The organism is Paenactinomyces guangxiensis, from assembly GCF_016055185.1.
GTDB lineage: Bacteria > Bacillota > Bacilli > Thermoactinomycetales > Thermoactinomycetaceae > Paenactinomyces > Paenactinomyces guangxiensis.
In genome coordinates, this window is record NZ_JAECVR010000003.1 from 115,344 (window position 1) to 173,014 (window position 57,671).

Below are 57,671 nucleotides of genomic sequence, written 5' to 3' on the forward strand. Positions count from 1 at the left end.
CGGACCGATATAGGAGTATGCGATCGTAACCGTTCCTTCAGCCAGAACCCCGGCTTGCTCAAGTGCATCCATCCACATCTTCCAGTCCTCGCCACCCATCACGGCAACGGTATGCAGGATTTCCTTGTCAGTGGCAGGTTCCAGCGTCAGTTCAGATACTTTTCCGGTGTGAAAATCGACGGTTTTATTGGTATAAGGCTGACCGATCGGCTTGAGCACAGAGGAGAACACTTCTCCTGTCACCGGATGGACCCGCTTGGGTGCGGCAAGGCTGTAAACAACTAAATCCACCTGGCCCAATTCTTTTTTGATCAACTGGATTGTCTCTTCTTTAATCTCGTTGGAGAATGCATCTCCATTGATGCTTTTCGCTACATAGCCCGCTTCTGTGGCTGCTTTTTCAAATTCGGCTGTATTGTACCAGCCGGCTGTAGCCGTACGCTTGCCGGAACTCGGTTTTTCAAAGAAAACGCCGATGGTATCTGCACCGGCTCCAAAGGCAGCCGTAATTCTGGAGGCCAGGCCATAGCCGGTAGAAGCGCCGATCACCAGGACTTTTTTTGGTCCGGTAAGAGGCTTTTGTTTTTTTACAAACTCAATCTGTTGTTGAACTTGCTGGGCACAACCGGCCGGATGAGCCGTTGTACAGATAAATCCGCGAAATTTTGGTTGAATCTTCATGTTTTCATTCCTCTTTCGTTTGTGTAATTCAATCAGAAGGCTAATTTTTTCCCTGCAGCAGTACCAGAAACTGTTCACCCATCGCCCGGGGGTGAATCAATTGCCGGATGGCTCTGCTCCGTTTTGCTGCCGGTCCAAACGGATCACTGACCGGGTCCGGCGGCCAAAGATCAAGAATCCCCGCTTCCAGCAAAAAGCGGGACTGCGTCAGACAGGAATGGGTGGCAAGCCCCCATCTCTCCCCCCATTTTTGTAAAGCTTCAAAATTCACATGGCTGGTGATATCCATCTCACCGGGGTGAGAAAGCGGATCTGAAAACAACTGATGCCTGCGGTAGGACCGTAGTGTACCGTCCCGCCGCTGCAACAATTCATCCGTATTCCCGCCATAATCGATGGTACAAAGATACCCTTTTTTCATCCAGGTGGCAACCTCTTGCAGCCATTGGTGTGCGGCAAGATTGACCTCAATCGTTTGCCCGTCCGCCAGTTCAAGATGGAAGGCCGTGAGATATTCATAAATCCCGGCAGTTGATAAAGGTCCCCACTTTTTAACCAGTTTGCCGGAGCAGGAGTCCCATGCGACGTACCCTTCACAAAGTTGTCCCTTCTCTTTTTTTATCTGATGGACAGGAAAAGCGTCAACCAGTTCATTACTATAGATCACGCTAAAAGGATAAACGGGGATCTCCCGGATGTGTTCCACCCAGCGGATCAAAAAAGGGGATTTCGCGAGGCGTTCCTGTTGCAGCCTGCGATGATAAGGGCTGATTTCCACTACATACAAGTGCAGCTGCTCAGGACCCTGACCTTGCCCAAGCAGGCCCTGCACCATCTGTTCCGTCAAACGCCCGTCTCCAGCTCCCATTTCCACCAGCGCCCAGGGTTCAGCTTGGCTCATGTTGTCACGCAGGCTGAGAAAATAACGGCTCAACACTTGCCCAAAAATATCACCCACATGGGCGTTGGTAAAAAAATCACCGTCCCGCCCCAGCTTGGGGTGCTCCCGGTTATAATAACCCCACTCAGGATGGTACAAAGCGAGTTCCATATAGCGGGAGAAAGGGATCGCCCCGCCGGGTTCCCGGTTGATCTCGTTTATGATGTGATCCAGCAAGTCCCTTGCCATGCCCGGGCTCCTTTCACTTAAGAGAAAACAGATGTGCTTAAATACCGCTCCCCGGTATCCGGGGCGATACACAACACCTTTTTCCCCCGCCCCAATCGTCTGGCCACCTGCAGAGCCCCCCAGACCGAGGCACCGGAAGACGGGCCGACAAGAATCCCTTCCTGTCTTGCCAAGCGGCGGGTTGTTTCTATCGCATCTTCATCGCTGACATGAAAAATCTCGTCATAGATGTTTTGATTTAAGATCTGCGGGATAAATCCGGGGCTCGTTCCAGGAATTTGATGGAAACCCGGCTTTCCTCCTGCCAGGACAGGAGAATTTTCAGGCTCAACCACACCGATAAACAGTCCGGGGAGATGCTCACGTAAATATTCTCCCGTTCCCGTGATCGTTCCTCCGGTTCCCGCTGTTGCCACAAACGCATCCAGTTGCCCTTCCATCTGGCGGAGGATTTCCGGTCCGGTTGTCAGGCGGTGCACTTCGGGATTGGCCTCATTTTTAAATTGATACGGCATAAAAGAATTGGGGATCTCGTCCATCAACTTTTCGGCGACGCGAATCGCCCCGGGCATCCGCTCCCCACCCGGTGACAAAACCACTTCTGCTCCATATGCCTTTAAAATGTTAATTCTCTCTTCACTCATGGTATCCGGCATCACCAATATCGTGCGATAGGCTCGGGCTGCACCGACCAGAGCAAGCCCGATCCCTGTATTTCCACTGGTTGGCTCAATAATGGTGGCACCCGGCTTTAAGTATCCTTTTGCTTCGGCAAAGCGAATCATGTTGAAAGCGGTACGATCCTTCACACTGCCGCCCGGGTTCATTTTTTCCAATTTTACATACACATCGGACCAGGAAGGCTCTACCAGTCTCCGCAGACGAACCACAGGGGTTTGCCCGATCAGTTCCACGATCCTATCAGCTGTTCTGGCACAGGGCATTTTTTTCTTTTCTACTCGCTCGTCACCGGACCTGTCCATTCCAGCATTCCTCCTTTAAGGTTATATAAATGGGAAAAGCCTTCTTTGGACAGGACATGCGCAGCCATCACGCTGCGGCGGCCGCTGCGGCAAATCAGAAGGATGTTTTGCTCCTTATAAGGATTAAGCTCGGCAAAACGCTCCTCCATCTGGTCGTGCGGAATATGAATCGCATTGGGAATATGGCCTTCCCGAAACTCTTCATCTGTGCGTACATCGACGAGGATATAGCGGTTCAACTCTTTGTCGGCTGTCCGGCTCAATTCGCCGGCTTCGATATCCTGATATTTTCCCACATCAATCACTCCTTTTTATTTCTGTGGCAAGACGGAATTGATATATACCTCCAGCTGGTTTACATTGAGTTGGCCTTCAATCTTCTTTCTGATCACACCCTGAGGATCGATAAAAAATGAACTTGGAATCGGCTTAATGCCGTACAGGTTCACCACATCCCGGTTTCGGTCCATCCAAATCGGAAAAGTAAGACTGTACTGTCTGGCAAACGAAGCTGCGGCCACATCCGTTTCGGCAATGTTAACAGCAACGATTTCAAACCCGCTGCCTTTATATTTTTCGTACATCTGTTGCATGGCAGGCATTTCCGTCCGGCACGGCTTACACCAGGTACCCCAGAAATTAAGCATCACCGCTTTGCCCCTTAACTGGCTCAGTTTCATCTCTTTTCCGTCCAGAGTGGTCAATTGAAAGTCAGGCGCTTTGTCCCCTGCCTGCGGGACTTCTGATTTTCCCTGCTGAATCGCCTGATACAAAGCAACACCAATGATCACGACCATCACAAAAAAAAGAATACGCCGGACCCAGTATCTCGTTTGTTTGTTCATAGCACCACCTGTTCCTACTCTAAGATTGTAGCAAAAAAGAAAGAAATTGTCCGTTCTTCAGTAACCGATTGAGCAGTTAACAACACCGGGATGAAAGCCATCTGATTGGTGCCGATCGGGAACGAGGAAGAAATCCTGCCCTCCCTTTTAGTTACACACACTATCCAAGAAAAAAAGCTGAAATGGCGTCCACTTCAGCTAAAACCCTGTAAAACCCCCGGTCAGTTGGGTGAACCAGCTAATAATCGCCGTCATCTGATTGGTGTAAAGCAAAATCCCGAAAAACACCATCAGCCCGCCTCCCACTTTCATCACCCGGGACGAATATTTTAAAATCCAACGGGTCCGCCCCACAAAAAAGGCCATGATGAAAAAGGGGATCGCGAAGCCGAGTGTATAAGCCGTGATATAGGCAAAACCCAATTCAGGGTTCACTGTTACCAGCGATAAGACAGCCAGCAAGATAGGACCGATACAAGGTGTCCAACCCGCAGCAAACCCGATACCGATCAATGTAGATCCGAAATAGCTAAATCCCTTCTTCGTCACCTGCCATTTTTTCTCACGCATCAGAAACCGCGGCTGGAAGATCCCCATCAGAAAAAGTCCCATTACAGCAATCAAGATGCCACCGAGCATACGGATCATGTCCCGGTATTCGATAAACAACTGACCCAGCTTGCTAAATGTGAACCCTAAAGCATAGAAAACGAGGGAAAAACCGAGGATGAAAAAAAGCGTATGCAGCAACGTCAGCTTTTGCACCTCACGGGACCGCTCCGACTCTTTTAACTGAGCGACGGATACCCCTGTAATATAAGAAAGATATGACGGATAGAGCGGCAAACAACATGGGGAGATAAAAGAGAGGACCCCCGCTCCAAATGCCAGCCACCATGTGACATTCTCCATCCAACTCCCCTCACTTCCCGGATGATTTTATTCTGTAATCTCTTTTAACATCTTTTCTATCTGGCCTTTGGTCATCTCTCCGCGATGAATTTGCATAATCGTTCCATCCGGAGCGACAACATACGTCATAGGGACACCCAGGACTCCGTACTGATCCATCCCCACTGTTTTCCGCCCGGAATCTGCCCGATCCATCAAGACAGGAAACGTATAGTTATTTGTCCGCAGGTAATCATATACAGCTTCTTCATCTTGTTCCGTTTCTGTTTCATTGACCATCAGGAAGTTGACTTTGTCCTTATACCGTTCATATGCTTCCTGGAATTCAGGCATCTCCCGCTGGCAAGGCCCGCACCAGGAAGCCCAGAAGTTGACGACCGAAGGCTTTCCATTGTTTTTATATAGCTCTGCCTTCTTGCCATCCAGAGTATTCAGAGTAAAATTGGGAGCACAAAACCCTTCTTCTGCCCGAACCTCTCCTTTACCCTCCAAACAATGGGCGGCTTGCTGTTTTCCCTGGTTCTGAGAGCGGGCAATTCCCTTCTCCTCCGGCCAGTTCAACCAGATTGTAATGATCACTGCCCCAAAGATGAGAAGCAGAATGATCCCGTTCCGCAGTTTCATCGTTTTCAACATCCCCCTCCATCTTATCCGGAAAATAAAGTACATCTCCTCAACAATTATGAAACATTTGTTGCACTCATAAACCAAACTGAAAAAAGATGTCCAAAATCTACCGTTCATTGTAACACAGAATGGGAAGCTTGGATTCCCGCCGTAAAAACTTTCGCAAATAGATAAAAACACAGGGACCGCTCCCTGTGCTTTGTTGCTGCTCAGATCCTGCCAGTCACAAACGGGTTTCTGTCTTGCTCTCTGCCAATCGTTGTTTCCGGCCCGTGCCCGCACAAGACACGCGTTTCTTCAGGCATCTCCATCAAATGCCGATGAATGGAATCCATGAGTGTGTCATAGTTACCACCCGGCAGATCCGTCCTTCCAATCGAATCTTTAAAAAGAACATCGCCGCTAAAAATCACCGATCCCCATACATATGTAACACTTCCCGGTGAATGCCCCGGAGTGTGCAGAACTTGAAAGGTTTCCTCTAACAAAGTGAGAGATTCGCCACCCTGCAACACGTGTTCGGCGGGGCGGCAACGAATGGCGGGTAAACCAGGCCACAGGCCGGATCCGTTCTGATCAGGATCTGCCAGCCAATTTGCTTCTGCTTGATGAAGATAAACAGGCGAACCACTCAACTTGCGCACTTCCTCTAAACCGCCAATATGATCAAAATGGGCGTGAGTTAACAGGACCGCCTCAATCTGCAACTCCAGCTCTTTGATGCGATTCACTAACGAAGCAGGTTCCATCCCCGGATCAACCACTATTCCCTTTCCTTTTTCCCTGTCGTATACAAGATAAGCATTGGTCATCACGGGACCTAAAACAAAAGTTTCAACATTCATCAATGACCCTCCCCATCGGCTGATGCCTTCATTCTACACCGAACCGATTTTTTTGCTCTTCAAAATCAGTACATTCTTTTTTATCACAAGGACAAACTAAACACAAACCGCTAAGAAAGGACGACTTTGGATGAAACCTTTATTAAAGTGGTTTGGGGTGATAAATATTTTTCTGCTGGCATTGTGTGGTTGTCAGCCTGAAAACAAGCCGCCGGCAAACGAATCTGCCCCCCGGGCAGGGCAACAGATCTCCTACACACAAAGGGTCCGGCAAACGGCACCCAATCAGCCTGTTGACAGATCCCCGCAAGCGGTGGCCCAGCGAATGGTCAACCTTGCTGTAAGCGTACCCCAAGTCCGTAATGCCACAGCTATTTCGCTTGGAAGATACACGATTGTAGGGATTGATGTCGACCCTGCTCTCGACCGCGGACGTGTAGGTACCATCAAGTACACAGTGGCACAGGCCCTCCAGGAAGATCCGCAGGGCTCACGCGCTCTGGTCACCGCTGATGTCGATCTGGTGCAACGCATCCGTGAGTTGAACGATGATTTGAGAAATGGACGCCCGGTGGGTGGAATAATGGATGAGCTGGCGGAAATCGCCGCACGCATCTCCCCCCAACCATCTAAAGAAGTAAAACAGCGCGAGGAAGCTCCCAACAAAATCAATCAAGAACGAATGAACCAATCCCCGAACGCTCCCGCGCGCCAATAACTGCTGAAAACCAACAAAGCGAGGCAATCTCAACTCACTTTGTTGGTTTTTTGACTTGCGCTAGAGCAAACTTTTAGAAAGAAGGGAAGAAACGAATAGCTCCGTTACCTCAGTTTACTGCCCCATCCTCACTCTGATATAGTATACTAACCAATATGGAAGGAAAGGATAAGCAGATGGAAATAAATGGTCCAGTTCATCTTTTCTTTGATCCATGTACATAACAACGGCAAAGGAAGTTTCCAACATGAAAGTGATTTGCATTTTATGCGACCAACCGTTTATCCCGGATAAGTTCACTGAAAAAAAGTTGCGTAAGCATCCGCACCGCATCCAGCTGTGTCCTGACTGCTATGTTCGCATTAAAAATCAAGTTCTAAAGCGGCAGCGCCATCAACAGGAAGATCCGCCAACGGCTGAAGCACGTGCGGCCCAGACGCCCGAACTGCACGAAGAGACCAATCTTTATTCAAATGATTGATTGTACTTTGGTTCCGCTAAAATATCTTTTAGTAATTTTTCGGCCGCCTCCCGCGGGTATGTTTGCGATTTTGCCGACCCGTTCTGTTCATACTTGATCACATAGTGATCTCCATCGATCTTTTTTTCCAGCTTTTCCACCTGGTGATCTTCCCTCAGTATCTCTTCAAAGAACAGGACCGTATCGCGGGCTGAACGATCGCTGGATCTTGCTTCCCAAACAATTTGAATTTGCAACCAATTAAAAAGAGCATCCGTCAATTGCAAGCGAATCCCCCCTATGATCATTCATTAATGCCAGTACATAATATTCCGCCTGCCACCACCGGGTAATCTGCCGGCAGAGCGGATCTCTGTCCCACAATTCGAACTCCTCTGCTTCCTGCAGCATCTTCCGGGCTTCAGGTGGAGGAATCAGGCGGGAAAGCCATTGTTTTGCGCAGGGGGAAAGAGCGAACGGCTTCCCGTCCAGCACCACATTATGCGAGGGGAGAGAGAATGTTAAGCTGCATTCCGCTTTCCCCTCTGTTTGCAAAAGCAAAGAGGCTTTAAAAGGAATCAGTAAGCGGGGATGAATCCTTGCCAGAAAGCGGAGCAATTCCCGGCAATCCTCTTCCCTCGATTCCAGGTGCTTCCCGCCCAGGACAGGTGGATCAGTCGGCTGAAACGGAACAAACCAGTACGTTTTCCCCATGAGACACCCTCCTCACTGTTGCCCGGATGGTTTCCTCTTGCTGTAATAGAGTCTTACTCTGGTAATGATGATCAAAATGACTGTGGCAAACAAAGCGGGAATAATCGGCAGACCCATATAGTGAAACAGTGCCAACAGCAAACAGCCCAATGCCAGAACCACATAGACGACCAAACTTTTAAGGATCGGCAATTTGCGGGCAAACGCAGTTTTATAAATAATTCCTGTCAAAACTAAAATAATCACATAAATGGCAAGCGGAGAAAGCCCGTCCAGCCAGGCTTTAATGGCATCAAGCAAACAAATTCCTCCTCTTTTTACCGACCTGTGTGTGAACGCAGTTGATGCAGATACTGAATTTCTTCTGCATACTCTCTTTCATCATCAACAGGGGTTTCCAGAATCACGGGCAATCCCTCCAATTGGGGGGCACGTAAAAACAGCGATAAACTTTCCGCCCCAATTTCCCCTTTTCCAATCTTCTCATGGCGGTCTTTACGGCTGTTATAAGGAGCCTTACTATCATTAAAATGAATGGCGACCAGATCACTCAAGTATCCGCTGGATTCAGCTTCGTGCATAAAGTCGGCAAATGTATCCTGAGACCAGGCTCCCGCCGCAAATCCGTGGCAGGTATCGAAACAAAAACCGATCTTTTCAGGATAATCGGTCGCATTGCGGATTTCTACCAGCTCCTGGATGGTCAAGCCCAGCTCGCTGCCCTGTCCCGCCGTATTTTCCAATAACAGCCTTGTATCTCCTTCATGATCGGACAGGATCAGATTAAGCGTCTCAACCATCCGTTTTCTTCCGTATTCTTCACCTTCACCGACATGCTTGCCGCAGTGAACCACCGCCCCCACTGCCCCAAAAGCTTCGGCAATGCGTAAATCCTCTTTAATGGAGCGAATCGTCACTTCATGCAAATCTTCTTTCGGTGTTGACAGATTGGTGATGTAAGGGGTGTGGGTTACCAATGTAATACCATGTTCTTCACAAAAGGCTCTTCCCCTGTCCGCATCTGCAAAATCTATTTTTTTCGGCCTCAGACTGCGAGGGCTTTTCGTGAAAACTTGAAATGATTCCGCCCCAAGCTCACGGGCCCGGACCGCTGCCTTGTAAAAGCCTTTGCCTACACTGATATGGCATCCGAATTGCAAATTTTTTCCCTCCTGTTAACAGAAAAAAGCGCCTTTCCCGGGCGCCAAAAGTGACCTTGTTTCATCATACCACTTCTATTTCATCTGCTGCAACTTCACTCTCCGGAGCGAATGAGTTTCATCAAGCGATCCGGTACATTGGTGATAATCGCATCCACATTCGCAGCGATCAGCCTGCTCATTTCGCCAGGGTCATCAACGGTATAGGGCCGGACCTGAATGCCGTGGGTATGGCATCCGGCAATCACTTCGTCCGCCGCCGCCAGATAAAAGGGGTGAATGGCGGACACGCCAAGATGTTTTGCATAGACCCAGGGTTCATATAAGCCGGCCGCATAAAGGGCCCCCAGTTGCCAATCAGGGCGGTACAGTTTGAAGTAACGCAAACTATAGTGATTAAATGAGGAGATGATGACCCGCTTCTGCAGGGCAAACCGTTCAACCTCTTTAGCCACCTTCTCTTCGATTCCCGGATAGCGGAACACATTATTTTTAAGCTCAATATTGAGCCGCAGCCCGGTATCTTTGATCAGCTCCAGTGTTTCCGCAAGGGTTGGAATCCTTTCCCCCGCATATGCTTCCGCAAACCAATTTCCACTATCCAGCTCCTTGATCTGCGGCAGGGTAAAATCCTTCACCCAACCTGTGCCATCCGTTGTACGGTCAACCTTTTCATCATGGATGACCACAATCTCCCCGTCCCGGGTCATATGAACATCCAATTCAATTCCATCCGCCCCGGCATCGATTGCCATCCGGAATGCTGCCAGTGTATTTTCCGGTGCGATGGCAGAAAAGCCCCGGTGGGCAAACACTTTTGTCATTTTTTTCACCTGTTTAGATAAAAATATGGTTGAGGAAAATTTGATTCTTGTTTTTCAGGGTAAAAGTATCCTGGTTGGGCTGGTATTCAATCCATACTTCCGGATAAAAGTAAGTTTGACTGTGGGTGTCCATCACTACGGTCAGCCCCTCTCCCACGGGGAAGCGGCGATCCGTCGGCAGTGCCTGATCCCAGTTCATCTCAAACAAAATATCAGCACCGCAGCCGCACCCTTCGTCCATCGCCACCAGTCTCAAGACAGCCTCCGGGTCTGGCTTTCTGCTGCTCAATGCTTTTCTTGCTTCAGGGGTTACATGTACATCCAAAAGCAAAACCTCCACAACTGGCCCGATCCGTTTTATCCAAAGCGCATGGCTAATTGTATCAGAGTTCTTACACTTGAACCCGTTGCCCCTTTCGGGTGGATGCCATTATTTTTGCCGGAGCTTGCTGTCCCGGCGATATCCAGGTGAACCAACGGTGTATCTTCGGCGAACTGTTTGAGGAACATACCGCCCTGGATGGCGCCTGCCGGTGAGCCGGCATCATTCTTCAGATCGGCAATCTCACTTTTTACATATGCCTCATATTCATCATACATCGGCAGCTCCCAGACTCGTTCACCGGCAATCCGGGCCGCTGTCTTCACTTCATGTCCCCATTCGTCATCATTGGTCATCAAACCGGCCGTTTCATAACCGAGAGCCACCACAACGGCACCGGTGAGAGTGGCAACATCGACCAATTTAGTGGCCCCAAGGCGCTTCGCATAGGAAATCGCGTCAGCCAGCACAATGCGTCCCTCCGCATCCGTATGATGCACTTCAACCGTTTTGCCACTGTAGGTCTGAAGTACATCTCCCGGACGGTAAGCGTCACTGCCCGTCAAGTTTTCACAGGCCGGAATGATTGCGATCACGTTGCAATGGGGCTTTAGCTTTCCAATTGCATCCATCGCGCCAAGGACGGCTGCCGCCCCTGCCATGTCACCTTTCATGGTATCCATTTTGGCCCCCGGTTTGATCTGTAAACCCCCGCTGTCAAAAGTAACTCCTTTTCCCACTAAACCGAGAACTTCCTTGCTGTCGGGTGCTCCGTAATAGGATAGTATGATCATCCGCGGCGGATTGGCACTGCCTCGGGAGACGGCTAAGAGGCCATTCATGCCATGCTCCGCCAGCCGGTCTTTGGTGAAAATATCAATGGATAATCCACGCTTTTCAGCAATTTGTTTAGCCTGTTCAGCCAGCTTGTCCGGAGTGAGATAATTGCCGGGTTCATGAGCCAAAAATCTGGCCAGATTAGTGGCACGGGCAAACACTTGCCCCCGTTCGATCCCTGCCTCAAAGACAGATTGAGGCAACTCATCGAGAGAAAGCCAGACCACCTCCATTTCTTTTTTCTTTATATCTGATTTATATGAGTGGTGTTGATAGCTTCCCAGTTCAACCCCCTCAACAATTGCCTGGATCACATCAACCGAATTATATCTTTCTATCATATAAAAAGGACAATCGATCCCTAATTGTTTTATACCCACTGCCTGTGCTTTTCTAGCCGCTTCTGCTACAGCATTTTTCAGCCGGCGCAGATCTGTTTTATCTTCCTTGCCCAGGCCGGTGACAAGTACCCGTTTGGAGGGGATTTTGCCCCAGTTGTGCAGGATGGTCACTTCCCCGAGGGAACCTCTGATCTCTCCTTCTGAAATCAAACTGGAAATCCGGTATTCGAGAGCTTGATTCACTTCATGAGCACATCCTTGAGTAGACTCACGATCCTCTGTGTGAAATACAATGATCGCGTCAGCAGCCAGTGATGCCAACGGTTCTCTGGTCAGTTTCCACTCCATCATTCCGCCTCCCGAGTTTTATTTATGTAAAAGTGTGAATCCCAGGGTTTATATAGCCAATCATGCCAGTATGCCTGATTCGTTTTAAAAAAATAATATAACCTGTATCTTTTTATCAGACACAGGTTACACTTTCGACAAATCTTACATCTTTTCCTTTGTTCCTTAAATATACGGAATTGTTTAGAGGGCTTCCAACATTAACATTTCTCTGCGCAATTCCTCCAGACGCGCTTTACATTGATCTATCTTGTGAGTGCTATTTTCCATCATGGCCTCATGAAGCAGGGCCAGTTCGTAGTCCAGTTCCAATCTGAGCACGGGTATGCGCTCTTCAGGATCGCGGCATTTGTAGGCTTTAATAACATCTTCCATGGTTTACCACTGCACCCCTTTTCTCAGTCAAATCGGGTAGTCGGGTATGTTGTGCCATCATTTGGCAACTGTAAGCTTGGCTACAGCATGCCCCCTTCTGGAGCGAATTAAACCTGTTCACAGGGTAAGTATTGAACGAACCTTAACCATGTTTGAAAATAGTTTACGCACAAGCATCGTTAAGGGTAACGGTACTTGCTATATAAGTTTTAATTTTCCGAAACATAAGTTAATAGAAATTTTGGTTCCCACTTTCCCGTGTGGTAAGATATGAGCAAGCTTACCCTGAATGATTGGACGGTGGTTATGGTATGTCTTCTCTTAAGTTTACAGAGGAAGATTTTACAGTATTTAATATTGATGGTCTGGAGCCCCGAATGGATATGATCAAAAGACGGCTTCGGCCCAAATTTGAAATCGTTGGCGAACAAATCGCCCCCTTTTTAACCATGCAGGTACAGGAACCGGTAACAGTACATATCGCCAAGCATGCCCGTCGTACCGTCAATCCCCCGGAAGAAACGTGGATTGCCTGGTCAACCAGCAAACGCAGCTATAAATCGCTGCCCCATTTTCAATTTGGCATTCGGGATCTCCACCTGTTCGTCTGGTTTGCTCTCATTTATGAATGTGAACATAAAGCACAATTTGCGCGAAATTTACGCGCCCAACTTGATGAAATATGGCCCTTGATCCCCGACACCTACTATATATCCCAGGACCACACAAAACCGGATGTCACGATGAAAAAAGAGATGGAACCGGATCATGTGGCCAAAATGCTGGACCGTTTGGAAAAGGTTAAAAAAGCGGAGTTCCTGTGTGGAATTCTCATTCCGAGAGAGGAAGCTGTCGCGCTCAGCGGGGAAGATGTGATCAAACGGATTGAAGAAACCTTTCAACAATTAGACCCTCTATACAAACTGGCAACCAGTTAAACAGTCTCCTTCTCCAAAAAGCTTGTGCATAATTGGGCTAGAAGGAACATCCATCGATTTTGGCATCATCTAACCATTGATTGAAAAATGACTTGAGACACTCTTTAGAGAGACTCAAGTCATTTCGTATTTATACAGAAAATTCAGTTATTTTCTCTTATACTTTTCTTCAGTTACGGCAACGATTACTTCATTTTCCCACTTGGCCTCTTACCAATTATTTCATCATATCATTGCAAATTACATCGCAAAAAAAACAGACGATCTTTTTATTTGATTGTGATATTTAAAAGGTTAAAGCTGTCCGCAGTATCAATGTAATCCCTCTTTTTCCTCTGTGGTTAAGTTCTTGGGAAGATTTGGTCAGGTAGTCTGGTAGCGAAAAAGCCGTCGGATTTAGATACATGGGAGGTTAAACAAATGAATCGTTCCATTCATTTACCTGAAGCTATCGCTTTATATATTACGGCTATTCTTGGTTCAGGGATCTTGTTTTTATCAGCTAGTACGGCAACTGTAGCGGGCCCCGCCTCCATTTTCTCTTGGATGATTATGATCCTGTTTAGTTTCCCTTTGGCATATACATTTGCCGCTTTATCCCGATCGTACCCCGATGCCGGAGGAGCAGCTACTTTTACTCGCATGGCTTTCGGGCAACATGTCGGAAATCTCGTGGGCTGGTTTTATTTTTTGACGGCTGCGGTCGGACAGATGATAGTTTCTTTGACAGGCGCTAATTATATCGGAACGACCTTTGACTTATCAGCTGTTGAAATTGCTTTGATTGCCTGCTTCATTTTGTTTATCGGAGGTCTATCCAATCATTTTGGAATACGGATAAGCGGAAAAATGTCTTTGGTGCTCAGTATACTTTTGCTCATCTTATTGTGTATTGCAATAGTGGTCACATTGCCATACGTCCGCTGGGATCATTTCCAACCTTTTGCTCCTAAAGGATGGTATCCGGTAGGAACGGCTGTTATTATGGTTTTTTGGTCCTTTTTCGGATGGGAAGCAATCTGTAGTCTGGCTGACCGATTCAAACATCCAGAGAAGGATTTAGTACGAAGTGCTTTAATCAGTGCTATGGTTATCGGTATAGTGTTTCTTCTTCTCAGTTTTATTACCATTGGAAGTGGAACATATGGAAATCTGGAAAGCGATTCATCCCCAATCGGAGTCATGATCAATCGTGCTTTGGGTTTTGGGGCACAACTGATTACCGCTATTCTGGCTTTGATTGTATGTACGGGTACGGTCAATGCTTTTGTCGCCAGTCTGGCTCAACTCGGCTATGCATTAAGTCGAGATCAGGCTTTTCCTTCTTGGTTTTATTATTTAAATCCCCGAACAGAGACACCAACTCGTGTCGTTTGGCTGGTCGTCATATTTGCCGGGTTTGGGGTTATCCTGAGCACGTTCTTAAAGGTTCGCTTTACCCAATTGCTGTTTATCCCGAATTCCCTGGGTATATGTGTTTATATCCTCTCCATGGCTGCTGCCCTTAAATTGTACAACAGAAGCACCAAACCATGGATTAGCAGTCTAATCTCCCTGATTGTACTTGGTCTCTCCGGTCCCTTTCTGGGTTTACACATTTTGGTTCCCGCAGTAGTGAGTGGGGTGTATTTTCTATACAATAAAGCGGCAAAAAAATATTGGATCAAAATAATACATAACACGGAAAAGGAGGAAGGCAATGAAGATTCAACGTGAAAAGTTGTGGGAAGCAGTTGTTCAGTGTAATGGAAAGTATGACGGATCTTTTTACTATGCAGTAAAGACAACTGGAATTTTCTGCCATCCCTCATGTAAATCCAAAACACCCAAACAAGAGAATGTAGAGTTCTTTTTTCATATAGAGGAGGCATTTCTAAAAGGATACAGGCCTTGTAAACGGTGCCGTCCTGATCTGTACCCGTCCAGTTATGAACCCCATCAAGAAGTAATTAAAGAAGTGAAAAACATTCTGGAAAATGAATACGATAAACCTTGGACTCTCCAAAAATTGTCCAAACGTATTGGAATTAGTTCGTACCATCTACATCGGTTGTTTAAGAAAAAAACAGGAATAAGTCCAAAACAGTATTTAAACCAAATTCGTATTGAACAAGCTAAGCTTTTATTGTTACAAGGAGAGAAAAATAATACGGAGATCTGTTTTTTGGTCGGCTTCAATGATACCTCCCATTTTTATAATGTTTTTCGCAAAGTAACAGGCTTTTCCCCATTCGCTTTTAAACACCGCCATTCATAAAACAAAGCAAGACTGGCACCAAGCATCCTTTCCGTAGATGCACTTGTCCAGCCTTGAATCACTTGAGGTGTATTCACTAAGTCAGCCATTACGGATGCTCCCTCTGTGCGACGTGAAAGTCGCTTGAATAACTGCTTCACATCGCGATGAAGCCTACTGTTCCACCAGTAGTATCCTAGGCAGATCGGCGGTAAGGTAACGAACCGTCGAGAGCCTGCCAACAATGAATCCCGTAGCTAACGCTACCGTCGAAACCGCGAGGGGACGGCGGTTCTGCCAGCGTCAGGCGGATAGGGACTAGGATTAGACGGTATGGTTAACTTATGTGAACGCTTGGTAAACGTTATGACATCCAACAAGCCAAAGACGCTGAGAGGCTTGAGCCAAAACGGCAACGTGGCAAGGTATGGAAGCTGGAGGGTCTTCCATCGTGGACGTCAATGCCACCAGCGAATATAGCGAACCTAACCCGTCTTGTTATTCAAGCGGAACACGGTAGCCCGTAGCTCGGTCAAAAAGATCCCATCCAAGGGATAAGAGGTAAACAAAATCACGATGTTTCCTTATATTTCTCATTTTAACCCCATCTTTCTCGCATGAGATTTTTTCAAAATGCACATATTAACATCAGGTGATTCATATGTGGCAAGCGATCGTTTCCTACCTGCCTGATTGGGATGTTTTCGCAGGAGCCCTTTTCGCTTTTCTCATCCCGTATGGCATTGCAAGAATAGCTAACTGGCTTGGCACTTGAAAGGAAGAGTGTCGATGATTAAACGCAGGAAATTAAAAAAGATCGGGAAACAGGAAAAAGCGGAATCCTCTCCAGGCGAAATAGAACAAACTTCCGTGTCCAACCAAATGCCGACCGTTGAACTTACGAGTGATTTAACCTCGAATCTTGAACTCGTCAAAAATGAGATCGGCCACAATCCGGATGTCGTATTTCGGCAGTTTAAACTGGGATTCACCGATCTTCAGTCTGCGGTGGTTTTTATCGATGGGTTGACAGATCACGACCTGATCGACAAAGAGATTATAAAAGCACTCACGCTTAATGTTGCAGAGTCCTATCCTGCGAAACGACTGCCCGAAAATATCACGGACTTTTTAAAAGATCATGTTCTGCCTATCAGCAAAATAAAGGAAGTTCACAGCTTAAAAGGTATAGTGAGAGAAGTATTGAAAGGATCTACTGCCTTATTCATTGACGGAATATCTGAGGTTTTCATCTTGGGAACACAGTCCTGGAAATCCCGCGCTGTTGAAGAACCGATTACAGAATCTTTAGTACGCGGGCCAAGGCTCGGCTTTAACGAAACATTAGTCGACAATATATCACTTTTACGGCGCGGGCTTCCCGCTTCCGAGTTGACCATCGTCCCTTATGAGGTGGGGCGGCGTACGAAGAAAAATTTGGTCATCGCTTATATGGACGGAATTGCGAACCCGGATCTGGTTCAAGAGGTAAAAAGCCGCATCGAGCGCATCGACATCGATGATGTACCGGAATCCGGTTACATTGAGCATTTGATTGAAGACAATTATGTGAGTCCGTTTCCGCAAGTCCAGAGTACGGAACGCCCGGACCGTGTCATGAGCTCCCTACTGGAAGGGCAGGTGGCCATCTTACTGGACGGGACGCCTTTTGTCCTTATTGTTCCGCTCACGTTTTTTATGCTCTTGCAATCCCCGGAGGATTATTATTCGCGCTGGATTCCGAGTACACTGCTCCGGTTTATGCGATTTGTAGCCGCCTTTTTTTCCCTGTTCCTTCCGTCCCTCTATATCGCTTTCCTTTCTTTTCATCAGGGATTAATTCCTACCAAACTGGCCATTTCGATCGCAGGAACGCGGGAGGGAGTTCCGTTTCCCGCTTTTATTGAAGCTTTGCTGATGGAAGTAGCGATTGAGGTTTTACGGGAAGCCGGACTGCGCCTGCCCAGGCCGGTGGGGCAAACGGTCGGGCTCGTCGGCGGGCTGGTGATTGGCGAAGCCGCTGTAAGGGCGGGAATTGTCAGTCCGATGAAGGTGATCGTCGTGGCGATCACGGCGATCTCCTCCTTCGCCATCCCGATGTATGAAGCGGGAATCGCTCTGAGAATGCTGCGTTTTGCCGGCATGTTTTGTGCGACTCTGTTGGGCTTATACGGGGTGATCCTCTTTTTCCTGATGCTCTCTATCCATTTTGTGAAGCTGAAAAGCTTCGGCGTTCCTTATATATCGCCGGCTGTCCCCTACCGCTTAAGCGATTGGAAAGATTTCATTCTCCGTATACCGATTTCGAAGATGAAACGGCGTCCGAAGATGATGCATCCACAGGATAAAGTGCGCCAAAGATGACTCTCTTGTTTACCCGTCCAAAAGACCCTATGACGACTTCGCAAGCGGCTGTTGCCGTGTCCTCATGCTCGATTGGGGATTCTGTCACTGCCAAGAGCCGCAGCTAGAATCCATGTCTAAAGGAAGTGTACATCCGTTGATTACCCGCCCGAAAGACCGCATAACCACTATACAAGCAGCTGTAGCTGTAACCTCCTTTATTCTTGGGTTTGGAATTCTGACTTTGCCAAGAGGGGTTACCGAGAAAACAGGAACACCGGACGGCTGGATTTCTGTCCTACTTGGTGGTGTCATTGCGATGGTTGTCGGGATCATGATCGCTAAATTGTGCCGGCGCTTTCCGGGAAAAACATTTTATCAATTCAGCCGGGAGATCACGGGAAAGTGGCTGGGCGGGCTGTTTAATCTCATCATGGTAATTTACTTTACATTGGTTGCCGGACTTGAAGCCCGCGGCATGTCTGAAGTAACGAAACTGTTTTTGCTCCCGCAAACCGCGGGGGAAGCGACCATCCTCACCTTCATGTTTGTCGGCATGTATCTGATTACCGCCGGAATCAACCCGATTGTCCGCCTCTTTCAAATTTTGCTGCCGATTACGGTTATTATTTTTTTCGTCCTTCTCGGTATAAGCTTTCAAGTTTTCGAAATCAATAACCTGCGCCCGGTGATGGGCTTGGGTATTTCTCCGGTGCTCAAAGGGCTGAGTGTAACTGCGTTGTCGTATATAGGCTTTGAAATCATGCTGGTGTTGAACGCATTTATGAAAGAACCGAACAAAGCCGTTCAAGCCATTGTGCTTGGCACGCTGACTCCAATTTTTATGTACATCATCATCGTGGCGATCGTGGTAGGATCCTTTGGTGTGGATGAGGTAACGACATACACATGGCCAACCGTCAGTCTGTTCAGGTCGTTTGAAGTGACTGGCATCATTTTTGAACGTTATGAAACTTTTCTCCTGGCCCTCTGGATTATGGAGCTTTTTGCAACCTTGGTCGGGGCTCACTATTTTGCCGCCCTCGGGTTGGCCCAGCTGTTTAAAAAACAGGACCAGTTATTTATGTATGCCTTGCTGCCGATGATATACATCATTGCCATGACCCCGAAAAATCTCAATACCGTGTTTAAGTTAGGAGACTGGATCGGTTACCTTCAGTTGTTTCTTGTTATCGTGATCGTGCCAGTCCTGATGATCGTCGCCATACTAAGGGGGAAAAAACATGATCCGGTATCCTAGGATTCTGTTTTTGTTTCTTTCATTCCTCCTCTTTGCGGGGGGATGCTGGGACAAAAGAGAAATCGAGGAATTAGGATTTATCGTAGGCATCGCTTTGGATAAAGCGAGTGAAGAGGGTCCTGAAGAGGAAACGGAGGAGGTGGTCCCTAGGGAGCACACCAAGCATCTAATCACCGTGACATTGCAAAGGGTTGTTCCCAAAGCATTTGCGGGAGGAGAGGGAGGCGGAGAAAAACGAGAGATGCCTTTTATAAACAGATCTGCCACCGGAGACTCCATACCTCACTCCATCCGTGAATTAATGCTTACAGACGACCGTCTCGCTTCTGGGGAGCATACTAAAGTGCTTGTGTTCGGCGAGGAACTTGCACGAAATATGAATATGCAGCACTTGACCGATCGTTTTCTCCGCGGCTATGAAGTCAGATTAAGCCCGATCGTGCTCATCGCCAAGGGACGTGCCAGCGATACTTTAGAAGTTGCGGATCCAGGCGAAATTCCGGCATTTAAACTGATCGGAATCGCAGATAATGAAAGAAAAACAGCCAGACTGTTACCCGCCATGACTTTGGCAAAAGTATCGACCAAGATGTCAGCAAACTCCAGTTTTCTTCTGCAAACAGCCATTGCCAAAGATAACAAGGTAAAATTTGCAGGAGGTGCCGTCATCAAGGGCAGCACCAAAAGGTTGATCGGTTTTCTGAAGGAGGAGGAATTGAAAGGCCTCAACTGGCTGACCGGACGGGTAAAGGGAGACTTAGTGAAAGGGTTCGACGAAAAAACACACCGGCTTTTGGTTTATGAGCCCCAGTCTATCTCAAGCAACATCCAGCCGCATGTGCAAGGAGAAAAAATCTTCTTTGACGTGGAAATTGAAACAGAAGGGACCTTGTACGAAGACTGGATACCTGCCGATACCGCTTTTGACAACCAGTTCTTAAAAAGAGTGGAAAGAGCCACACAACGAGAAATAAAACGACTTGCAGGCCAAACGCTGAAAAAAATCCAAAAGCAGTACAAAGCTGATGTTGCCGGTTTTGGGGACCAGCTCAGAATCCAATATCCGCGCGTTTGGCAAAAAGTAAAAAAAGATTGGGACAAAGAGTTTAGCCGCGCGACAGTGAACGTGGATGTAAAAGTAACGGTGCGCGATTATCAAGCCAGGGACGGAAAATAGTTGGAAAGGATCTCAATTTTACATGAAACAGTAAAAGAATCGGGGATTTGATCTGGACTTTGAGGTTGTTGACCTTCCTGGGGTAAGTGAACGATCCTCTGAAAATATTTCCAATTAAGGAACCATCCTTCCATGTAAATGGACAGTTTTCAGAACTGGTTTTTCTACAGTCTGCAACAGGGCATTTGCCCTGTGTGTAAACAAAAGAAAACCGCGTCCCCTACGGGGCGTTTGAAGAGGCTTGAGCCGTGTACGGGGAAACCCGTACGCCGGTTCTTAGGGAGGAACGGCTCCGAAAGGAGCCTGACCTACCCGACGTCCCTAATGTTTCTGATTCACATCCAGGAATAAATTTCTATCTTTCGTTGCTGAATCATTTTTGTTATACTATCCGTCGTGCATATTAATCGTAAAGGCAGGCGGAACCCATGAATGAAAGACAATATCGTACCCCGCTGTTCACCAGATTGAAAGAACATGCAAAGAGAAATCCCATTCAATTCCATATACCCGGACACAAAAAAGGACAGGGTATGGACCCGGAATTTCGTGATTTCATCGGTTCCAATGCCTTGTCCATTGATTTGATAAATATTGAACCGCTGGATGATTTACATCATCCCCATGGCATTATTCAAGAAGCACAGGAATTGGCTGCCGAAGCATTCGGGGCTGATTACACCTATTTTTCTGTTCAGGGTACCAGCGGTGCCATTATGACCATGGTTATGTCTGTGTGCAACCCGGGAGACAAGATTATTGTTCCGCGAAATGTACACAAATCTGTTTTATCCGCGATTATTCTTGCCGGCGGCCTGCCTGTGTTTGTCCATCCCGAAATGGATGAACAACTGGGGATCGCTCACGGGGTCACCGCCTGTGAAGTGGAAAAGGCTCTGCAACAACACCCTGATGTCAAAGCTGTCCTGTTAATCAATCCAACTTATTACGGGATTGCCGGAAACCTGAAAGAGATTGTGGAGCGGGTGCATCTTTGGGGCATTCCCGTTCTCGTTGACGAAGCTCACGGGGTTCTCACCCATTTCCACCAACGCCTGCCCGTCTCCGCGATGGACGCAGGTGCCGATATGGCGGCAACCAGTGTACACAAGCTCGGCGGGTCGCTAACCCAGAGCTCCGTCCTCAACGTGCGCGGCAGATTGGTCAATCCTCGCCGGGTACAGGCGATCATCAGTATGTTGACAACCACATCAACATCCTATTTGTTGCTCGGCTCACTGGATGCAGCCCGTCGTTATCTGGCGGTAGAAGGACATCAGTTTATCGAGCGTACCTTACAGCTGGCCGATTATGCCCGCAGACAGATCAATGAAATCCCCGGGCTTCACTGTGTCGGCAGGGAATGGCTGGGGAGTGATGCCCTTTATGATATTGATGAAACCAAACTGCTGATTCATCTGAAAAATCTGGGCATCAACGGCAATGATGCAGAGAGATGGCTGCGAGATCATCACAATATCGAAGTGGAGTTGAGTGACCTTTATAATATTCTTTGTCTGGTAACACCCGGGGATACAGAAGAAACCATTTCAGCTCTGCTCACGGCTCTGCAAGACCTGTCCAGGCAATTTTATCATCCGGACCCATTGACCAAAGTGAACATTCGTCTGCCCGAACTGCCGGAATTAGTCCTTTCTCCCCGGGACGCTTTTTACAGTGAAACCTGTTCTGTTCCGCTCACTGAATCCATCGGCTGCATCAGCGCAGAGTTCATAATGATTTATCCGCCGGGAATACCCGTTCTGATGCCCGGTGAGCGAATCACCGCTGAAAATATTATTTATATTCAAGAGAACATGGAAGCCGGGTTGCCGGTTCAAGGAACAGAAGACCCCAGTATTCAAACCATTCGCGTGATTAAAGAGAACAAACCTGAAACAGGAAGTACAATATGAGGATATCAAGAAAAAGCCACCGGGATTTCCAGTGGCTTCTGTTTTTTTAATTATTGCTTTCTTCTTTGTGCTCATCACAACCCACGCATTTGCCGTAAAGAGTTCCCGCTTTTTCCGACTCTACATAGGTAATCACTTCATCACAGGTTTGACAGATGATGGCTTCCATCAAGAACCCCTCCATCCGAGCGTATATAAATGAAAACGCTTTTAATATGATGTCACTAATAGTATATTATGCTATACTTTTTATGTCAATTACCGAAAATAATATGTAAAATAGCCCAAAAAAAAGCAAATCCCGGGGGATTTGCCCACAAATTTGATTAATGCTCCGCTTCTGCCTCGATTGAAGTGGAGGGAAGGTTATTTTTAAAGAATATCGAGATCTCTTCCGCTTCCTCTCTCGTTCTCAGGTTAAAGATCTTTTGTAAGTACTCCCGATTATCTGCATCTTCTAAAGAAAGCAACGAGGAGCGTCCTGTTTGCATACAGACCACAAGCGGTTTCCCGAAAAACATGTGGGTGTACACAATTCCGAAATCGTAGCGACCATTCTCCGAAATAAAACCGACAAATCGCACTTTGGCTTTTTCGGATTCGTCGTATAGGCGTTCATAAAGACTCATCATATCTCCTCCTCACTTTTAATTTAGAAGATTTTTCTTTTTAGTTTTGTGTTAAAATAAAAACTCCTCTCTAGGTACTGCAAACAACATCCTTGCCGAAATAGTTGCAAGTATATGTTTGATACCCCATTTTACCACTGCTAAAACATTAAAACACTAAGTTCAAAAAAAGTTAACATACTTAAACATAAAAATAAATGTTAATTCGTACTAAATAGAATCCCCACCCCATAAAAAATTTAACTATCACCAAGATCAAAAATCTGCTATCTTTAAAGAAAAGCTTATATATGATCCGTTGAAAGGCGGGAAAGCGGAAATACAGAATCCCAGGGACTGCCAATTTTGTCCGGCGGCAACCTCCGGTATTAAGAGTTACATTCTTTTACCTTGGTTTCAAACAGTGAGGCCAGTTCACAAAAGAGAGAAACATCTTCATCATCAATCACTCCGCCTGGCTTGCCGATCACCACCAGTTCTCCGATCAAATGGTGGCCCTGGTAAAAGGGGACAAACACTTCCGTTCTCCCCCCTCTTTTTTCACGCACAACTCCGCCACGCACGGCAGCAAGGCTCAAAAAGCCTTCGCCAAAGGGAATCACATCAGGCAGCAACCGGCAACCATTATGGTATTTGCACTGAAAAATGGCAGATTTGGCAAGATAGATACTCACACATTGATAGACAGGTACTTTTTCAGACAGTATATGGCAAACAAATTGATATAATTTATCAATCTCTCCATATGACTTGTCTGACACAACACCAACCTCTGAGCGTAGCTCGTCTAACAGATCCGCTTTGCGCATCAGAAATTCCCCCATCATCAATAGATAAAATAGCAAACAGTATATCACGAAAGCTTGAGGAAGCAACCAATTTACAATACAATTTATAATATTTAAAAAATAAATGAGTGGAAAAACACTTTGCGAAAAATTGGGTAGCATCTCTTTTATATAGGATTCCTAACTAAAAGTCAACCTATAAAATAAACCGATAGATTCGTTTCAGATTTATGAGAAAGGAAAAACGGCGATGGACTCTATATTTGACTTATCCAAACAACAACAGGATTTAGACAGCAAAATTGTTGTAGCACTGGAGCGCATTGCCCAGGCTTTTAAAACCCTTCTTTGGAAAGAGGCTATCGAATATAATCTGAGTCCCATACAAATCCAGATTCTGGTTCATATATACCATCACCGCCATTTGCAATGCACCGTCAGCCAGCTGGCCGGGGAATTCATTGTATCGCGGGCAACGATCAGTGAGGCGGCCAAATCGTTATTAGAAAAAAAATTAATCGTGAGAACTCCCAGTGACACGGACCGGCGTATCTCTATTCTTGAACTGACCAGTGATGGAGAAAAGCTGGCCGGGAAACTTTCACACTGGGCCAGTATTGTACAGCTGGAAGTGATCTCCACAGCCTCTTGTGACAAAGAAACGGTGATGCTTTTTTTAATGAACCTGATTCATTCCCTGCAACAGGCGGGCTTAATCTCAACCATCCGTATGTGTATGACCTGCAAATATTTTCAAAGAGACGCCGATCCCGGTTCTGATGCTCCCCACTATTGTCATCTCATCAATCAACCGCTGCTGCAAAACCAACTGCGCATGGATTGTCCGGAGCATAAAGGTTAGCCTTTTATTATTAAACGCTCCCGACATACAAAAGGTTCCAAAAAATTTCGCCCGTAAATGAAACCTGACTGAGACCCCCGTGATTGATAAAACATTCTTTCACATGCTAAGATGGGAATGAATGTTTTATGTTGGGGACGAGGGGGATATAACCTTGAGTAAAAGCGCATACATAAAATTGGTGAAAGGTTCAAAACAAAGCGAAATCACGTTAGAAGAAACAAAAAACCTCATGCTCTATTATCAGGAGATGACATCCTACACCGGCCAACAGTTGGACTGGGACTATCAGGAAGCCGCTTTTCCATATGAAATGGAAGAACGTGAACAAGAAGGCATTCATTATTTATTGCTCACAGGGAAAAACAGACAACATTATAATTACCTGATGATCGGCACCGGACAGGAAAAGGAGACAGGACCCCATTACATCCAAATCGTCCTGCCAGATCGCGCCACCCACGGGGATAAAGCGAAAGCGAATGAATATGCCAAATTCCTGGCCAAGCAGCTTCAAGCGGAATTACACCTGTTCAATGACCGCATCATGTATTTTAACGAACGTAAGGGGTAGTCAGCCCTGTCAGAAACGAACCAGCCCCGGCACTCAGACACACTTTGAAAGCCAGGGCTGGTTTTTATGTCTGCTCATTTCTGTTTCATAAAAACGGTTACTTCCGACCTGTTATGGAATAACTGCCTCACACCCAATATCTGATACCATCTTTCCAATTGGGCAATTGCCTGATTGACCGTTTTCCGGATCTGCTTTTTTTGCAGTTTCAATGTCATGATTGCATAGCCGCCGGCCTTTAAGCTCTGCCTGATCTCTCCCATCAGGGATACCGATTCTTTCACATCCATTCTCATGTCATTCACAATCAGATCTACTTTCAAACCGCTGTGTCTTTTTAAAAAAACCTGCGCGGTTTCCTTAAAATGGACAACCTGGGGATACCTTTTTAATGACTGATGTAATTCGGCGGGATCGACGGCATATACTTTGAAGTTATATTTAAGCAAAACCCGGGTCCATCCTCCCGGTGCCGCCCCTAAATCAATCGCGGTGCCATGTTTCGGGATGGGAACATCAAATACATCGATGGCCTCCAGCAGCTTAAATTCAGCTCTTGAAATTTGACCTTTCTCCTGGGCAAACCTGTGCTTCCCTCCCGCCCACGCACTTAAATTCCGGTTTACTGGTGATATTCCCAGATAACCCCTCTCATCTGACAAAACGATGGAAACCACTTGCTCCGGTTGGCTGACATTTAATACATATCCCAATGCTTCAACCGCATTTGAGATGGTCTCATTCACTTCAAATCTTTTATAGGCTTTAGGGTTGTTGGAGCCTGTAAATCTGGTTTGAACAGAGAAGGATTTTTTCGGGTCCAGCAAATGCTCCATTTCCTGAACATGGTACAAAAGCAATGCAAGATCATCCCTTTGATTGCTGATCTTGACAGATACATGAACGGGACAAAGGTGCTGTATAAACACAGGCTTTTTTTGGAGAAATTGTTCAGTCATCCTGTTAAAGCCCCGGCTTAAACGGACAAGCCCGACTCCTTCATCCAGCCACTGTTCAAGCTTTGCTTGATTGTCAACGGCAAACAGTTCAGTTAATCCGGCTTGTAACGATTCAGCCTTAACGGTCATAATTAAGTTGAATGTGTCAGTCATTTCTGCGGACCTCATCTTGTTACCATCCTTTTTCTGTGAAAGTGCTGTGTGTCACAGGGGGAGGGCAGGATTTCTGTCTCGCTCAGATTGGCGTCCTGCGAGAAAGTAGAAATAGCCGCTCCAAAAACTCCACAAGGGGCACAGGCATTAGGCAGGAAAGCGAATTCAAGGTAGAGTTGCCTCGCTCGCTTTTTCCCTTGTTCCGTTTTTTCCGTCGGTCGGTCGCCAAAAATCGCTCCCCAGAAAACCTGCCTCCCCGGCATGATTAAAACTTTCATACCAGGTTGTGTCGTACTGGTCATGGTTTTCAATCATCGATCAAGACTTTAGCTTCTTTTTTCCAGATATTATTCCTGTTAAACGGACATAAAGTTACATTTCGGAAAAAACCTGTCTGAAAGCCCAAGACTTCACCCGTGCAGATTGTCAATACAGTATGTACGTCCTCAGCAATCATACCATAACTTTGATTAATGATTTCCATCACATTGAAACTGACAAATAGGCGCCGATGCAATCCTTAAATCGTATATCCATGTTGTCGGGGAGCTTTTTGAGAGGAAAGTATCCGAGCCGCCCGCTCTCCACTCCGTTTGCCCGGGTCTCTCCCAGAATTTCACGGGTCACATAAACGGCAGCCACAATGTATGTTTGATCCTCCATTGCCCCCTGATATTCCTCGCCTGAAAATATGCGAACCAGATCAAGGCGATATCTTTAATGAAAAGGATTTAACGAAACTTTACAAAGAGATTTTTGATCGGTATGGTCACCTGGATGGTCTCGTAAATTCTGCCGGGATTATCTTTCCCGACGGGATCGAAGAGCTTGGTATTGAAAAATGGAAGCAAACGATGGATGTTAACTTAACCGGAGCATATATGGTTACGCAACGCTTATTACCTTTGCTTAAAGAGTCAAAGTACCCATCAATTGTGAATATCTCGTCCATCTCATCAAAACTGGCCGGGAGCTCCATTGCCTATTCGGTAAGCAAAGCAGGAATGGATATGTTAACGAAAGCAGTAGCTAAGGAACTGGCGAAATATAGGATCAGAGTAAATTCAGTTAACCCTGGTATGGTAAGCAGTGGCTTTCAAGTTTCAAATGGCGTAATGGAGAGGCAAGAGTATGATCAGTTTTTATCAGGAGTCTGTAAGACTTATCCATTTGGAATGGGGGAACTACAGGATATAGCCAATGCTGTTTATTTTCTGATGTCTCCTGAAGCCAAGTGGATTACTGGAAGTATTATGATGGTGGATGGTGGTAAATCAATCAGCGGATAAAGGGTAAGCATATTGAAAATAGATAAATTTTTTAGGAACTAAAACGCCGAGAAATTGGGCGTTTTTATTTTCTTATCAAACATTTTCTCAATGCAGATATATGTCATTATCAAATGCGAAACAGATTAAACTATGATTGTTTGTATTCTTATCACTTTTGTCAAGCAGATTATTAACGACACGTACTAAAATTAAATCCTTGTTACACATGATAAATTCCCCCGCAAAACACGGGGGTTTTAAAATCTTTATACTACTTTTCCTCTCTTATCTCCTGTCATTATTCAGCTTCTGGTATATCGTCTGGTATATCGAATCCAAAAGATATTCTTTGACTGTTTCCTGGAACTCTTCATCATTTAGAAAGTCCTCTTCCACCTGATCAAAAAAGAGCTTGTCAGTACTTGAAAAGTTGGTTCCATACCGTTCATTCAACAGATCAATAATGGTTTACAGGGGCTTTCTCCACTTCCCCTTTCCCACGGTCTGTCCCCGCGTCCATCACCCCTTTTGCTTAATTTTTAGATCAAATAACAAATGGACATCGGTCTCTTTTTCCACCCGCGCATTTTCATAGATCATTAGTTTTGCAAAACGTCATCCCGCTAATGTAGAAAACTCATCATTTCCACAAAAAAAGACTGCTGATCCGCGAACAGTTCAGCAGTCTTTAACCTGAGCGCTTTAAAACAGCTCAAACAACAATACCGTACCCACCGCAAAGCCGCTGCCCAAGAAGGTGCCGATGATGACATCCGTGGGATAGTGCAGGGCCAGATACATCCGTGAAAATCCGACGGTTATTGCATATGGGAGAAAAATACCGATCAGTGCAGGTGCATGCATCACGAATGTAATGGCAATCGAAAATGCGGCTGTCGTATGGCCGGATGGGAATGAGTAATCGGTCAGTGGATTTGGAAACGTGTGCAAATGCCGGATCTGTAAATAAGGACGGATTCGAGGCAGAAACATTTTAAGAAAGTGAACGACCAGATGGCTGCTCACCAGGGCAATAAAGCCCTCGACTGCCCACATTTTTATCATTTTTGGCATCACCATCAGCCATAAGGCCAAAAAACTCAGAGTAGCAGTTGCTCCGCCCAGATGGGTGACACGAGGCATGAACCAATCCAGAAAACGGCATTTCCACTGACAATTCACAAGATGGATCAGGGAATGATCATAACGGACAAGCCAAGTTGTTAAACTCTTCAATCGCCCCCACCTCCGTCCACTGTTGACATTCTTGTATAATACCATGGTACCAGGATAAATTAAAGAGCTTTTAACGGCTTCAATAATAGAGTGTAAAGATTACTAAACCGGGCCATGGAATCCGCGCACCGGTTTGGGAAAGGATCGTTCGTGAACATCCGGGGGCGGGCCTGTTTATCATGCAAAAGCAAGAAGGTGTTAATCTTTGACAACGATTAACACCGGAGAAAAGTATTTTGTCACTTTTTGAGTTTATAATTAAAACACTTGCTCCAAAATCTCGCGCCGTTCTGCCATGGAATAATTTTTCCAGAACCAGTCGCCGTAGATCAAAATATCCAGGTGGAGATGGAGTCCCCGGTTGTTCCCTTTTGCACCGTCACTGGTTCCCGAGTTGCCAACATAGCCGATCAGTTGACCGGTTTTTACCTTCTGACCCACTTTCACTTCTTTGGAAATGCGATCCAAGTGGACATAGCGGGCCAGTACGCCTTTGTCATACTGTACCCACACCGACCGGCCGCGCAGCTTATCCAGGATGTAGGCCGGAGTTTGTCCGTTATTATCCCTGCCGCGTGCGAGCAATCGCTGCCTCTCGGAAACGGTCATTTCTTTATAATCGTGGTCTGCCCGAACCACAATTCCGTCAGCCATGGATATTACTGGCGTTTTTTTGCTGATTTGCACCCCGGTTCCGTAGCTATACCAGTCGATCCCTTCGTGCACTCCGTTGCGGTAAGTCCTGGGTGCACCCGGGAGATGCGACATTCTGGTACTAACATGGGCCCCTTGAATGGGGGTTTTCAGAAATGAAAGATAATCGCTCATCTGGTGTACACTGAAGGCAGACACATTTTTTTTCTCGGCAAAGGCTGGTACTGCTGCGGGGTTTTCTTTCCAAAAAGCCTGGTTCCCGCTTACAGAAATTTGTTGTCTGAAAACCTGCTGAACGATGGAGACAGGCAGCCAGACTTCCCCGTCTGCCAGCACGGGCGGCGATTCCATAGGAATAAAGATTCCATTGATTTCAAGGACTGGTACATCCCGAAGCATACGAAATGTTGTTTGTTCATAGGTGAGAAAAATCTCTCCATCTTTTTTGTCCACTCTGGCCTTGACCGGTAAACGTTCTTCAATCTCCTTTAAACGAAGATACGGTTTTTTTTTCTGAGAATAAACGGCGAGGGCAATGGGTTGGATTTTTTCGGATCTGGAGAAAGCGGGCTGTACCTTGTTCGGCTTGGTTAACTTAGACGTATCTACTTTGGAATCACTTTTAAAATCCGATTCTTCCTCATCGGAAACATCTTGGGTCACAGCAGGCAGACTCTCCGAATCAAGAAAAGATTCCCATTTATATAACCAGGCTTTATTGCTCGGCGGCAAAAAAACAATCAGAACTGTCAAACAAGCCGTTGCAATAAGTAAAGATGGTTTTCTCATCCTAATCCCCTTATAATCTGTACATTTGTGAATTGAGAGCGATCAGACTTACCATCCCAAGGGACAGATGATGGCTCGCTCTGTTCAAGATCCCCGGCAGGGTGCTTAGAACAAACTTTCTATTCCGAAACGAAAGAAAGCAGTCTTAGGAAGTCTGCAGACACATATGCTGCCTTTGGAAATCTGAATCATACGAGGGTGTGACAAAGTCGGAACAATTGACACATAAAATGGATAGTACTCACTCAATTACTTAAATAAATTTCCAGGGCATGAAGAGTGCTTTCCGTTCCGGATGAAAGGAGAAACTCGCCCTTGAAATGGCGAGTGGTTCACCATAATACTAACACAGAAACTTTGCAGCTTCTAGTGTTGAACGTAGAATTTACCTGCCTAATAGAGTCCCTCGCGATTAAAATTCTCAGGTTTCCGCTGTTCCCCCGAACTTTTCCCTTGCTTCGTTCTCTGGCAGCAATTTACTACCATAATTTTTTGGAATTTTCATTCTACCATTTGTCGATTTTGATTGGTACACACCTCAATTATTTTTTATATATACGCAAAAAATAAGACTTTGATAACAAAAACAATCACGGAATTATTAAAAAATTACAAATACAAGTTTGGAAAATATTTTAGCCATATTTTTATTTTTTTGTGCCGGCAAATATGAGAAAATCTAAGTAGCATATTAAATTAGGGGGCTCTCACATGGCGAAAGACAAAGTCTATTCAATTGGCAGTTATGAAGAGATACCCGAGAAATATCGTAAATTGAAAGCTTTAATAAAGGAATGGGAAAGAGAAGCTCATCAACTGAAGCTGAATGGTACATGGACAGAAGAAAATGAGTTGGAACTGAAACTGATGAAAATCATTCTCCAGGACATGAAGTGTGTCTTGGAAGGCAGGCCTCACGATTGTTTACTGATCGAGTACCCGCCAGATGACAGGAAAAACGTCGTCATCCAATAACTTATAGTAAACCCGATCCCTTCCCTGTTTCCGGCAATGGGATTTTTGTTTTTGAAAATGAGCGAGAGCAATGCACTCTCGCTCCCCCGTGAAAATCAATCCTATCCCATACAATTCAATGATAAAAAAACATTTTGAATTAAGGAAGCTGTAAATGTTACCAGTTGACATTTCAGCTTCCCCGTATCTGTAACGGCAACTGTTTATACTCCCCGCACAATTCGGCGGGCTCTGGTGAGAACTTCTTTAAATAACAGATCCTCATCAATCGTTAACAGTTTTCTGTTTTTCATTAGTACCCTTCCATTCACAATGGTGGTATCCACGTCAGCTCCGGTAACAGCATAGGCCAATAATGAAAAGATATTGTGCAGGGGCATCAAATGGGGCCGGTTCATGTTGACCAGGATGAGATCAGCCTTTTTCCCAATTTCCAGCGATCCGGCAATTTCATGAATGTTCAACAGCTTTGCTCCGTTTACAGTGGCCATTCTTAAAACGGTACCCGCATCTAAAGCTGCAGGGTCTTTATGGATCACCTTTTGCAATCCGGCGGCTGCATTTATTTCTTTAAACAGGTCCAACGATGTCGCGCTGCCCGCACCATCTGTTCCCAGCCCGACCAGTATCCCTTGCTCAACGTAAGATTTAACCGGCGCAATTCCACAGCCCAGCTTCAGGTTGCTGGTTGGATTATGGGCAACCCCGCCTTTGTTTAACTTGATCAGGCTTATATCTTTTTCACTGAGGTGAACGGCATGGGCCAGCAACACATGAAGAGAACCGTCAAACATACCCAGCTTATATAAATACTCCGTCGGGGTTTGTCGGTATTTTTGCCGGATTTTGTCCACTTCTTCTTCTGTTTCTGCCAGATGGATATGAATCGGGACGTTCATATCTCGAGCCAGTTCTATCACCTGTTTGAGGGGCCGGGGCGGGCAGGTATAGGGTGCATGGGGGCCAATCATGGTTGTGATCCGGCCCTCGGCGGCTCCCGTCCACTTCTCAATCAGTTGCACACCTTCTTTTAACCTTTTTCCTCCGTCATCTTCCAAAAAGATCAGCCCCCGGGTCAGAGAAGCCCTGATTCCTGAATCTTTCACGGCACGGGCAATCTGATCCATATGAATATACATATCAGCAAAACAGGTCGTGCCGGACTTGATCATTTCTGCAATTGCCAACAGAGATCCCCAGTAAATATCTTCTTCACTCATATTGGCCTCGGCGGGTAACATTTTTTGCTCCAGCCATTCCATCAATCTTAAATCGTCACTGAACGCCCGCAGCAGTGACATCGGAGAATGGTTATGTGTATTGATCAGTCCGGGCATCGCCACCATGCCGGATGCATCGATCACCTCACTGGCCGAAGCAGCAATCTCTTCCGGAATTTCCCCGATTGCCCTGATATTTTGCCCTTCAATAAAAATATCTCCTGCAATCGGTGAACCCATTTGTTCTGCCATTGTTACAATAAAAGCATTTTTAATTAAAACACTCACCTCTTTTTACCTCCCTTACATTTGTCGCATCATCGATGTTACAGGTTCACGTAACGGAAAGGTCAATTATTTTGAAACATGCAGTTCATCACAAACATTTAAGCGATACAATAAAAGAAGCAGCATACGATTGGTTTGTTTGCATTTTATAATCACGAAAAGAAAAAACGGGGGTTAAGCAGATGAAGCCAAAAGCTTTGCAACCGGGGGATACCATTGGCATCGTTGCACCATCCAGCCCTGCGGAGCCGGAGCAAATCGAACTTGCCTTACAAATCTTTGCAAACTTCGGATATCGGGTAAAATTAGGCCGATCGGTAAACCAGCGAAATGGTTATCTGGCCGGAAGTGACACCTTGAGAGCAGAAGATATCAACCGGATGTTTGCAGACCCGTCTGTCAAAGCGGTGTTTTGCTTACGGGGTGGATACGGGGCAACCCGCATGCTGGATCTGATTGATTACGAGATCATCAGGCAAAATCCCAAAATCTTTGTCGGCTATAGTGATATTACTGCGATTCACCTTGCCATTCAGAAGAGAACGGGGTTGGTTACCTTTCACGGGCCGATGGTCATTGAGCTGGCCAAACAATCTGATTCCCTTTCCTGGTCCGCATTGTTCCGCCACTTGACCAACCCTTGTCCGCTTGGAAGATATCCCGGGCAACGGGAGATATTTCAATACACCGTTACAGGCGGAACAGCCACAGGACCGCTGGTTGGAGGGAATCTATCCCTCCTGGCATCAACAACGGGAACGCCATATGAAGTGGAGACAGCGGGAAAAATATTATTTATTGAAGAGGTGGGTGAAGAACCTTACCGCTTGGACCGGATGCTCACCCAATTAAGGTCAGCCGGCAAGCTACAAGAGGCAAATGGAATCCTATTTACCGATTGCAGCGATTGTGAGGCGGAAGAAGAGGAGAAAAGCCTGACCATTCAAGAAGTTCTGTATGATATTATTCAACCTCTGGGGGTCCCCTCCTATTACGGCCTGAAAGCCGGGCACTGCATACCCAATTTAACTCTGCCCATCGGGGTAAACGCCAGACTGAATGCGACAGAAGGCTGGCTGGAAATTGCAGAAGGGGGTGTAGAACCATTGATTGAGTGAAAAAAGAGAAGGGATTTGGATAAGTTTTTAAACCAAATCCCTTTCAACCGCTTATTTTACAGCTGATTGATTTCCTTCTCTATTTCCTCTGCACTCAGCTTAATCTTTGCCGCTGCCTCTTCATATGCAGCAGGATCAACTTTTTCCGAGCAGGCAAAGAGGAGGCTTTCATAATAATTATCGCAGTCTCTTTGCACTTTTTCTTTGATCTGATCAGTTGCACTGCGCCATTCATTCTGATAATGATGAAAGAACCGCTCCTGTTGTTCTTCCAAATAACCGGCAACCGCTGTTTCCAAAATCTTTTTCATCTCTTCCCGCATCAATGCCTTCCCGTTTTTCTCAAAAAAGGATTTACTATTTTTAAAGATAGAAACTGCCCGTTTGAAGGAATGAATCGTCAGCTCTTGAAACGGTTTCTCATAACGCGGTGGATCATGGCTATAATCCGGTTTGCCGGAGAGCGGAATTTCAGCGTTTATTTTTTTACATGCCACATTCAGGGTATCCATATGAGAATCCAGCTTACGGTTCATCCATCTTTCAATCCTGAGCGTGGTGGCACGCATTTCTTGCAGCAGGTCGTGTTGCATAAAGTCAACCAGTTCCATGACGCAGGATTTCAGTTTTTGCTTCAGGTCGCCGCCGTCGTCACGGAGAGCAGAAGGGTTGATGATCTCGGAAAAAACATCATGATATCGCAAAAACAGCCGCTGTCGCACATAATATAAAAGCTCGTGAATTTCCTGCTGCAAAGCGTGTTCTTCCGTATGGGTATGGTCCTGTTGGATGGTTTGAATGATCATTGCCTTCTCTTGTTCATACAGCTGTTTTTGCCGTTGTTTATCTTCGTTTGCCTGTCGGGTGGCCCTGACCATCTGAGTCAGCATCCCGCCGGCCCGCTCACAATCTCTTTTCAAGCTGTGCAGTGAAACCAGCATCAGATCTTTCATCATAAACGAAGTAAACGCTGTTTCAAAAGCGGTTATGCCTGAGTCCGCCAGAACCCCCTCTTTCCGGCTGCCGCCCCCTTTCTTTTCCTCCAGCGCGAGCAAACTGGAAACAGGAAACAGTCTGGGGTTGCGGATGCCGTACTGGAGCAGCTGATCCCCGATATATTGATGCACAGATGCCAGTTCTGCCTTCGAGGATGCCAAATCGGCCGCATTGATCAGAAAGAACATTTTGTCCATGGAAAATGTATCTTTCACACGCCCCAGCTGGATTAAAAACTCGCGGTCTGCCCTGGAAAACGGATGATTGTAATAAGTGACAAACAGAATGGCATCCGCATTTTTGATATATTGAAACGCAACATCCGTATGGCGGGCATGGATGGAGTCGGCTCCCGGCGTATCCACGAGGGTGACGCCTTGCCGGGTCAGCGGGCAATCATAATACAGTTCCGCCAGCTCGACAAAACAAGATTTTTCTTCATTCGCCACATATTCCGCAAACTGTTTCAGGTTTAAGGTGCGGGCGCTCCCCAGTTGTGCAGAAAATGCCGGGAATCCTTTTTGAACCGCGCGTAAAAAAGGAAAGGTTGCCTTTTGTCTCGCATGGGGGGCCGGTACTGAACAAAGGCTGTCAATCCCCTGCAATGCTTCTGCAAGTGAATTTACTTCTTTTTGAAACAACTGATACACCTGTTTTAAGTCTTGAAACAGCGTATCCTCCGATTTAAACCGGATCACCGTCTCACCGTGAGGATGCTCAGCGGTAGGTGGACAGATTTTGTTAATCGTCGCCGTTGTCGGGTTCGGCGAGACCGGCAGAACCTGTTCGCCGATCAGCGCATTGGCAAATGAAGATTTTCCGGCGCTAAAGGCTCCAAACAGGGCAACGGTAAACTGTTTATTTTCCGCTCTTTGCCGCTTCTGCTTTACCTCTTGCCGGATGGTTTTAAGCCCGACAAGACCGTCCATATAGGCTTCCGATCTTTTTACGTGTTCAAGGATCTGCTTGATTCTGGATGGCCAGTCTGTGGAAGCGGGAACCGTTTTCTCATCCGGCGGCTGTACTGCTGGTTGTTCTGCGCTTTTTTTGTGACCGGTGACGGCAAACCGTTCGTTAGAAATGGGAATCGTTTGCTCTATTGCCGTTAGAGCGGCAAGGTCCACAGGGTGTTCAACTGCTTTGCTCCCGTCCAGCAATTGGTTCAGCTCTTCCTTATATGCTTCACGCTGTTGCTGTAATGAGACAATTTCATCACTTGCCTGTTTGTACTGTTCATACATGCAAATCTTTTCGTGTACGGCTTGCCGTTTGTGATTCAACTGTTCTTTTATTTTGTCTGCAAAAGAGTCATGGATGGAATTGGCAAGCCGGCGGTAGGCTTGTTTGATTTCGTTTGCCAGGTCTTCGCTGTATTGCAAAAGATAGTTTCCGGTTAATCCTGCTCCGGTTTTTATCACCTTTTTCAGGAGAGACGGCTCGAAAGAAATGGATGACTGATAAACTTGTCCGCCAAGGGATTCTGAATAAATGTGATGGTGCTTTAAAAACTGGATCACAAATTGCTTGACATGGATATCCACCTGTGTTTCCACTGTTTGTTTCAGCTTTTCATAAAAAGCTTTCGCCCGGTCTTCCTTTTCTTTCTCCGTTTTTGTTTTTGAGAAGAGGAATCCCACTTTAAAATTTGATTTCATCGTTTCCAAATAGCGATGCGCCAGCTCTCTCACTTCATACGGCATGAGATAGGCATTTCTCAAGATTGATTCAATCCCCTGCTGATACTCCGTTTTCACCTTTTCTCCCTGTCTGGTGAGCTCTTCTTGTTCCCGCTGAAGCGAAGCCAGCATAGTTTGAATCTGTTCTTGTCCGGGTAAGGAATCGATGTTGAGTTGTTCATGCAGTCGGGTGAACCTCTCTCTATTTTTTTCTTCCAGCTGATCCAGGTGAGCCTGAACCAGATAGTTCGCTTCATGGAAGATGCTCGGTTGGATCAGGGTTCCCCTGTCCGCAATCATCCAGTTGATCAACTGCTTCAGTTGCTCCAGTTGATTAAACGGATGATCCAGATCGCGTAAAGACGTATAAAAAATGCCGTCGGCTTCAATGTCCCAGCTTTCAAACGACTCCCGGACGCTTTTTTGATATTGTTCAAAAGAGAGTTCAGTTTTGCGGTGCTTATCTATCTGGTTAATCACCAGAAACACCCGTTTTTGCCGTTGCTTTAACTCTTTCACAAACTGTAAATTAACCTCTGATTGCACATGGTTATAATCCATCATATAAAAAATAGCATCAGACAGATGAAGAGCCGATTCCGTCGCTATCCGGTGTGCGTCATCCGTTGAATCAATCCCGGGTGTATCGAGAAAGCTGACACCTTCCGGCAAATGAGACGTGTCTCTGTAAACATAGACCGCAACCACTTCCTCCCCGTTTTTACAGAGTTCTTTTAATTCCTGATATGTATAGGCCCCGTCATAGGTATGGCTTTCCCCGGAAGGCAACAGGAGGCTGACACGTTCGCGGCCCGATTGTATTTTGACAATGTTCGCACTTGTAGGGATCGGGCTGGTCGGCAGCAAATCTTCCCCAAACAATTCATTCAACATGGTAGATTTGCCCGCGGAAAAGTGTCCGCAAAAGGCGATGACAAACTCCTGTTTACGGGCTTTTTGTATCAAATCAAGAAGCTTAGCGCGATGAACTTCATCCTGCCTGTCCATAGCCTGATAGACGGACGCAAGCCTTTGCACCATTTCGGAGTGTATCGTTTCAATCATCTGCTGCTTCCCCTTTGTCTAAATAAATCCATGTTCTTTTGTTCCATTGTGGTGATGAGTTTTTTCTCAGCAAGATTCCACCTCTTGCTGGTACGTATGATACGTATATGTTAAACCTGTGAAAAGGAAATGTAAATTCATTGCCCTATATTTCAAAAATTTTAAAAAGGGGACGGGGACGGTGGGGGTGATTAGACCTTATTGGCCTTTCCTTTTCCCAGAAAACTCTCATGACCTGGGCGACATAACCCTGGCAGAAAAGTTTTCATTCAAAACGGAACAAGGGAAAAAGCGAGGCAATTCTTCCTTGAATTCGCTTCCCTGCCCTTACTGCCTGCGCCCCTTATGCAGTTTTTGGAGCAGCCATTTCTACTTCCTCGCAGCGCGCCAATCTGAGCGAGACAAAAATCCTGCCCTCCCCCTGTAACACACTGTACTTTCACAGAAAAAATACAAAATGAACTCCTGCTTAACGTTTTGATTATGAAAAATATGGGGAATATAGCTACCGAATGAAACTTATCAAGCATACAGGAGTGAATCAATTGGCGAAAGTTTTGATCCTTACCGGTGACGCAGCTGAAGCTTTAGAGGTGTTTTATCCGTATTACCGGCTGTTGGAAGAGGGACATGAAGCAACCATTGCCGCACCTAAGAAAAAAAGGTTGCAAACCGTAGTTCATGATTTTGAGCCAGTTATGGATACCTTTACAGAAAAATGGGCCTACGGCTTGGAATCTCATATTGCGTTTTCCGACGTAAACGCTGCCGATTATGACGCATGCATGATTCCCGGCGGGCGCGCTCCCGAGTATATCCGCATGGAAAAAGAGGTTCCGGAAATTGTCCGGCACTTTTTTGAAACAAACAAACCAGTTGGAGCCATCTGCCATGCGGCGTTGATTTTCAGCCTGATCCCTGAAACGGTTAAGGGTCGCCGGATGACGGCTTTTACGAGTTGCCGTCCCGAAGTGGTAAGTGCCGGAGCCGAATATGTGAATCAACCCCTTCATGTAGACGGAAATCTGGTATCCGCCCATGCCTGGCCCGATTTGCCCGGGTTTATGAAAGAGTTCTTAAAGCTGCTCAAATAAAAGGTTTCTGACAGGAATTAACACCCGGCTCCCCGTCCGTTACGAGGAGCCGGTTTTACAAGCAATTGTGTCATTCCCTGATGAGCGAAACAAGTCCATTATCTCCATTCACTTTTGGGATCGTAAAAGATATCAAAGCTTTTGCCGGTGACCCGGGTGATAAACCGGTCTTGTTTGACGATGGATACACCTTTTAATTGAAACTCAATGACTTCCTTGTCTAAAGTTACCATCTTCACACGCACCACCCCGTACGGTCCCGGCTTGCCAATCTGTACATCACTCATCGGCAGACACTCCTTTTAGCGAAGATCACCGCTCACTATTGATCTATATTTAGATCAATAGCCTTATAAAATTTTCCTAATTCCCTGTAATTAGTCTATATATAGATGATAAATTTGGCAATACCAAACTTTAAATTTTTCCAATTTTCCTTTAAACTAAAGTCTAGATTCAGCCGGCAAAGGAGTATATCAAACATGCCCAAAAATAATAAATGGCAAGACATTTATTACATTTTGCGGGATCGCATCCACCAGGGAGAACTCAGGCCCTGGCAGGAGTTTCCGACCAATTTTGAGTTAATGAAAGAATTTGAAGCCCATGCCGCAACGGTACAAAATGCCGTTAACGCTTTAATCGGAGATGGTTTGGTCTTTTCCGCTGGAAATACCACGCAAAGGAGAAGGGTCCGCCCTCTCCCTTCCAGGTCTCATCGCAGAGGGGATTTTATCGCGGAGCACGGAGGAAACAGCAAAGAGGTCTTAATCAAATGTAAGATTCTTGATCATATGGAGGATATACCAGAAGCAATCCAGGGGCAAATCACGCTTCCCGCTCTTTTTCATCATACTTTACAGTTAAGGGATGATATCATTGTTGCGGTCTCCCGATCCTACATACCGGATACCGTACCGCTGGAACCCTTGAAAGAACTCCTGGAACAACCGAATGCCGATATATATGAAACAATGAAATCCCATGGACTGAACCCAAGCGACTGTGAGGAAACGCTGATCTGCTCCATTGCCTCACCATCAGAAATGGAAGAACTGCAAATGCCTGAAAAGTCCAGAATTCCAATTGTTCGTATTACCCGCAAAGTATTTGACCCGGACGGCAAATTGCTCCTGGTCTGCCTGATGGTTGACCGGGCGGATTGTTTTGAGTTTCAGTATCGGTTTCCGCTATGTTAATTATGATCTATAAAAAAGCTTCTCTTCCTTAAAAATGGAAAAGAAGCCTTTTTTGAAAGTGATTTGACTGTCACTGTAGAGAGCTTAGTTGCTTTTTCCTTTATCACTGCTCATTTTTTTCGCTTGATCCGGCACTTGGAATCTGAGTACAAACTCTAGATCTCTGTAGGATCACCGATCATGTGAGCGGGAATGCGGATATCCATGCATTCTTGATTGGACTCCTCACTTTGCATTATTTCTTCTTGTGGATTAGAAAGTTGTTGTTTTTCTCATCGGTTGGTTCTGGTTGCTTCACGGAAGACACTCCCTTCTCTGGTTCTTTTTTTATTATTGCCCATTACAATCAAACACCCCCGTGTCTGAGTGCACAGGGGTGTTATACCTGTCATCCGGATTCTATTGCCACATCCTTTTCAACATATTGGCATCGACTTTGAGAAGTTCTTTTACTTGTCCGGTTACAAACTTGTCGGTCACTTTTTTGTTCAAGTGTTTCAGAAAATCATCGATATGTTTAACGGCCTGGTCTTGATGCCCGGCAGACAGTTGATGTTCTGCCTGGTTCAATTGATTTATTAGCTCAGCTGCAAGCGGATGTTTGATTTCACCGGAGTCTTCACACATCTCTATGAGATGACGGGTGGCTGGAATGCTGGTGCCCGCAAGTTCTTTATGGGCTTGTCGAAGCCGGATAAAGTCGGCCTTTTCTACTTTACGGTCGTAGGTGAGCAATCCGTTGATTTCGATTTCGACATCGGTGGTTTGCGTATACACTGCAGCGCTCAATCCGGTATCTTTCATCTGCTTAATCTGATCGATGAGCCCGAGGTAACGCTTGGTTAATGCTTCTTTACTTTCCTGCATTTCATAGTTAAACACATTCGGGCTCCATTCGTGTCCGGGTACTTTTAACCCAAGCCCCCCGTATTCACCCAGGACGGCCGCGCGGGTTGATGTCGGTGTTGGAGCACAAGGGCCGACATAGCAATGCCAATCGATCAGATCACCTACGCCCTTATCTGTCCATCCGCTGGCGTTATTAACAAGCCGGGTCGGGTCTAAGTCTTTTACCCAGTTGGTCAGCCTTTCCGTATCGTATTGTCCCCATCCTTCATTAAAGACGGTCCAGACGACAATGGACGGATGGCTGCGATGCTGGTCAATCATTTCCTTAAATTCATTTTCAAACTGTTGTTTCTTTTCCTGAGTGAGCGGCTGATGATAAAACATGCTTGGCATATCCTGCCATACTACGACTCCCAGTTGATCGGCCCAGTAATACCATCGGTCAGGCTCTACTTTCATATGCTTGCGAATCATGTTCATGCCCAGTTTTTTAACCACTTCAATATCAAATCTCAATGCCTCATCCGTCGGTGCCGTATAGATTCCGTCCGGCCAATATCCCTGATCCAGCGGCCCCATTTGGAACACAAATTTGCCGTTTAACATCGGGCGAAGGATGCCTTTCTCGTCTTTTGCCAACTTGATTTCTCTCATGCCGAAATAGCTGTTCACTTGATCACGGCTTGTCCCGTTTTTCAACTCTACCTTTAAGTCATATAAGAAAGGATCATCGGGTGACCATAGCGTTGGATTGGGAACCGGGATTTTGATTTCCGATCCTGCCGTCCCGCTCGCCCTGCCCACTTCTTTTCCATTTTTAAGTGCGATGGCTTCGACCGTTGCACCTTCCACCTTCTCACCTTTAACGGTTAATTTTAATATTTCGTTGTGGATATTGGGAACCATGTCCAACTGGGTGATATGGGCTGTAGGAACCGGCTCTAACCACACCGTCTGCCAAATACCGGTCACCGATGTATACCAGATACCTCCAGGATTGAGCCTTTGTTTTCCAATCGCTTGATCGCCTTTATCTGTCGGATCATACACTTCCACAATCAATTCATTCTTTCCTTTTACCAAGTACTCGGTAACATCAAAACTGAATGAATCGTAACCGCCCCGATGGGTTCCTGCCTTTTTGCCATTCACATATACGCTGGCTTCCCAGTCTACCGCTCCAAAATGGAGAAGAACCCTCTGCCCGGCCCAATCATCCGGAACGGTAAATTGTCGTTTATACCAGCTGCGTTCTTCATGGCGCTCCACTCCGGATAATTTCGCTTCCATTGCAAATGGAACGAGAATTTTCTCCTTTAAAGTTTTGCCGCTCGGGAGCGGGTCACCTTGTTTCGCTGGAGCAAATTGCCACTCCCCGTTCAAGTTCATCCATTTGGAGCGAACCATTTGCGGTCTTGGATACTCCGGCAAAACATTATCCGCCGACACTTTTTCCGCCCACGGCGATTGGATCAGATATTTCGAATGATTGACAACCAGACTGTTAAAAGCGGACAAAGAGCGGCCCTCTTTAGTGGTAAGGCCTCCTTTTCCATCATAGTTCAGCCTGACAACATCTGCATCCTTCCCATAAACGGGATATTCAAATTCAAGCATCATCACCGAATCATCGCCTTGTTTCAAAGAAACCTTTGAAATTGGCCATGGATGTCCCACGACATTCAAAGACAGATGATCCGCGATGCCGCCGGGAAGCGGATTTAATGGTTCAACAAATTGGATCTCTGCCGTTTTCCCGTCTTCAGAAATGCTGGCAGATGAAGGACCGTCGTAAACATAGCCTTCCGGGAGGTAAAATGCTTCATGAGGGACGATTTGTTTCGGCTGACTGGCACTGGACCAGTTGAGATACAGGTTCGCCCCGCCCCAATTCTCGAAATATTCCACTTTTATATCGTATTTTTTGCCTGCTTCCAGGGTGATGGGTTTCCCTATCTGTTCTTTGTCCCAATCATCGACCCAATGATCGATGATCAATTGATTGTTGATCCATAGCCTGAAACCATTATCTCCAATCATCGAAAAGGTATACTCTTCGGAATACTCGGGTTCAATCTGCCCCGTCCACCTTACCGTATTATACTCGTCCTGGCCGGTAAGAGATTTTAAAATCGGATTTAAGTCCCGAAAGTTAATGTTTGGATCAATGACCTCATCTTTTTTCTGGTAAAAATCAAACTGATCCCGTCCGGAACTGATATAATATTCACCCACCAAACCGTGGAGTTGCAGAGAACTTTGCCCGGTTTCCTCTGCCGAAACGCCGCTTGCAAAACCTCCGATTGCCTGGACTGCCAAAAGGATTAAAATTATCAGTATTGGTAAGGCTTTTTGTTTCATCATGCTCCTCCCCTTAATGGTGATATCAAATCATGCTTGTTTTTATGGAATTTGGAGCCTTTTATATCTTACACTTGAATCACCCCCCGGACGTTGCTGTCTAAGCTTCTCTCTCCTTTGTCACTTGCAAGCTATTTTGATTTGGCTTCAGTTGGCCGCTCCCGACCATGAGACCCTGATTCCGGCTGGATACAATGACTCTTTGTAAGACGATAAAAATACATAAGAGAAAACAGACGGCGATCTTGGTCCACCAGGAATTCAACGTCCCTTGAAAGGTGATGATCATTTGAATCACACCGATAACGCCGAGCATCGGACCAATCAGATTCTCATAGCCTCCCGTCAGCAAAATCCCTTCGATGACACAGGCGGTGATGCGTCCATTTCCATGCCCAGCAAAAAGAGCCAGGGCTATCACATCCATTTTTTGGTCAATAAAAGATCGGATTGCTTTCAATTGGTTTTCCTGTTTTTGCTGTGCATCGGAAAATTTCGTCAATAATAAACTGTTAATTCTAATAACCAAAGAAGCTTCTTTTTCATCTTTAACCAAAAAAGAAGCTTCTTTGCTGTCACTGTGGAACAGGTTCTGCTATTAAGCGAGTGCTTTAATGGTCTTATTCCAGAGGGTGTACCTGCCATCCAGTTGGGGAGACCTGAAACGATGCAGCAAATGCGGCTCATTATCCAGAATATGTCGGATCATCGTCCTGTTTTTCCCGACCTTCCCTGATCCTTCACAAAGTTTATTTCATATATTTTTCGGGTTAAACCATCTTCTGACGTAACTTGCACAGAAGCTGTACCCGGCAGCGTTAAAGGCGAAATGATAACCAGTCTGCCATGATCGGCAACTGAAGCTGAAATGGTTGGCATTGATTTTCCTGCCGGAAATGTGTAAGTTGTCTTATCGGCATCAAAACCGGCGACTGTCCGGCCGTTTATTTTTAAGTCTGTAAGTGCAGCGGTTGTATTCCAGGTAACCTCATTTCCGAAAACCTCAAACTCTGATATGGTGATATGGCCATTCGGTCCGCCCGGAGCCTTACTTGTCATATCCACCCTGATCTGTGTTGTTGTGACAGGGTCAAAGCTTATCGTTGTCGCCCCGTTTGAAGCAGCGGCCCACTTTACCTTGAGATTGCTTACAGGTACAAAGCTGCTGCCGTCCCAATAGGTAACTCTCAAAGAAGCGGGCAACGAACTGTTAGCGTTTGTCGTGAAATACATGTTCATCTTTCCAAATGACTGCGGATTTGGCCATTTTATCGCTACGTAATCCTCTTTTCTGGCACCCGACATCGCCGGCAGATTGGGAGTAGCCGCTACACTATAGCGGTTTGACCAGCCGCCTGACGATTTGTTTCCGTCAATCATGGCCTCCGGCAGGGTGTTATCAGCACCGGAGAAACTTGCCGTGGCCGTTGCTTTAAGCGGACCAGAAGCAAGTGCCAGATTTGCATTTGGTTTGTAATCTGCTGTTACTCTTATGTTTACTTTTGCCTTATGGGTTGTTCCCGCGACGGTGCCTTCCACCGTAAACTGTCCGGCAGTTTCATACTGGTCGGGGTCTATTTTATCCCATGTAACCGGCGCAAATTGATCCACACCGTCATTGTATACCACTCTTGCCTGTTTTGGCAGAGCCGGCGCCGTACCCGCCGCTGTAACGGCTGAATATGATTCAATCCCCGCCACTTGATACACAGTAATGACAGCTTCTGCTTTTATGCCTGTTCCCCGTACATGTCCTTTCACTTTATATACGCCGGTCTTATCATCCAAATGCTTTGGTAACTGATCCCACTTAACAGATAATGCTTTTTGGGTATTGTCCGCGTAGATCCCCTGTACGGTTTGCGGGAGTTTGGGGGTTTTACCCAGCTCCGTTCTCATATATACAGGTTCAAGGGCGATCAATTGGTTTTTGCCTTCACTTTTGCCTTTGTCTTTAACAGAATAAATCGTTATCACAGCTGGTTGTAAACCGGAAGATGTTGCTGTGATTGTAATCGCACCCACTTTTTCGGTTGATTGTACGATTGCCAGCGCTTTTCCGTTGAATGCCTCCCTTTGTGGTGCTTTATAGCTTTCGGAACTTTCCTGGCGGCCGTTATCCACACCCGCAAGTGTACCGCCCGTCACTTTGAATTTGATTAAATTGTTGGCACTTGGAACAACAACGCCTTTAGAATCAACAACCTCAACTGTCACAAACGACAAGCTTTTCCCGTCAGCAGTTATCACTTTTTTGTCAGGTGTTAATTTTAAGGTATAAGGCTCTCCGGCTGTTTCCAGCTCATCTCTGGCTACTTCTTTACCATCTTTTGTCGCAACGGCTGTTAATTTTCCGGGTGCAAACGGCACTTTCCAGGTCAGATGCAACTTACCGGCGCTGCCGTTAGGACTGGTGTAGCTGCCGGGGTAGGGACCATCAGTGACCGTTTTGTCGTCGCCCGTCGCCTCCGTTGTCTCTAAATATGTTCTGCCATCCACGGTCTTCTTTGTATCAAATTTTTTCTTGCCCAAAGATTTGCCGTTCAAGAAAAGCTCTACGGTATCTACATTTGAATATGCCCACACTTGCACTTCTTCGCCCGGTTTATAATCTGTCCAGTTCATCGGCAACAGATGAACCATTGGCTCTTTTGTCCATTGGCTCTTGTAGAGGTAATACGCATCTTTAGGGAAGCCTGCCGTATCAACCGCACCAAAGAACGAACTTTTAACCGGGAAGTGATTCCAGTATGGTGTCGGCTCACCAATGTAGTCGAAGCCAGTCCATAAAAACTGGCCTGCAAAGTACTTTCTGTCCCGGTCTTTTTTCAATCCGTACTCTCCGCTGAATGTCCAGGATTCCAGGTTGTTATCATATGAAGAAGTGGCCCGGAGTCCGGGGGTATAGTTTCTGGGAGTATTCAGGGAATCAGGGTCATGGTATACACCGCGGGTCGATGTTTCTGATGAGGATTCTGATTCATACAAAACCAGATTCGGATATTTCTTATGCAGTTCGTCAATAGATGAAGCGATGTTATAGTTAAGCCCTAATAAATCAAGCTTTTGTGCGATCTGATCTTGCGCGGACCCATTTGACGGCAGTTTTCGATACTTATCCGAACCGATTGTGATCGGCCTGGTTGTGTCAATCGATTTTACAGCATCAATAAGTTTTTGCGCAATCGTAACCCCTTTTGCCTGGGTTGATTCCGGAATCTCGTTACCAATGGACCATGCAACAACCGCCGGCCAGTTCTTGGCGGCGTGTACCATCTCTTTAATATCTCTCTCACCATGTTCCTTGAAGAAACGTGAATAGTCGTTATCGGTCTTTTTGTTTTCCCACATATCAAATGCTTCCACAATCATTACCATCCCTAATTCATTGCAAACCTGAATCAGTTCAGGAGATGGCGGATTATGTGACGTTCTGACTGCGTTTACACCCATGCTCTTCATGATTTTCATTTGCCGCAGCACGGCATCATCGTTTGTAGCCGCGCCCAGGGCCCCCAGGTCATGGTGCATATTGACGCCTTGCAGCTTCATGTATTTGCCGTTCAATGTAAACCCTTCATTCGGATCAAACTTAAAATATCTGAAACCGAATATTGTGGTATATCGATCCACTGACTTGCCGTTGACAACTACATCACTTTCCAATGTATACAGATAAGGTTTTTCAGTTGACCACAGGGTGGGATCATCCACTTTCATTTTGTCCTCAAATGTATATCCCTTGGTGCCAACCCTGGCGATTGAAGCAGTTTGAGCGACAACTTTTCCGCTGGCATCTTTAATCCTGGATATGAGTTTTACCGGTCGGGCCTCTCCGCTTTGATTGCCGATGTCCGTCTTAATACTCACATTTGCATAGCCGTCTTTGATTGTATGTTCAAGGTTTGGAGAGGTTACAAACGTCCCCCACCTCTTGACATGAATATCATCTGTAACAGTCAAATGAACATTTCTATATATCCCGCTTCCTGAGTACCACCTGCTCGTAGGCACCGGATTTTGAACCTTTACAGCGATTACATTGGGAGTTTTGCCGTCGGTGTACACCAAATCAGTGATATCGAAGCTGAATCCGGTATAGCCGTACGGGTGGTTTCCCGCTAATTTGCCGTTGACGTATACATAGGAGTCCATATACACGCCGTCAAAGTCAATGGAGATTCTTTTATCTTTCATTGCACTTGGCAGTGTAAACGCTTTCCGATACCAGCCCAAACCACCTTGAAAAAACCCGGTGCCGGCTGTAACGGGAGATTCGGAGGTAGGAGGCTGTTCGATGCTCCAGTCATGCGGAACGTTCAGTGTTCTCCAATCTGAATCATCATAGTCCGGGTCCTGGGCATTGGCATATTTGCCGGTTGGATCGTCTAAGCCTTTGGAATTGACCAAAGCAAATTTCCAACCCTTGTTAAAATCCAGAGATCTTGAATCTTCCGTCTTTATTCCATAGTCGACAGGCACGGGCTGTTCTTTGGCCATTACTTGGTTCACAGGCAACATACCGGTTACCAGCGTACTTGCCAGCAGAGCAGACACTATTCCTGAACTTATCCCTCTTTTAAACCATTTGCGTTTCATTCTTACTCCCCCTTCCGTTCATCTCACTTTAATCCCGTCTGCACCTCTAATAATTAATTAATTAAATAAACTCTTTATAGGATTATAGCACTATACTTCTCTGAAAGTCAATAATCATGGATTAATTCTGAATAATATTACAAAAACGAACGCTTTTTATTGCCTTTACATACATAAAAGTTCTGTGTAACAATGATGTTATTGACATACATACCTGTACCATTTTGGAGAGATCAAAGGACAGAGGGAGTGAAAAAGTATGTCAATCCTAAAAAATGATTGGGCCGATTATTTGAATCAAGAATTTGAAAAACCATACTATTTGAAGCTGAGGCAATTCTTGGTCGAAGAATATAACAGCCAGATCGTCTATCCGGATAAATACGATATCTACTCCGCCTTGCATTTGACCCCTTACTCCAACACCAAAGTAGTCATTATTGGACAAGATCCCTATCACGGCCCGGGACAGGCGCACGGATTAAGCTTCTCGGTCAAACCGGGGATCAAAGCGCCCCCCTCCTTGCAAAATATTTTCAAAGAGCTTCATGACGATCTGGGATGTGAGATCCCCAATCACGGATACCTGAAAAAATGGGCCGAACAAGGTGTATTGATGCTTAACAATGTGTTGACTGTCAGGCAGAGCAAGCCCAACTCCCATAAAGGAAAAGGATGGGAACAGTTTACCAGCCAGGTGATCAGTACCTTGAATGAGCGGGAACAGCCGGTGGTCTTTTTACTGTGGGGAAGAAATGCGCAGGAGAAAAAAGCTCTGATTACAAATGATCATCACTATATCATTGAATCAGCTCATCCCAGTCCATTTGCTGCCAACCGCGGCTTCTTTGGCAGCCGGCCATTTTCCAGAACCAACGACTTCCTACATAGCATTGGAGTTGACCCCATTGATTGGCAGCTCCCGAATATCTGAAAAACATATACACAGCCCGGCAACAGTTGAATGATGCCGGGCTGTTTCATTGATGGGGAGTCCCCGTTACTGAACTTTCCCCCGGGCTTCAATCCTCCATTGATCGATCACTATTCCCTGTCTGTGGACAATGACATGATCAAACAGGTTCATAACTGTACAGGCATGATTGGGAATGATCTGTACTTTATCCGTTAGATCCAGTGTGGTTTCTCCGTCAATTGAAGCAATCCCGTGCTCTTCCGACAGCCGTTCAATCCTTATTTCCGGATGATCAACCACATGGCCAAACCCTTTCACCGTGGCATTTCCATGGGCCCCCTGATCAAGGGACAGAGCCTTACTCCCGGTGTCAAAAATAACTCGTTCCCCGCTTCGCTTGCTAACCACACTAGCCAGCAAGCGAAGCGCACACTGATCGATTGAAGCCACCCCGAGCCCTACCTGGATGGCATCAAAAAACACGGCATTTCCGGGGCGAACTTCGGTAATACCCGAAACTTTACCCGCAATTTTGTAGGTTGGTGTTGATCCGACACTTCTGGCCGGGATGGGGATTCCCTCTTTCTCACACAAAGCGGCACTCTCTGCGACTGCCCGGCCTTCGGTTAAGGCAATTGATTCTATTTCCGCCATGGACGAGGCTGCATAAGAATGGCCCGCATGTGTAAAAATCCCGGTTAGGGTGAGGTTTGGCATATTGGCGATCTGTTTGGCCAGCTGCAACACTTCCCTGCCGGGTTCTACGCCGCACCGGTTTAAACCGGAATTTACCTTGATCCAGACCTCTAATTCCCATGGGGTCCCCTGCAGAGAATCCTGAAGCAGCTTTGCCTGTTTAACGTGATCAACGGCCACCTTGATTTGTGCATCCTTCATCAAAGCAGATAACCGGTTGATCTTTTCAGGTGCAGAAATCGGGTAGGCAATCAAAATATCTTTGACCCCTCCACTGGCCATGACCTCTGCTTCAGATATTTTGGCAACAGTGATGCCCACAGCCCCTTTTTCTATTTGCCGCCGGGCAATCTTCAGGCATTTGTGGGTTTTGATATGCGGACGCCAGTTGATCCTCTGTTCACTGGCAAAATCAGCGATCTCGTTTAAATTTGCTTCCATTTTATCTTTATCCAGCAAAAGCGAAGGTGTATCCAGCTGGTCTATTCTCATGCTGATCTCCTCTCCAATCCAATCGGGCTCTCTTTTAAAGGTTTCTTCATCTGGCTTACTCCTTTTTATTCTCATTTTACCAGTATACACTTGTTCCAAAATATAAAAAATTCCAATCAATAAAAATAAGCTGCCGCCTTAAGCAACAGCTTATATTTTATTGATTTTCAATCACACACCTGTGTTTTGCCGGTGAATCGTATGCAGTTCGTCCAAATTGTGAAGGGAAAGATTTCTGTTTCCTTGCTCAATCTCCTGAATCATCAACAGGGTTGCCTTGGTCAGCCTCATTTCCAATCCGGCTGCTTCTCCTGCCGCAATCACCGGCTTCAGGTGGTACGGAACCTCCGTCTTCCGTTTTCTCACCGCCAGGTCACGCCAGATCCCCGTTCTCGTTTTGGTATAAGTGCGAAGCCGGGCCACCAGCTTGTCCAGTTGCCGGTTGATCTCGTCCCAATCCCGCGAACTGACCGGATAAGCCAGTGCCGGTTCCCAACCGTCAAATCCCATCGGCACCACTCCCTGCTGATCGGCCACGGCCAGCACTTCTGCTGCCAGATCAAGCAGCATAAGGCGGTTAGACTCGGTTGACAGCACGTCGGCAATCGTCTCATTGGTCAGAGCAGTAGCGGTAAGCACGGCACCGTACGCCAGTTTACTCCACAAATAGCCCCAAATGTTGTCGGTGGAGTGAGCCGTCCCCCACGCGCGTAAACGGCCAACGAGATCATGCACGCGCGGTGAGACAGTGCCATCCAGTTCCCCGAGGTATACACTGCCAACCCCGCCGTATTCAATTAAACCAGGTTCCAGATAATCGGCGAAAAGGTTGACAAAGCAACCCACAGTTCTTTCTTGTCCGATCAAACCGGCGATTTCTTGTTCACACAAACCGTTTTGAAACGAGACCACCACAGAAGCCGGAGTCAGCAAATGCTGAATGGATTCGACCGCTTCTCTGGTATGTTGTGCCTTTACACAAAGAAAAACTGTTTCCAGCCTCTCTTTTCGGGCAAGCAGTTCATCTGTTGTAAAAGCTCGTACTGGTACGGTGAAGGTTTCAACTCCATTTATGGTTAATCCGTCCATTCTCATTTTTTCCACATGATCCGCATCTATATCGACAAAAGTGACCTGTTCTCCCGCTTTACCCAAATAGCCACCGATCACTCCGCCAATCGCGCCTGCTCCGATAATGGTAATATTCATTTTTTGGTTCACCCTCCGTACCCGAGATTGTAAACGCCGGGCAGTTCCAGCTCTGCTCCAAGCGTGACCGCCGCTTCTTTTACCCAGTACGGATTGCGCAACATCCCCCTGCCGATGCAGACGAGGTCAGCCTGGCCATTGCGTATGACTGCTTCGGCCAGATGCGGATTCTCCAGCTTGCCTACAGTAATGACAGGGAGATCCAGTTCCTTTTTGTAAACTTCCGCATAAGTTACCTGATAGCCGGGGTAAACCTCCGGGCGCGCCGGGGAGTCTCCGCCTGTGCTGATGTCGAAAACATCAACTCCTGCAGCTTGAAACAGGCGGCAATGAGCAAGCATTTCGTCAAACGTATAGCCGCCCTCGCTGTATTCCACGGCGGAAACGCGGAAAATGAGCGGCATCCCCTCAGGCATCGCCTGCTTTACAATATGGATCACATCCAGGGCAAATTTCACCGGATCACCATATTCATCATTCCGCTTATTGCTGGCAGGCGACATGAATTGGTGGATCAGATAACCATGCGCTCCGTGTAATTCAATCGTATCAAACCCTGCTTTCACCGCCCGTTCCGCACCACGGCCAAATTGTTCAATAATGGTTTCAATTTCTGTTTTGCTCAATTCCTTTGGCACCTGATTTTGCGGAGAGAAAGGGATGGCTGAAGGGGCAACAGCCTGCCCGTCCAGCATGGATTTGCGGCCGGCATGGGCGATTTGCAGCCCCACTTTGGCACCGTATTTATGACATTCTTCAACGATTGGCGCAAACGCATCCACATGTGTATCATCATAAATTCCCAGGCATTTTTCCGTAATCCGCCCTCGTGGTTCTACATTGGTCATCTCCATGAGAATCAGTCCTGTGCCGCCAATGGCACGGGAGACGTAGTGAACCATGTGCCAGGTTTCTGCCTTTCCCTGTCTGTTCACCGCCTGGTACTGGCACATGGGGGACATTACGACACGGTTTTTTATTTCCAGCTTTCCTAATGTAATCGGGTCAAATATTCCAGCCATTTTGGTCAATCCTATCCTTTTTATAATTGTCTCCTCACAGTTTCTGCAATTGATCAAGTGCGGCCTCCGTCTCTGCAATTGCCTCTCTGAGGGCAAAGTTGACGCGGTTCACCCGCCGTATCAGTACGGTTCTCAATTGATAATACTCATCGCTTCCCGCTTGTGCTTCCGCCAGCCTGTCAATTTCCGCCAGCGCCGGCAGCGGAGCCTGTTTCATCGCAAGATCATGATCAAAAATGCTGCCCCTCACATAGTTCAACGGCACCAGAATACGGGAAAGCCGCATCATCGTTTCATTCGCAACCTGTAACTGTTCAGCGGACAATGAGTTTCCCTGCTCCAAACAGGCATAAAATTGTGCAACGACTTCCTTTAGCCGTCCGGCTCTCTCCAGCGCGGCTGTCAGATCAAGCCGCTCGCCCGCCTTTTCCTGATATTGCTTCAGATACCCGATCAACTCTTCTACAGCGGCCCGTTGGTCAAGCGGGAGCAAGGCTTGCGAACATGCGTTGTACACCACATCAAGATAAACTTTGCAATCCCGGACCAGATAGCGGGGGTCCAGTTTGTCGGGCGTATCTTCGGTTGTATGCCACCACCAGCCAAATCCTCCTGCCCGTCCATCACCAAAAAGCAAAGCGAAGGCCTGCGCGGCAGGATCATCGGATCGTGCCTGTTCAGACAGGCCCATAAACAACGAAGGCGTGCCCGTCCCCCAGAACGATTGGTCGCCGGCTCTGCCAAACCGTGATCCGTAAAACTCTTGTCCGGCAATCAACCCTACTGAACGCTCGGCCAGGGATTTCGTTTCAGCCATGCAATTGGCTTCCCCAAGTACAACAGCTCCCTTGCCGCCCACGGAGTCGATGTTGATATGGAGCACACAGTTGTCATACAACTCTTCCCAATGGGTATCACAATACCAGGCCGACCCCGCGTAACGGCCGTGAGAGTGGCCTGACCAGAAGGCCAGACGCAGGGTGCGGCGCAACTTGTCGCGATGTTTGGCAAGGATGCGGGCCACCTCCAGCATCGTCGCATTCGCCGAACCGTTGTCCATTGCTCCATAATGCCATGAATCGATATGACCGCTAAACATCACAAACTTTTCCGGTTCAACATTTCCCCTGATCTCCGCCACAAGCGTGGGAATTTTCCGCCAACCGGTATCAACCTGCGTTTTCATCCATACCTTCGTCGTTCCTTTCGACTGCAACGCTGCTTTGATCCGATCCCCATCCGCCCGGTTCACTGAGACCACAGGGATCTTGGGCAAAAGTGAAAAAGTTTCCGGTGTCGGATTTCCCCAGACCGGAGAAACAATCATTTCATGGGTGTAGGCGGCGTTAATGAAAACTGCCCCGGCTGCTCCTGCTTCCTGCGCCTGTTTGACCGCGCCGGGAATGGCCAAACCATCAAGCAAAACGATTTTCCCGGCTGCATCCGCTTCCCTGTAGTCCTGAGGGCTTCCTTTGCCAAGATAAACCAATTCCGCTTCCAATCCGGCTGCATCGGTAGGGATTGCCATCGCATGTGTGATACAGCGATATTCCACACCGGCCACGCGAAGCTGAGCTTTGCCGGGCAAGCTGATATACGCATCGCTGTACATCAGATCCGTGGATAACCCGAACTCTTCCAGGGTTTTCTTCACATAGAGAAATGCGCGTTTTTCCTCCGGTGTTCCGGACAACCGTACCTCAGCCGCCACATGTTGGGTATATTCCAGCAGTCGGGCTTCACTAACCTCTGCCATCAGCTCCTGTTCCCTTTTACAAAACTCGTATTTCATATTGTTTTGCCACCTTTCTGATGATTGCTGCAGAAGGGATAAGGTTTTCATACCTCGCACTGTCCGCCCAGGCTGGCCAACAATAAGGCCACCAGCGCACTGCGCACCGGCATTTCTGAAACCACCAGATGCTCATGCACGGCATGGGCACCATCACCGACAGCACCCAAACCATCGATGGTCGGGGCGAGCGGTGCAGTGAAGTTGCCATCGCTGGCTCCTCCGGTCGCTGCTTCAGGCAGATCGAAATTTAACTCTTCCTTAGCCAGTTTTTTCGCCAGTTGATACATGGCCGCTACCTGTTCGGTACGTTCAAGCGGCGGCCGGTTAAGTTCGCCGGTAACAGTCAATCCGGTCCCTTCCGTTTGCGGCTGCAATCCAAGGATCACGGGCATGAGCCGCTCCGCTTCTGCCTGGGTCGTTATCCGCAGGTCGATCTCCGCTTCCGCTTCCGCCGCCACCACATTGGAGGTGGTGCCGCCGCGAATCACCCCGACATTGACCGTTGTTCCGGTACTGTAATCGGTGAGGCTGTGCAGGTAGGAAATCTGCCGGGCCAGCTCCTCGATGGCACTCCTTCCCTTGTCATGGTCAATTCCGGAATGAGCAGGCTGTCCCTTCACCTTCAAGTGAAACATGCCGACTCCTTTGCGTGAAGTTTTCAGGGCACCGTTGGGAGACATCGACGGTTCAAGCACCAGTACATATTTGCTCTTTTTCGCTTCTTCTTCAATCAGCGGGCGTGAGGTGGGACTCCCGATCTCCTCGTCCGAGGTAAACAGGTATACAACCTTACAGCACAGTTGTTTGCGCAGCATGTGAAGCGCATGCAGAGCATAAAGCCCCTGGACCAGGCCGCCTTTCATATCAAAAATGCCCGGCCCGTAAGCTTTCCCCTCTGTAATGCGAAACGGCATCTTCTCCAGGTCCCCATGCTGCCATACGGTGTCAAAATGGGCGAGCAGCAGGATTTGCTCCTCGCCGCTGCCCCATTCGCCCCGAATATGGTTCCCGTACAAATCGTTTTTGATCACCGTCGTGCTTCCACCGGTCAGTTCCGTAAATCGTTTTGCAATTTCCACTCCGAGCCGGTCAGTCAACGCTTTTTCCCGGGATGGCGACTCCAGTTCAACAAATCTCTTTAAAACCGCCAGCATCTCCTCTTGTTTCGACTGCAAATATTGTAAAACTTCGTTCATGCCTTCCCCGCCTTTCATTTTGATTGGAATACGCGGCCTGCTGAATAACCGCCGTCAATGAGCAAAGTTTGACCAGTGACGTAGCGGGATTGGTCAGTGGCGAAAAACAGCACCCCTTCGGCAATTTCTTCAATCAGAGCGGCACGGTTCATCGGGCAGTAGGAGAGCTTTTCCTGATGCTCCCGGACCGCATCCTCCGTCACCAGCGTTGACAACAGAGTTTCCGTCTCCACAAGTCCGGGACCCAATGCGTTGACGCGGATGCCATGTTTCGCCCATTCCAGCGCCAGCACCTGAGTCAACATTTTGGCCGCCGCCTTAGAGGAACAGTAATGAGCCACACCGGGTCTGGCTACTTCGCTTGCCGTGGAGGTAACATTGATGATCCGCCCGCCCTTTCCCTGGCGGATCATCACTTTGGCTGCTGCCTGGGACAGAAAAAATACTGCTTTCACGTTCACATCAAACACAACGTCCCATTCACTTTCGTCGATTTGCAGCGCGTTGGTCGATGGGTAAAGCCCCGCACAATTTACCAGAATGTCGATGCTCCCAAAGCTTTGCAGCGCAGCCTCCACAACCTGTTCCGCTGCAGAGTGTTGCCGCAGATCAGCCACATGATAAGCTGTTTTCTCTTTTCCATACTTTGCTTGCAGCTCTTTGACCGTGTCAGATGCCCTGGCCTCATTCACATCAGCAATCAGGACAGAAGAACCGGCCTGCAACAGTGCCTCGGCAATTCCCCTGCCGATTCCGGAAGCGCCTCCGGTGACAATAGCCACATCCTTTTGCAAACAATACTTCATCCCGCTAAACCTCCTTTCCCGGTCATAAACCGAGCGCAATGGACCCCCGCTTTACTTGAGCGGCTCTTTATACGTTTCCTTGATCCCGAACAAGACCAGCATCGAAATGACGGCACAAGCGATGACATAATAGGTTGGCGAAGTATTATCCCCGGTCGCGGAGATCAGATAAGTGGCGATAAACGGTGCGGTGCCCCCAAAAGCAGCTACCGAGATGTTGTATCCGACGGACAGTGCGCTGGCACGAATCTTGGTTGGGAACACTTCGGCAATCGCTGCCGGTCCAGGACCTGAATAGGCGGCCTCAAATATGGCCAGCAGCATTTGAGACAACAGAATAATGACAAAACTGCTGTGTTCAATCAACGAAAACAACGGGTAGCTGAGCAGGGCAAAGCCGATGGTAGAAGAAATCAGGACCGGTTTTCTGCCGAGCCGGTCGGACAGCCACCCCATGACCGGAACAAGCGAGATGAAGAAAGTGATCACGATCACATTAGACAGGAGAGACAACGACATCGGCAGATTAACCACTTTGGAAATATAGGTGGGCATGTAAGTGAGCAGCAAATAGTACGAAACCGTCCAGTGGATAGTAAACCCGATGGCGATCAAGATTTCCTTTGGATGATTTTTCAGAGTGTCGAGAAGCGGCTTCTTGGACACCTTTGTATCCTTGGCAATCTCTTTGTATTTGGGTGTTTCATCAATGCGCATACGCAGATAAAGACCCACAATTCCGACGATGATCCCGAGCAGAAACGGAATGCGCCAACCCCAGGCGGACAGTTCCTGCGGTGAGAAAATAGTTGTAAACACCGTAGCGACGACAGAACCGACCAGCAATCCGGCTCCGGTGCTAAACTGCTGCCAGCTGCCATAGAAACCTCGCTTTGACTCCGGAGCATATTCAACGATAAATGAGGTGCCGCTGCCCCATTCCCCGCCAGCCGACAATCCTTGAACCAGCCGGGCGATGACCAGCAAAATCGGCGCCAGAATGCCGATCTGTTCATAAGTAGGCAAAATCCCCATCACAAATGTGCTGATTCCCATTAAGATCACGGCCAGCGACAACGCTTTTTTGCGGCCGACACGATCACTGTACGGGCCGAAGAAAAGAGCTCCAAGCGGCCGCATGATAAATCCGACGGCAAATACAGCAAACGAAAGAAGCAATGATGCCAGCGCATCAGTAGCCGGGAAAAACAATTGTCCGATCACCGGGGCAAAGTAGCCGTAAATGGCCCAATCGTACCACTCCATAATATTACCGAATGTTCCGGCTATAACCGCTTTTTTCGCTTGCGCCGGGCTGATGGTCTGTTTCCCGGTATCCCTTTGATTTAATTCCAGGTTTACTGCCATGGGCTCTACCTCCTCATCTCATCTTGTTGACTGCTTCTTATACCGCTGAGGACGGGTATACGAGTTGGATCGTACACTACTGAGCCCCAGCAAAAGGCCAGCAGAATTCATTCATTCTTACAAATGAAAAATATCTTCATACATTTTGGAATAAAAAATTATTGCACTCCCCAATCGTATGATTGCTTATGAATTTTCAGCAGCATGGAAGAATCAGTCGCCTCAATGCCTTCGATATTGCTTAATTCGGTCGTTAAAATACGGTAAAACTCTTCGGTTGATGAAGTGATGATCTCGATAAACATATCAAATGTTCCGGTTGATACAGCAACAAAGCGTACTTCAGGGATCTTTTCCAGCGCTTTGATAATCTCATCCAGCTTGTTGAGCCGCACCTTTAACCCCAGCATCGCGACGGTGGCCATACCGGTTTTAAACGGATCCACCACGCCGACAATCTTCAAAATCTGGTTTTCCATCAGGCGCTGTACACGGTTGCGAACTGTACCTACCGTCACCTTCAGCTCTTCGGCAATTTCCGTGTAAGAGCAACGACCATCTTTCTGTAAATATTCGATGATCGCCTTGTCCACCTCATCAAGGGTATAACCGTTTCCTTTACCACCTGTCTTTTTCTCCATATCACTCCTCCTCCGATATTTTATTCAATATACTATATTGTATTTTTTTCAATTTCAATAGTTTAAAAGTAATAATTATATAATATCACATAGTACTTTTTGACATTTTTTCATTATCGGTATAAACCATTCCGTCAACTCTGGAAAAACAAAAGAGATCCCTTTGCCTAAGGACAATAGGGG

General features: G+C 46.8%; 55 protein-coding genes (1 of these 55 only partly in view). 17 read left to right on the plus strand and 38 right to left on the minus strand.

From position 1 onward, the window contains the following. The 8 genes from fabV to I8U27_RS04985 form a co-directional block, all read right to left on the minus strand. A protein-coding gene (fabV, locus tag I8U27_RS04950; RefSeq protein ID WP_181751513.1) for an enoyl-ACP reductase FabV crosses the window boundary here: on the minus strand, nucleotides 1–681 show its 5' portion. The gene continues 516 nt to the left of window position 1, outside the view; only the first 681 of its 1,197 coding nucleotides appear in the window; its start codon is at nucleotides 679–681; its stop codon lies beyond the left edge, outside the window. Between the two features lie 40 nt (nucleotides 682–721). Beyond that, complete coding sequence (locus tag I8U27_RS04955; RefSeq protein ID WP_181751514.1) at nucleotides 722–1,810, minus strand: class I SAM-dependent methyltransferase; 1,089 nt, start codon at nucleotides 1,808–1,810, stop codon at nucleotides 722–724. Nucleotides 1,811–1,827: 17 nt separating this feature from the next. Next, nucleotides 1,828–2,754, minus strand: a complete 927-nt coding sequence (cysK, locus tag I8U27_RS04960) for a cysteine synthase A (RefSeq protein ID WP_232345262.1) — start codon at nucleotides 2,752–2,754, stop codon at nucleotides 1,828–1,830. 11 nt (nucleotides 2,755–2,765) lie between these two features. Beyond that, on the minus strand, nucleotides 2,766–3,089 hold the full coding sequence (locus I8U27_RS04965; protein WP_181751516.1) for a rhodanese-like domain-containing protein: 324 nt from the start codon (nucleotides 3,087–3,089) through the stop codon (nucleotides 2,766–2,768). A 15-nt stretch (nucleotides 3,090–3,104) separates the two neighbouring features. Further along, nucleotides 3,105–3,638: a thiol-disulfide oxidoreductase ResA gene (gene resA / locus I8U27_RS04970; protein WP_181751517.1), complete on the minus strand. Its 534-nt coding sequence runs from the start codon at nucleotides 3,636–3,638 to the stop codon at nucleotides 3,105–3,107. Nucleotides 3,639–3,836: 198 nt separating this feature from the next. Then, on the minus strand, nucleotides 3,837–4,550 hold the full coding sequence (locus tag I8U27_RS04975) for a cytochrome c biogenesis CcdA family protein (protein WP_181751518.1): 714 nt from the start codon (nucleotides 4,548–4,550) through the stop codon (nucleotides 3,837–3,839). A gap of 27 nt (nucleotides 4,551–4,577) precedes the next feature. Continuing rightward, complete coding sequence (locus I8U27_RS04980) at nucleotides 4,578–5,174, minus strand: TlpA family protein disulfide reductase (protein ID WP_181751519.1); 597 nt, start codon at nucleotides 5,172–5,174, stop codon at nucleotides 4,578–4,580. A 212-nt stretch (nucleotides 5,175–5,386) separates the two neighbouring features. Further along, nucleotides 5,387–6,022 carry an MBL fold metallo-hydrolase gene (locus I8U27_RS04985; RefSeq protein ID WP_181751520.1) on the minus strand — a complete coding sequence of 212 codons (636 nt, stop codon included), beginning with the start codon at nucleotides 6,020–6,022 and terminating at the stop codon, nucleotides 5,387–5,389. A 130-nt stretch (nucleotides 6,023–6,152) separates the two neighbouring features. Between I8U27_RS04985 and I8U27_RS04990 the strand changes: the two genes are divergently transcribed. Beyond that, the gene (locus tag I8U27_RS04990; RefSeq protein WP_181751521.1) at nucleotides 6,153–6,740 is read left to right on the plus strand and encodes a YhcN/YlaJ family sporulation lipoprotein; all 588 of its coding nucleotides are present in this window, start codon (nucleotides 6,153–6,155) and stop codon (nucleotides 6,738–6,740) included. A 247-nt stretch (nucleotides 6,741–6,987) separates the two neighbouring features. Then, on the plus strand, nucleotides 6,988–7,221 hold the full coding sequence (locus I8U27_RS04995) for a DUF2197 domain-containing protein (RefSeq protein ID WP_181751522.1): 234 nt from the start codon (nucleotides 6,988–6,990) through the stop codon (nucleotides 7,219–7,221). Here I8U27_RS04995 and I8U27_RS05000 read toward each other — a convergent pair. From I8U27_RS05000 to I8U27_RS05035, 8 genes are all read right to left on the minus strand, one after another. Continuing rightward, nucleotides 7,206–7,487: a hypothetical protein gene (locus I8U27_RS05000; protein ID WP_181751523.1), complete on the minus strand. Its 282-nt coding sequence runs from the start codon at nucleotides 7,485–7,487 to the stop codon at nucleotides 7,206–7,208. The genes I8U27_RS04995 and I8U27_RS05000 overlap by 16 nt on opposite strands. Continuing rightward, nucleotides 7,462–7,914: a hypothetical protein gene (locus I8U27_RS05005; RefSeq protein ID WP_181751524.1), complete on the minus strand. Its 453-nt coding sequence runs from the start codon at nucleotides 7,912–7,914 to the stop codon at nucleotides 7,462–7,464. The genes I8U27_RS05000 and I8U27_RS05005 overlap by 26 nt, the downstream gene beginning before the upstream one ends. Nucleotides 7,915–7,926: 12 nt before the next feature. After that, the gene (locus I8U27_RS05010) at nucleotides 7,927–8,214 is read right to left on the minus strand and encodes a YlaH-like family protein (RefSeq protein ID WP_232345254.1); all 288 of its coding nucleotides are present in this window, start codon (nucleotides 8,212–8,214) and stop codon (nucleotides 7,927–7,929) included. A 17-nt stretch (nucleotides 8,215–8,231) separates the two neighbouring features. Beyond that, nucleotides 8,232–9,074 (minus strand): deoxyribonuclease IV, encoded by an 843-nt coding sequence (locus I8U27_RS05015; RefSeq protein WP_181751525.1) that lies wholly within the window; start codon nucleotides 9,072–9,074, stop codon nucleotides 8,232–8,234. Between the two features lie 95 nt (nucleotides 9,075–9,169). Further along, nucleotides 9,170–9,898, minus strand: coding sequence for a glycerophosphodiester phosphodiesterase (locus I8U27_RS05020; RefSeq protein ID WP_181751526.1), 729 nt, complete (start codon nucleotides 9,896–9,898; stop codon nucleotides 9,170–9,172). Nucleotides 9,899–9,911: 13 nt separating this feature from the next. After that, nucleotides 9,912–10,223, minus strand: a complete 312-nt coding sequence (locus I8U27_RS05025) for an iron-sulfur cluster biosynthesis family protein (protein WP_181751527.1) — start codon at nucleotides 10,221–10,223, stop codon at nucleotides 9,912–9,914. A 32-nt stretch (nucleotides 10,224–10,255) separates the two neighbouring features. Further along, nucleotides 10,256–11,746 carry a leucyl aminopeptidase gene (locus tag I8U27_RS05030; RefSeq protein ID WP_181751528.1) on the minus strand — a complete coding sequence of 497 codons (1,491 nt, stop codon included), beginning with the start codon at nucleotides 11,744–11,746 and terminating at the stop codon, nucleotides 10,256–10,258. A 183-nt stretch (nucleotides 11,747–11,929) separates the two neighbouring features. Next, complete coding sequence (locus tag I8U27_RS05035) at nucleotides 11,930–12,121, minus strand: hypothetical protein (RefSeq protein WP_181751529.1); 192 nt, start codon at nucleotides 12,119–12,121, stop codon at nucleotides 11,930–11,932. A gap of 311 nt (nucleotides 12,122–12,432) precedes the next feature. On the opposite strand from I8U27_RS05035, the gene I8U27_RS05040 reads away from it, so the two are divergent. From I8U27_RS05040 to I8U27_RS05070, 7 genes are all read left to right on the plus strand, one after another. Continuing rightward, entirely contained in the window at nucleotides 12,433–13,059 is a 627-nt protein-coding gene (locus I8U27_RS05040; protein ID WP_181751530.1) for a YktB family protein, read from the plus strand. 420 nt (nucleotides 13,060–13,479) lie between these two features. Then, nucleotides 13,480–14,775, plus strand: a complete 1,296-nt coding sequence (locus I8U27_RS05045) for an APC family permease (protein ID WP_181751531.1) — start codon at nucleotides 13,480–13,482, stop codon at nucleotides 14,773–14,775. Further along, the gene (locus I8U27_RS05050; protein WP_181751532.1) at nucleotides 14,759–15,316 is read left to right on the plus strand and encodes a bifunctional transcriptional activator/DNA repair enzyme AdaA; all 558 of its coding nucleotides are present in this window, start codon (nucleotides 14,759–14,761) and stop codon (nucleotides 15,314–15,316) included. The genes I8U27_RS05045 and I8U27_RS05050 overlap by 17 nt, the downstream gene beginning before the upstream one ends. A gap of 768 nt (nucleotides 15,317–16,084) precedes the next feature. Next, nucleotides 16,085–17,659 carry a spore germination protein gene (locus I8U27_RS05055; RefSeq protein WP_181751533.1) on the plus strand — a complete coding sequence of 525 codons (1,575 nt, stop codon included), beginning with the start codon at nucleotides 16,085–16,087 and terminating at the stop codon, nucleotides 17,657–17,659. Between the two features lie 136 nt (nucleotides 17,660–17,795). Beyond that, nucleotides 17,796–18,899: a GerAB/ArcD/ProY family transporter gene (locus I8U27_RS05060; protein WP_181751597.1), complete on the plus strand. Its 1,104-nt coding sequence runs from the start codon at nucleotides 17,796–17,798 to the stop codon at nucleotides 18,897–18,899. Further along, nucleotides 18,883–20,076: a Ger(x)C family spore germination protein gene (locus I8U27_RS05065; protein WP_181751534.1), complete on the plus strand. Its 1,194-nt coding sequence runs from the start codon at nucleotides 18,883–18,885 to the stop codon at nucleotides 20,074–20,076. Before I8U27_RS05060 ends, I8U27_RS05065 begins: the two co-directional genes overlap by 17 nt. Before the next feature lie 428 nt (nucleotides 20,077–20,504). Next, the gene (locus I8U27_RS05070) at nucleotides 20,505–21,992 is read left to right on the plus strand and encodes an aminotransferase class I/II-fold pyridoxal phosphate-dependent enzyme (RefSeq protein ID WP_181751535.1); all 1,488 of its coding nucleotides are present in this window, start codon (nucleotides 20,505–20,507) and stop codon (nucleotides 21,990–21,992) included. 46 nt (nucleotides 21,993–22,038) lie between these two features. Here I8U27_RS05070 and I8U27_RS05075 read toward each other — a convergent pair whose 3' ends face one another. The 3 genes from I8U27_RS05075 to I8U27_RS05085 all read right to left on the minus strand — a co-directional run bounded on the left by I8U27_RS05075 (nucleotide 22,039) and on the right by I8U27_RS05085 (nucleotide 23,430). Next, nucleotides 22,039–22,161, minus strand: a complete 123-nt coding sequence (locus I8U27_RS05075; protein ID WP_181751536.1) for a GapA-binding peptide SR1P — start codon at nucleotides 22,159–22,161, stop codon at nucleotides 22,039–22,041. A 157-nt stretch (nucleotides 22,162–22,318) separates the two neighbouring features. Next, nucleotides 22,319–22,621: a DUF3055 domain-containing protein gene (locus I8U27_RS05080; protein ID WP_181751537.1), complete on the minus strand. Its 303-nt coding sequence runs from the start codon at nucleotides 22,619–22,621 to the stop codon at nucleotides 22,319–22,321. Nucleotides 22,622–22,989: 368 nt separating this feature from the next. After that, nucleotides 22,990–23,430 carry a hypothetical protein gene (locus I8U27_RS05085; protein WP_181751538.1) on the minus strand — a complete coding sequence of 147 codons (441 nt, stop codon included), beginning with the start codon at nucleotides 23,428–23,430 and terminating at the stop codon, nucleotides 22,990–22,992. A gap of 229 nt (nucleotides 23,431–23,659) precedes the next feature. Here I8U27_RS05085 and I8U27_RS05090 point away from each other — a divergent pair, with 229 nt between their 5' ends. Then, nucleotides 23,660–24,271 (plus strand): MarR family winged helix-turn-helix transcriptional regulator, encoded by a 612-nt coding sequence (locus I8U27_RS05090; RefSeq protein ID WP_181751539.1) that lies wholly within the window; start codon nucleotides 23,660–23,662, stop codon nucleotides 24,269–24,271. 154 nt (nucleotides 24,272–24,425) lie between these two features. Further along, the gene (locus I8U27_RS05095; RefSeq protein WP_181751540.1) at nucleotides 24,426–24,845 is read left to right on the plus strand and encodes a DUF1885 family protein; all 420 of its coding nucleotides are present in this window, start codon (nucleotides 24,426–24,428) and stop codon (nucleotides 24,843–24,845) included. A 74-nt stretch (nucleotides 24,846–24,919) separates the two neighbouring features. On the opposite strand, the gene I8U27_RS05100 is transcribed toward I8U27_RS05095, so the two are convergent. The 3 genes from I8U27_RS05100 to I8U27_RS05110 all read right to left on the minus strand — a co-directional run bounded on the left by I8U27_RS05100 (nucleotide 24,920) and on the right by I8U27_RS05110 (nucleotide 26,620). After that, nucleotides 24,920–25,972 carry an SAM-dependent methyltransferase gene (locus I8U27_RS05100; protein WP_181751541.1) on the minus strand — a complete coding sequence of 351 codons (1,053 nt, stop codon included), beginning with the start codon at nucleotides 25,970–25,972 and terminating at the stop codon, nucleotides 24,920–24,922. A 150-nt stretch (nucleotides 25,973–26,122) separates the two neighbouring features. After that, nucleotides 26,123–26,272, minus strand: coding sequence for a hypothetical protein (locus tag I8U27_RS05105; RefSeq protein WP_181751542.1), 150 nt, complete (start codon nucleotides 26,270–26,272; stop codon nucleotides 26,123–26,125). 168 nt (nucleotides 26,273–26,440) lie between these two features. Beyond that, a complete protein-coding gene (locus tag I8U27_RS05110) occupies nucleotides 26,441–26,620 on the minus strand; it encodes an NUDIX hydrolase (RefSeq protein WP_181751543.1) in 180 nt (59 codons plus the stop codon). Here I8U27_RS05110 and I8U27_RS05115 point away from each other — a divergent pair. Continuing rightward, complete coding sequence (locus tag I8U27_RS05115; protein WP_181751544.1) at nucleotides 26,605–27,246, plus strand: SDR family NAD(P)-dependent oxidoreductase; 642 nt, start codon at nucleotides 26,605–26,607, stop codon at nucleotides 27,244–27,246. The two genes, I8U27_RS05110 and I8U27_RS05115, sit on opposite strands and share 16 nt — an antisense overlap. A gap of 684 nt (nucleotides 27,247–27,930) precedes the next feature. Here I8U27_RS05115 and I8U27_RS05120 read toward each other — a convergent pair. Both I8U27_RS05120 and I8U27_RS05125 read right to left on the minus strand, forming a co-directional pair. After that, the gene (locus tag I8U27_RS05120) at nucleotides 27,931–28,464 is read right to left on the minus strand and encodes a phosphatase PAP2 family protein (RefSeq protein WP_181751545.1); all 534 of its coding nucleotides are present in this window, start codon (nucleotides 28,462–28,464) and stop codon (nucleotides 27,931–27,933) included. A gap of 258 nt (nucleotides 28,465–28,722) precedes the next feature. Next, a complete protein-coding gene (locus I8U27_RS05125; RefSeq protein ID WP_181751546.1) occupies nucleotides 28,723–29,907 on the minus strand; it encodes a peptidoglycan DD-metalloendopeptidase family protein in 1,185 nt (394 codons plus the stop codon). 711 nt (nucleotides 29,908–30,618) lie between these two features. Here I8U27_RS05125 and I8U27_RS05130 point away from each other — a divergent pair. Further along, nucleotides 30,619–30,882, plus strand: coding sequence for a hypothetical protein (locus tag I8U27_RS05130; RefSeq protein ID WP_181751547.1), 264 nt, complete (start codon nucleotides 30,619–30,621; stop codon nucleotides 30,880–30,882). A gap of 203 nt (nucleotides 30,883–31,085) precedes the next feature. Here I8U27_RS05130 and I8U27_RS05135 read toward each other — a convergent pair whose 3' ends face one another. Then, a complete protein-coding gene (locus tag I8U27_RS05135; RefSeq protein ID WP_309506115.1) occupies nucleotides 31,086–32,390 on the minus strand; it encodes an amidohydrolase in 1,305 nt (434 codons plus the stop codon). Between the two features lie 182 nt (nucleotides 32,391–32,572). On the opposite strand from I8U27_RS05135, the gene I8U27_RS05140 reads away from it, so the two are divergent. Then, complete coding sequence (locus I8U27_RS05140) at nucleotides 32,573–33,508, plus strand: S66 peptidase family protein (RefSeq protein WP_181751548.1); 936 nt, start codon at nucleotides 32,573–32,575, stop codon at nucleotides 33,506–33,508. Nucleotides 33,509–33,564: 56 nt separating this feature from the next. Here I8U27_RS05140 and I8U27_RS05145 read toward each other — a convergent pair whose 3' ends face one another. Next, the gene (locus I8U27_RS05145) at nucleotides 33,565–37,245 is read right to left on the minus strand and encodes a dynamin family protein (RefSeq protein WP_181751549.1); all 3,681 of its coding nucleotides are present in this window, start codon (nucleotides 37,243–37,245) and stop codon (nucleotides 33,565–33,567) included. A gap of 512 nt (nucleotides 37,246–37,757) precedes the next feature. On the opposite strand from I8U27_RS05145, the gene I8U27_RS05150 reads away from it, so the two are divergent. Continuing rightward, on the plus strand, nucleotides 37,758–38,339 hold the full coding sequence (locus I8U27_RS05150) for a DJ-1/PfpI family protein (protein ID WP_181751550.1): 582 nt from the start codon (nucleotides 37,758–37,760) through the stop codon (nucleotides 38,337–38,339). A 98-nt stretch (nucleotides 38,340–38,437) separates the two neighbouring features. On the opposite strand, the gene I8U27_RS05155 is transcribed toward I8U27_RS05150, so the two are convergent. Then, nucleotides 38,438–38,626, minus strand: coding sequence for a hypothetical protein (locus I8U27_RS05155; protein ID WP_181751551.1), 189 nt, complete (start codon nucleotides 38,624–38,626; stop codon nucleotides 38,438–38,440). Nucleotides 38,627–38,821: 195 nt separating this feature from the next. Between I8U27_RS05155 and I8U27_RS05160 the strand changes: the two genes are divergently transcribed. Further along, the gene (locus tag I8U27_RS05160) at nucleotides 38,822–39,538 is read left to right on the plus strand and encodes a GntR family transcriptional regulator (RefSeq protein WP_181751552.1); all 717 of its coding nucleotides are present in this window, start codon (nucleotides 38,822–38,824) and stop codon (nucleotides 39,536–39,538) included. A gap of 399 nt (nucleotides 39,539–39,937) precedes the next feature. Here I8U27_RS05160 and I8U27_RS05165 read toward each other — a convergent pair whose 3' ends face one another. The 3 genes from I8U27_RS05165 to I8U27_RS05175 all read right to left on the minus strand — a co-directional run bounded on the left by I8U27_RS05165 (nucleotide 39,938) and on the right by I8U27_RS05175 (nucleotide 47,347). Then, nucleotides 39,938–42,748, minus strand: a complete 2,811-nt coding sequence (locus I8U27_RS05165; RefSeq protein WP_181751553.1) for an FIMAH domain-containing protein — start codon at nucleotides 42,746–42,748, stop codon at nucleotides 39,938–39,940. 100 nt (nucleotides 42,749–42,848) lie between these two features. Beyond that, the gene (locus tag I8U27_RS05170; RefSeq protein WP_198065851.1) at nucleotides 42,849–43,304 is read right to left on the minus strand and encodes an ABC transporter permease family protein; all 456 of its coding nucleotides are present in this window, start codon (nucleotides 43,302–43,304) and stop codon (nucleotides 42,849–42,851) included. Nucleotides 43,305–43,453: 149 nt separating this feature from the next. Then, complete coding sequence (locus I8U27_RS05175; RefSeq protein WP_181751554.1) at nucleotides 43,454–47,347, minus strand: glycoside hydrolase family 2 TIM barrel-domain containing protein; 3,894 nt, start codon at nucleotides 47,345–47,347, stop codon at nucleotides 43,454–43,456. Between the two features lie 259 nt (nucleotides 47,348–47,606). Between I8U27_RS05175 and I8U27_RS05180 the strand changes: the two genes are divergently transcribed. Continuing rightward, entirely contained in the window at nucleotides 47,607–48,281 is a 675-nt protein-coding gene (locus tag I8U27_RS05180; protein ID WP_181751555.1) for a uracil-DNA glycosylase, read from the plus strand. A 66-nt stretch (nucleotides 48,282–48,347) separates the two neighbouring features. Here I8U27_RS05180 and I8U27_RS05185 read toward each other — a convergent pair whose 3' ends face one another. From I8U27_RS05185 to I8U27_RS05220, 8 genes are all read right to left on the minus strand, one after another. Next, complete coding sequence (locus tag I8U27_RS05185) at nucleotides 48,348–49,451, minus strand: alanine racemase (protein ID WP_181751556.1); 1,104 nt, start codon at nucleotides 49,449–49,451, stop codon at nucleotides 48,348–48,350. 171 nt (nucleotides 49,452–49,622) lie between these two features. After that, on the minus strand, nucleotides 49,623–50,660 hold the full coding sequence (locus I8U27_RS05190) for a ketopantoate reductase family protein (protein WP_181751557.1): 1,038 nt from the start codon (nucleotides 50,658–50,660) through the stop codon (nucleotides 49,623–49,625). An 8-nt stretch (nucleotides 50,661–50,668) separates the two neighbouring features. Next, nucleotides 50,669–51,682: an NADH:flavin oxidoreductase/NADH oxidase gene (locus I8U27_RS05195; RefSeq protein WP_181751558.1), complete on the minus strand. Its 1,014-nt coding sequence runs from the start codon at nucleotides 51,680–51,682 to the stop codon at nucleotides 50,669–50,671. 34 nt (nucleotides 51,683–51,716) lie between these two features. Beyond that, on the minus strand, nucleotides 51,717–53,474 hold the full coding sequence (locus tag I8U27_RS05200) for a M28 family peptidase (protein ID WP_181751559.1): 1,758 nt from the start codon (nucleotides 53,472–53,474) through the stop codon (nucleotides 51,717–51,719). A 47-nt stretch (nucleotides 53,475–53,521) separates the two neighbouring features. Next, entirely contained in the window at nucleotides 53,522–54,673 is a 1,152-nt protein-coding gene (locus I8U27_RS05205) for a M20 family metallopeptidase (RefSeq protein ID WP_181751560.1), read from the minus strand. A 14-nt stretch (nucleotides 54,674–54,687) separates the two neighbouring features. Beyond that, a complete protein-coding gene (locus I8U27_RS05210; RefSeq protein ID WP_181751561.1) occupies nucleotides 54,688–55,479 on the minus strand; it encodes an SDR family NAD(P)-dependent oxidoreductase in 792 nt (263 codons plus the stop codon). 51 nt (nucleotides 55,480–55,530) lie between these two features. Beyond that, nucleotides 55,531–56,847 carry an MFS transporter gene (locus tag I8U27_RS05215; RefSeq protein WP_181751562.1) on the minus strand — a complete coding sequence of 439 codons (1,317 nt, stop codon included), beginning with the start codon at nucleotides 56,845–56,847 and terminating at the stop codon, nucleotides 55,531–55,533. A 158-nt stretch (nucleotides 56,848–57,005) separates the two neighbouring features. Next, nucleotides 57,006–57,488, minus strand: a complete 483-nt coding sequence (locus I8U27_RS05220; protein WP_181751563.1) for an Lrp/AsnC family transcriptional regulator — start codon at nucleotides 57,486–57,488, stop codon at nucleotides 57,006–57,008. Between the last annotated feature and the right edge of the window lie 183 nt (nucleotides 57,489–57,671).

What these genes read in the sequence shown, in the direction of transcription:
- I8U27_RS04955 (WP_181751514.1), bottom strand. Translation starts at nt 1,810, where the DNA reads ATGGCAAGGGACTTGCTGGATCACATCATAAACGAGATCAACCGGGAA.
- cysK (WP_232345262.1), bottom strand. Translation starts at nt 2,754, where the DNA reads ATGCCCTGTGCCAGAACAGCTGATAGGATCGTGGAACTGATCGGGCAA.
- resA (WP_181751517.1), bottom strand. Translation starts at nt 3,638, where the DNA reads ATGAACAAACAAACGAGATACTGGGTCCGGCGTATTCTTTTTTTTGTG.
- I8U27_RS04975 (WP_181751518.1), bottom strand. Translation starts at nt 4,550, where the DNA reads ATGGAGAATGTCACATGGTGGCTGGCATTTGGAGCGGGGGTCCTCTCT.
- I8U27_RS04980 (WP_181751519.1), bottom strand. Translation starts at nt 5,174, where the DNA reads ATGAAACTGCGGAACGGGATCATTCTGCTTCTCATCTTTGGGGCAGTG.
- I8U27_RS04985 (WP_181751520.1), bottom strand. Translation starts at nt 6,022, where the DNA reads ATGAATGTTGAAACTTTTGTTTTAGGTCCCGTGATGACCAATGCTTAT.
- I8U27_RS04990 (WP_181751521.1), top strand. Translation starts at nt 6,153, where the DNA reads ATGAAACCTTTATTAAAGTGGTTTGGGGTGATAAATATTTTTCTGCTG.
- I8U27_RS04995 (WP_181751522.1), top strand. Translation starts at nt 6,988, where the DNA reads ATGAAAGTGATTTGCATTTTATGCGACCAACCGTTTATCCCGGATAAG.
- I8U27_RS05005 (WP_181751524.1), bottom strand. Translation starts at nt 7,914, where the DNA reads ATGGGGAAAACGTACTGGTTTGTTCCGTTTCAGCCGACTGATCCACCT.
- I8U27_RS05020 (WP_181751526.1), bottom strand. Translation starts at nt 9,898, where the DNA reads ATGACAAAAGTGTTTGCCCACCGGGGCTTTTCTGCCATCGCACCGGAA.
- I8U27_RS05030 (WP_181751528.1), bottom strand. Translation starts at nt 11,746, where the DNA reads ATGGAGTGGAAACTGACCAGAGAACCGTTGGCATCACTGGCTGCTGAC.
- I8U27_RS05035 (WP_181751529.1), bottom strand. Translation starts at nt 12,121, where the DNA reads ATGGAAGATGTTATTAAAGCCTACAAATGCCGCGATCCTGAAGAGCGC.
- I8U27_RS05040 (WP_181751530.1), top strand. Translation starts at nt 12,433, where the DNA reads ATGTCTTCTCTTAAGTTTACAGAGGAAGATTTTACAGTATTTAATATT.
- I8U27_RS05045 (WP_181751531.1), top strand. Translation starts at nt 13,480, where the DNA reads ATGAATCGTTCCATTCATTTACCTGAAGCTATCGCTTTATATATTACG.
- I8U27_RS05050 (WP_181751532.1), top strand. Translation starts at nt 14,759, where the DNA reads ATGAAGATTCAACGTGAAAAGTTGTGGGAAGCAGTTGTTCAGTGTAAT.
- I8U27_RS05055 (WP_181751533.1), top strand. Translation starts at nt 16,085, where the DNA reads ATGATTAAACGCAGGAAATTAAAAAAGATCGGGAAACAGGAAAAAGCG.
- I8U27_RS05065 (WP_181751534.1), top strand. Translation starts at nt 18,883, where the DNA reads ATGATCCGGTATCCTAGGATTCTGTTTTTGTTTCTTTCATTCCTCCTC.
- I8U27_RS05070 (WP_181751535.1), top strand. Translation starts at nt 20,505, where the DNA reads ATGAATGAAAGACAATATCGTACCCCGCTGTTCACCAGATTGAAAGAA.
- I8U27_RS05075 (WP_181751536.1), bottom strand. Translation starts at nt 22,161, where the DNA reads ATGGAAGCCATCATCTGTCAAACCTGTGATGAAGTGATTACCTATGTA.
- I8U27_RS05080 (WP_181751537.1), bottom strand. Translation starts at nt 22,621, where the DNA reads ATGAGTCTTTATGAACGCCTATACGACGAATCCGAAAAAGCCAAAGTG.
- I8U27_RS05085 (WP_181751538.1), bottom strand. Translation starts at nt 23,430, where the DNA reads ATGCGCAAAGCGGATCTGTTAGACGAGCTACGCTCAGAGGTTGGTGTT.
- I8U27_RS05090 (WP_181751539.1), top strand. Translation starts at nt 23,660, where the DNA reads ATGGACTCTATATTTGACTTATCCAAACAACAACAGGATTTAGACAGC.
- I8U27_RS05100 (WP_181751541.1), bottom strand. Translation starts at nt 25,972, where the DNA reads ATGAGGTCCGCAGAAATGACTGACACATTCAACTTAATTATGACCGTT.
- I8U27_RS05105 (WP_181751542.1), bottom strand. Translation starts at nt 26,272, where the DNA reads ATGATTGAAAACCATGACCAGTACGACACAACCTGGTATGAAAGTTTT.
- I8U27_RS05115 (WP_181751544.1), top strand. Translation starts at nt 26,605, where the DNA reads ATGTTTGATCCTCCATTGCCCCCTGATATTCCTCGCCTGAAAATATGC.
- I8U27_RS05110 (WP_181751543.1), bottom strand. Translation starts at nt 26,620, where the DNA reads ATGGAGGATCAAACATACATTGTGGCTGCCGTTTATGTGACCCGTGAA.
- I8U27_RS05125 (WP_181751546.1), bottom strand. Translation starts at nt 29,907, where the DNA reads ATGAGAAAACCATCTTTACTTATTGCAACGGCTTGTTTGACAGTTCTG.
- I8U27_RS05130 (WP_181751547.1), top strand. Translation starts at nt 30,619, where the DNA reads ATGGCGAAAGACAAAGTCTATTCAATTGGCAGTTATGAAGAGATACCC.
- I8U27_RS05140 (WP_181751548.1), top strand. Translation starts at nt 32,573, where the DNA reads ATGAAGCCAAAAGCTTTGCAACCGGGGGATACCATTGGCATCGTTGCA.
- I8U27_RS05145 (WP_181751549.1), bottom strand. Translation starts at nt 37,245, where the DNA reads ATGATTGAAACGATACACTCCGAAATGGTGCAAAGGCTTGCGTCCGTC.
- I8U27_RS05150 (WP_181751550.1), top strand. Translation starts at nt 37,758, where the DNA reads ATGAAACTTATCAAGCATACAGGAGTGAATCAATTGGCGAAAGTTTTG.
- I8U27_RS05155 (WP_181751551.1), bottom strand. Translation starts at nt 38,626, where the DNA reads ATGAGTGATGTACAGATTGGCAAGCCGGGACCGTACGGGGTGGTGCGT.
- I8U27_RS05160 (WP_181751552.1), top strand. Translation starts at nt 38,822, where the DNA reads ATGCCCAAAAATAATAAATGGCAAGACATTTATTACATTTTGCGGGAT.
- I8U27_RS05165 (WP_181751553.1), bottom strand. Translation starts at nt 42,748, where the DNA reads ATGAAACAAAAAGCCTTACCAATACTGATAATTTTAATCCTTTTGGCA.
- I8U27_RS05175 (WP_181751554.1), bottom strand. Translation starts at nt 47,347, where the DNA reads ATGAAACGCAAATGGTTTAAAAGAGGGATAAGTTCAGGAATAGTGTCT.
- I8U27_RS05180 (WP_181751555.1), top strand. Translation starts at nt 47,607, where the DNA reads ATGTCAATCCTAAAAAATGATTGGGCCGATTATTTGAATCAAGAATTT.
- I8U27_RS05185 (WP_181751556.1), bottom strand. Translation starts at nt 49,451, where the DNA reads ATGAGAATAGACCAGCTGGATACACCTTCGCTTTTGCTGGATAAAGAT.
- I8U27_RS05190 (WP_181751557.1), bottom strand. Translation starts at nt 50,660, where the DNA reads ATGAATATTACCATTATCGGAGCAGGCGCGATTGGCGGAGTGATCGGT.
- I8U27_RS05195 (WP_181751558.1), bottom strand. Translation starts at nt 51,682, where the DNA reads ATGGCTGGAATATTTGACCCGATTACATTAGGAAAGCTGGAAATAAAA.
- I8U27_RS05200 (WP_181751559.1), bottom strand. Translation starts at nt 53,474, where the DNA reads ATGAAATACGAGTTTTGTAAAAGGGAACAGGAGCTGATGGCAGAGGTT.
- I8U27_RS05205 (WP_181751560.1), bottom strand. Translation starts at nt 54,673, where the DNA reads ATGAACGAAGTTTTACAATATTTGCAGTCGAAACAAGAGGAGATGCTG.
- I8U27_RS05210 (WP_181751561.1), bottom strand. Translation starts at nt 55,479, where the DNA reads ATGAAGTATTGTTTGCAAAAGGATGTGGCTATTGTCACCGGAGGCGCT.
- I8U27_RS05215 (WP_181751562.1), bottom strand. Translation starts at nt 56,847, where the DNA reads ATGGCAGTAAACCTGGAATTAAATCAAAGGGATACCGGGAAACAGACC.
- I8U27_RS05220 (WP_181751563.1), bottom strand. Translation starts at nt 57,488, where the DNA reads ATGGAGAAAAAGACAGGTGGTAAAGGAAACGGTTATACCCTTGATGAG.